Origin of the sequence: Chelativorans sp. Marseille-P2723 (assembly GCF_902809845.1) — a bacterium.
Classification (GTDB): Bacteria; Pseudomonadota; Alphaproteobacteria; order Rhizobiales; family Rhizobiaceae; genus Chelativorans.
The window spans coordinates 284,130-341,800 of the sequence record NZ_CADDWI010000007.1; the positions used below are offsets into that span (position 1 = coordinate 284,130).

The 57,671-nt window shown below is 60.2% G+C and carries 48 protein-coding genes (2 of these 48 cut by a window edge); 29 read left to right on the forward strand and 19 right to left on the reverse strand.

Annotated features, from left to right (window positions below; translation table 11 throughout):
• The 14 genes from HUS57_RS01430 to HUS57_RS01495 form a co-directional block, all read left to right on the forward strand.
• Positions 1 to 1,126 carry the 3' portion of a glycoside hydrolase TIM-barrel-like domain-containing protein gene (locus HUS57_RS01430; protein ID WP_173931146.1) on the forward strand. The gene continues 2,771 nt to the left of window position 1, outside the view, so the window shows 1,126 of its 3,897 coding nt (coding positions 2,772-3,897); the start codon falls outside the window, past its left edge; it ends in the stop codon at positions 1,124 to 1,126.
• Between the two features lie 20 nt (positions 1,127 to 1,146).
• Positions 1,147 to 1,353, forward strand: coding sequence for a hypothetical protein (locus HUS57_RS01435; RefSeq protein ID WP_173931147.1), 207 nt, complete (start codon positions 1,147 to 1,149; stop codon positions 1,351 to 1,353).
• 90 nt (positions 1,354 to 1,443) lie between these two features.
• Complete coding sequence (locus HUS57_RS01440) at positions 1,444 to 1,740, forward strand: hypothetical protein (protein WP_246727686.1); 297 nt, start codon at positions 1,444 to 1,446, stop codon at positions 1,738 to 1,740.
• 80 nt (positions 1,741 to 1,820) lie between these two features.
• Complete coding sequence (locus HUS57_RS01445; protein WP_173931148.1) at positions 1,821 to 2,486, forward strand: response regulator transcription factor; 666 nt, start codon at positions 1,821 to 1,823, stop codon at positions 2,484 to 2,486.
• Positions 2,487 to 2,541: 55 nt separating this feature from the next.
• Complete coding sequence (locus HUS57_RS01450) at positions 2,542 to 3,897, forward strand: ATP-binding protein (protein ID WP_348640548.1); 1,356 nt, start codon at positions 2,542 to 2,544, stop codon at positions 3,895 to 3,897.
• 83 nt (positions 3,898 to 3,980) lie between these two features.
• Entirely contained in the window at positions 3,981 to 4,406 is a 426-nt protein-coding gene (locus tag HUS57_RS01455; protein WP_173931150.1) for an RT0821/Lpp0805 family surface protein, read from the forward strand.
• Between the two features lie 104 nt (positions 4,407 to 4,510).
• Positions 4,511 to 5,668 carry a c-type cytochrome biogenesis protein CcmI gene (ccmI, locus tag HUS57_RS01460; RefSeq protein WP_173931151.1) on the forward strand — a complete coding sequence of 386 codons (1,158 nt, stop codon included), beginning with the start codon at positions 4,511 to 4,513 and terminating at the stop codon, positions 5,666 to 5,668.
• A gap of 4 nt (positions 5,669 to 5,672) precedes the next feature.
• A complete protein-coding gene (gene ccmE, locus HUS57_RS01465; RefSeq protein WP_173931152.1) occupies positions 5,673 to 6,110 on the forward strand; it encodes a cytochrome c maturation protein CcmE in 438 nt (145 codons plus the stop codon).
• A gap of 10 nt (positions 6,111 to 6,120) precedes the next feature.
• Entirely contained in the window at positions 6,121 to 8,109 is a 1,989-nt protein-coding gene (locus tag HUS57_RS01470; RefSeq protein ID WP_173931153.1) for a heme lyase CcmF/NrfE family subunit, read from the forward strand.
• Positions 8,106 to 8,573, forward strand: coding sequence for a cytochrome c-type biogenesis protein (locus HUS57_RS01475; protein WP_173931154.1), 468 nt, complete (start codon positions 8,106 to 8,108; stop codon positions 8,571 to 8,573). The genes HUS57_RS01470 and HUS57_RS01475 overlap by 4 nt, the downstream gene beginning before the upstream one ends.
• A gap of 129 nt (positions 8,574 to 8,702) precedes the next feature.
• Entirely contained in the window at positions 8,703 to 10,214 is a 1,512-nt protein-coding gene (locus HUS57_RS01480; RefSeq protein WP_173931155.1) for a DegQ family serine endoprotease, read from the forward strand.
• A 94-nt stretch (positions 10,215 to 10,308) separates the two neighbouring features.
• Complete coding sequence (locus HUS57_RS01485; protein ID WP_173931156.1) at positions 10,309 to 10,983, forward strand: response regulator transcription factor; 675 nt, start codon at positions 10,309 to 10,311, stop codon at positions 10,981 to 10,983.
• Entirely contained in the window at positions 10,980 to 12,386 is a 1,407-nt protein-coding gene (locus tag HUS57_RS01490) for a HAMP domain-containing sensor histidine kinase (RefSeq protein ID WP_173931218.1), read from the forward strand. Before HUS57_RS01485 ends, HUS57_RS01490 begins: the two co-directional genes overlap by 4 nt.
• Positions 12,387 to 12,445: 59 nt before the next feature.
• Positions 12,446 to 15,406: a bifunctional [glutamine synthetase] adenylyltransferase/[glutamine synthetase]-adenylyl-L-tyrosine phosphorylase gene (locus HUS57_RS01495; protein WP_173931157.1), complete on the forward strand. Its 2,961-nt coding sequence runs from the start codon at positions 12,446 to 12,448 to the stop codon at positions 15,404 to 15,406.
• A gap of 91 nt (positions 15,407 to 15,497) precedes the next feature.
• On the opposite strand, the gene HUS57_RS01500 is transcribed toward HUS57_RS01495, so the two are convergent.
• Together HUS57_RS01500 and pepN are read right to left on the reverse strand one after the other, a co-directional pair.
• Positions 15,498 to 17,813: a PAS domain-containing sensor histidine kinase gene (locus HUS57_RS01500; RefSeq protein ID WP_173931158.1), complete on the reverse strand. Its 2,316-nt coding sequence runs from the start codon at positions 17,811 to 17,813 to the stop codon at positions 15,498 to 15,500.
• Positions 17,814 to 17,947: 134 nt separating this feature from the next.
• The gene (pepN, locus tag HUS57_RS01505; RefSeq protein ID WP_173931159.1) at positions 17,948 to 20,593 is read right to left on the reverse strand and encodes an aminopeptidase N; all 2,646 of its coding nucleotides are present in this window, start codon (positions 20,591 to 20,593) and stop codon (positions 17,948 to 17,950) included.
• Between the two features lie 123 nt (positions 20,594 to 20,716).
• Between pepN and HUS57_RS01510 the strand changes: the two genes are divergently transcribed.
• Together HUS57_RS01510 and HUS57_RS01515 are read left to right on the forward strand one after the other, a co-directional pair.
• Positions 20,717 to 23,023 (forward strand): xanthine dehydrogenase family protein molybdopterin-binding subunit, encoded by a 2,307-nt coding sequence (locus HUS57_RS01510; RefSeq protein WP_173931160.1) that lies wholly within the window; start codon positions 20,717 to 20,719, stop codon positions 23,021 to 23,023.
• Positions 23,024 to 23,099: 76 nt separating this feature from the next.
• Positions 23,100 to 24,056 (forward strand): DMT family transporter, encoded by a 957-nt coding sequence (locus tag HUS57_RS01515; RefSeq protein ID WP_173931161.1) that lies wholly within the window; start codon positions 23,100 to 23,102, stop codon positions 24,054 to 24,056.
• Positions 24,057 to 24,095: 39 nt separating this feature from the next.
• Here the strand turns inward: HUS57_RS01515 and HUS57_RS01520 are convergent, their stop codons facing one another.
• Positions 24,096 to 24,935, reverse strand: a complete 840-nt coding sequence (locus HUS57_RS01520) for a uracil-DNA glycosylase (protein WP_173931162.1) — start codon at positions 24,933 to 24,935, stop codon at positions 24,096 to 24,098.
• 173 nt (positions 24,936 to 25,108) lie between these two features.
• On the opposite strand from HUS57_RS01520, the gene HUS57_RS01525 reads away from it, so the two are divergent.
• Together HUS57_RS01525 and HUS57_RS01530 are read left to right on the forward strand one after the other, a co-directional pair.
• Entirely contained in the window at positions 25,109 to 25,792 is a 684-nt protein-coding gene (locus HUS57_RS01525) for an outer membrane protein (RefSeq protein ID WP_173931163.1), read from the forward strand.
• A gap of 285 nt (positions 25,793 to 26,077) precedes the next feature.
• Positions 26,078 to 27,766 carry an electron transfer flavoprotein-ubiquinone oxidoreductase gene (locus HUS57_RS01530; RefSeq protein ID WP_173931164.1) on the forward strand — a complete coding sequence of 563 codons (1,689 nt, stop codon included), beginning with the start codon at positions 26,078 to 26,080 and terminating at the stop codon, positions 27,764 to 27,766.
• Between the two features lie 40 nt (positions 27,767 to 27,806).
• Here the strand turns inward: HUS57_RS01530 and HUS57_RS01535 are convergent, their stop codons facing one another.
• From HUS57_RS01535 to HUS57_RS01550, 4 genes are all read right to left on the reverse strand, one after another.
• The gene (locus tag HUS57_RS01535; RefSeq protein WP_246727687.1) at positions 27,807 to 28,604 is read right to left on the reverse strand and encodes an endonuclease/exonuclease/phosphatase family protein; all 798 of its coding nucleotides are present in this window, start codon (positions 28,602 to 28,604) and stop codon (positions 27,807 to 27,809) included.
• 484 nt (positions 28,605 to 29,088) lie between these two features.
• Positions 29,089 to 30,585: an AMP nucleosidase gene (locus tag HUS57_RS01540; RefSeq protein ID WP_173931166.1), complete on the reverse strand. Its 1,497-nt coding sequence runs from the start codon at positions 30,583 to 30,585 to the stop codon at positions 29,089 to 29,091.
• 84 nt (positions 30,586 to 30,669) lie between these two features.
• Positions 30,670 to 30,867 carry a hypothetical protein gene (locus HUS57_RS01545; protein ID WP_173931167.1) on the reverse strand — a complete coding sequence of 66 codons (198 nt, stop codon included), beginning with the start codon at positions 30,865 to 30,867 and terminating at the stop codon, positions 30,670 to 30,672.
• Positions 30,857 to 31,051 carry a hypothetical protein gene (locus HUS57_RS01550; RefSeq protein ID WP_173931168.1) on the reverse strand — a complete coding sequence of 65 codons (195 nt, stop codon included), beginning with the start codon at positions 31,049 to 31,051 and terminating at the stop codon, positions 30,857 to 30,859. The genes HUS57_RS01545 and HUS57_RS01550 overlap by 11 nt, the downstream gene beginning before the upstream one ends.
• Before the next feature lie 181 nt (positions 31,052 to 31,232).
• On the opposite strand from HUS57_RS01550, the gene HUS57_RS01555 reads away from it, so the two are divergent.
• Positions 31,233 to 31,934, forward strand: a complete 702-nt coding sequence (locus tag HUS57_RS01555; RefSeq protein WP_173931169.1) for a glutathione binding-like protein — start codon at positions 31,233 to 31,235, stop codon at positions 31,932 to 31,934.
• A 275-nt stretch (positions 31,935 to 32,209) separates the two neighbouring features.
• Complete coding sequence (locus HUS57_RS01560; protein ID WP_173931170.1) at positions 32,210 to 32,473, forward strand: sel1 repeat family protein; 264 nt, start codon at positions 32,210 to 32,212, stop codon at positions 32,471 to 32,473.
• Positions 32,474 to 32,669: 196 nt separating this feature from the next.
• On the opposite strand, the gene HUS57_RS01565 is transcribed toward HUS57_RS01560, so the two are convergent.
• Positions 32,670 to 33,470, reverse strand: a complete 801-nt coding sequence (locus HUS57_RS01565) for a hypothetical protein (protein WP_173931171.1) — start codon at positions 33,468 to 33,470, stop codon at positions 32,670 to 32,672.
• Between the two features lie 231 nt (positions 33,471 to 33,701).
• On the reverse strand, positions 33,702 to 35,660 hold the full coding sequence (locus HUS57_RS01570) for an acetyl/propionyl/methylcrotonyl-CoA carboxylase subunit alpha (RefSeq protein WP_173931172.1): 1,959 nt from the start codon (positions 35,658 to 35,660) through the stop codon (positions 33,702 to 33,704).
• Between the two features lie 151 nt (positions 35,661 to 35,811).
• Here HUS57_RS01570 and HUS57_RS01575 point away from each other — a divergent pair, with 151 nt between their 5' ends.
• Entirely contained in the window at positions 35,812 to 36,423 is a 612-nt protein-coding gene (locus tag HUS57_RS01575; protein ID WP_173931173.1) for a DUF922 domain-containing protein, read from the forward strand.
• 72 nt (positions 36,424 to 36,495) lie between these two features.
• Here the strand turns inward: HUS57_RS01575 and HUS57_RS01580 are convergent, their stop codons facing one another.
• From HUS57_RS01580 to HUS57_RS01590, 3 genes are all read right to left on the reverse strand, one after another.
• Positions 36,496 to 38,103 carry a carboxyl transferase domain-containing protein gene (locus HUS57_RS01580; protein ID WP_173931174.1) on the reverse strand — a complete coding sequence of 536 codons (1,608 nt, stop codon included), beginning with the start codon at positions 38,101 to 38,103 and terminating at the stop codon, positions 36,496 to 36,498.
• Between the two features lie 118 nt (positions 38,104 to 38,221).
• Positions 38,222 to 39,385, reverse strand: a complete 1,164-nt coding sequence (locus tag HUS57_RS01585) for an isovaleryl-CoA dehydrogenase (RefSeq protein ID WP_173931175.1) — start codon at positions 39,383 to 39,385, stop codon at positions 38,222 to 38,224.
• Between the two features lie 13 nt (positions 39,386 to 39,398).
• On the reverse strand, positions 39,399 to 39,995 hold the full coding sequence (locus HUS57_RS01590; RefSeq protein WP_173931176.1) for a TetR/AcrR family transcriptional regulator: 597 nt from the start codon (positions 39,993 to 39,995) through the stop codon (positions 39,399 to 39,401).
• A gap of 115 nt (positions 39,996 to 40,110) precedes the next feature.
• On the opposite strand from HUS57_RS01590, the gene HUS57_RS01595 reads away from it, so the two are divergent.
• Both HUS57_RS01595 and HUS57_RS01600 read left to right on the forward strand, forming a co-directional pair.
• A complete protein-coding gene (locus tag HUS57_RS01595) occupies positions 40,111 to 40,350 on the forward strand; it encodes a hypothetical protein (RefSeq protein WP_173931177.1) in 240 nt (79 codons plus the stop codon).
• A 574-nt stretch (positions 40,351 to 40,924) separates the two neighbouring features.
• Positions 40,925 to 42,250 (forward strand): NCS2 family permease, encoded by a 1,326-nt coding sequence (locus HUS57_RS01600; RefSeq protein ID WP_246727688.1) that lies wholly within the window; start codon positions 40,925 to 40,927, stop codon positions 42,248 to 42,250.
• Positions 42,251 to 42,942: 692 nt separating this feature from the next.
• Here HUS57_RS01600 and HUS57_RS01605 read toward each other — a convergent pair.
• The 3 genes from HUS57_RS01605 to HUS57_RS01615 form a co-directional block, all read right to left on the reverse strand.
• A complete protein-coding gene (locus HUS57_RS01605) occupies positions 42,943 to 45,555 on the reverse strand; it encodes a PAS domain S-box protein (protein ID WP_348640549.1) in 2,613 nt (870 codons plus the stop codon).
• Positions 45,556 to 45,823: 268 nt separating this feature from the next.
• Complete coding sequence (locus HUS57_RS01610; RefSeq protein WP_173931179.1) at positions 45,824 to 46,180, reverse strand: nuclear transport factor 2 family protein; 357 nt, start codon at positions 46,178 to 46,180, stop codon at positions 45,824 to 45,826.
• A gap of 1 nt (position 46,181) precedes the next feature.
• Positions 46,182 to 46,691 (reverse strand): ferritin-like domain-containing protein, encoded by a 510-nt coding sequence (locus HUS57_RS01615; protein WP_173931180.1) that lies wholly within the window; start codon positions 46,689 to 46,691, stop codon positions 46,182 to 46,184.
• 223 nt (positions 46,692 to 46,914) lie between these two features.
• Between HUS57_RS01615 and HUS57_RS01620 the strand changes: the two genes are divergently transcribed.
• Positions 46,915 to 47,154 (forward strand): hypothetical protein, encoded by a 240-nt coding sequence (locus tag HUS57_RS01620; protein ID WP_173931181.1) that lies wholly within the window; start codon positions 46,915 to 46,917, stop codon positions 47,152 to 47,154.
• A 188-nt stretch (positions 47,155 to 47,342) separates the two neighbouring features.
• On the opposite strand, the gene HUS57_RS01625 is transcribed toward HUS57_RS01620, so the two are convergent.
• From HUS57_RS01625 to HUS57_RS01635, 3 genes are read right to left on the reverse strand one after another with little or no spacing between them, the layout of a single operon-like run.
• On the reverse strand, positions 47,343 to 47,843 hold the full coding sequence (locus HUS57_RS01625) for a hypothetical protein (RefSeq protein ID WP_173931182.1): 501 nt from the start codon (positions 47,841 to 47,843) through the stop codon (positions 47,343 to 47,345).
• Positions 47,844 to 47,902: 59 nt separating this feature from the next.
• Positions 47,903 to 49,066, reverse strand: coding sequence for an MFS transporter (locus HUS57_RS01630; RefSeq protein WP_173931183.1), 1,164 nt, complete (start codon positions 49,064 to 49,066; stop codon positions 47,903 to 47,905).
• A gap of 60 nt (positions 49,067 to 49,126) precedes the next feature.
• On the reverse strand, positions 49,127 to 50,122 hold the full coding sequence (locus HUS57_RS01635) for a tripartite tricarboxylate transporter substrate binding protein (RefSeq protein ID WP_173931184.1): 996 nt from the start codon (positions 50,120 to 50,122) through the stop codon (positions 49,127 to 49,129).
• Positions 50,123 to 50,389: 267 nt separating this feature from the next.
• On the opposite strand from HUS57_RS01635, the gene HUS57_RS01640 reads away from it, so the two are divergent.
• The gene (locus HUS57_RS01640) at positions 50,390 to 51,562 is read left to right on the forward strand and encodes an enolase C-terminal domain-like protein (protein WP_173931185.1); all 1,173 of its coding nucleotides are present in this window, start codon (positions 50,390 to 50,392) and stop codon (positions 51,560 to 51,562) included.
• On the opposite strand, the gene HUS57_RS01645 is transcribed toward HUS57_RS01640, so the two are convergent.
• Complete coding sequence (locus tag HUS57_RS01645) at positions 51,559 to 52,533, reverse strand: LysR substrate-binding domain-containing protein (RefSeq protein WP_210256038.1); 975 nt, start codon at positions 52,531 to 52,533, stop codon at positions 51,559 to 51,561. The two genes, HUS57_RS01640 and HUS57_RS01645, sit on opposite strands and share 4 nt — an antisense overlap.
• A gap of 135 nt (positions 52,534 to 52,668) precedes the next feature.
• On the opposite strand from HUS57_RS01645, the gene tcuA reads away from it, so the two are divergent.
• The 4 genes in view from tcuA to HUS57_RS01665 are tightly spaced (at most 45 nt apart) and all read left to right on the forward strand, a layout consistent with a single transcriptional unit that may run on beyond the window.
• Positions 52,669 to 54,198 carry an FAD-dependent tricarballylate dehydrogenase TcuA gene (tcuA, locus tag HUS57_RS01650; protein ID WP_173931186.1) on the forward strand — a complete coding sequence of 510 codons (1,530 nt, stop codon included), beginning with the start codon at positions 52,669 to 52,671 and terminating at the stop codon, positions 54,196 to 54,198.
• Between the two features lie 17 nt (positions 54,199 to 54,215).
• On the forward strand, positions 54,216 to 55,613 hold the full coding sequence (locus HUS57_RS01655) for an MmgE/PrpD family protein (RefSeq protein WP_173931187.1): 1,398 nt from the start codon (positions 54,216 to 54,218) through the stop codon (positions 55,611 to 55,613).
• Between the two features lie 35 nt (positions 55,614 to 55,648).
• The gene (locus HUS57_RS01660) at positions 55,649 to 56,125 is read left to right on the forward strand and encodes a tripartite tricarboxylate transporter TctB family protein (protein WP_173931188.1); all 477 of its coding nucleotides are present in this window, start codon (positions 55,649 to 55,651) and stop codon (positions 56,123 to 56,125) included.
• A gap of 45 nt (positions 56,126 to 56,170) precedes the next feature.
• Positions 56,171 to 57,671, forward strand: the 5' portion of a protein-coding gene (locus HUS57_RS01665) for a tripartite tricarboxylate transporter permease (RefSeq protein ID WP_173931189.1). It continues 8 nt past the right edge of the window; only the first 1,501 of its 1,509 coding nucleotides appear in the window; it begins with the start codon at positions 56,171 to 56,173; its stop codon lies beyond the right edge, outside the window.

Sequence of the window (57,671 nt, forward strand, 5' to 3'; positions counted from 1 at the left end):
GGAGCCGGGAAGCATCGTTCGACTGCCGGGTGTGGCTTTGGGGCCCGAATATCTGGTGACGGAGGTGGAGGACGGTCTTACACGTCGCGTAGATGCGCGGCGCATAGCAAGGGTGCCCTCGTCGCCCGCGCGTGAGGAGGAGAAGGGCGAGGAACGGGTGGGCACTGGCAGGGAGTTCACCGTCAGCCAGCCGGAGGCGCTGTTTCTCGACTTACCTTTGCGTTCGGCAACGGATGCGCCAGAGGATCAGTTCCGCATTGCGGTGCATGCCGTTCCATGGCGGACACAGGCAGTGCTGGTCTCGCCGGAGGAAACGGGCTTTGCCTTGCGCGCGACAGCGCCGGAGCGGGCTGTAATCGGTGCTTTGGAGAGCAGCCTTCCGGGAGGAAGAGTCGAAGGCCGGTTCGATCGCTCCTCAGGCCTTACTGTCCGGCTCCTTAGCGGCGAGCTGTATAGCGTTTCGCGGCTGCAACTTCTCAACGGCGCCAATGCTGCCGCAATCCAATCTGCTGCGGGCGTCTGGGAGATCGTGCAGTTCGAGGAAGCGGAGGAGGTAGAGCCCGATCTATGGCATTTAACAAACCTTTTGCGGGGTCAGCTTGGTACAAATGACGCAATGTCCGCCGGGGCGAAAGCTGGAGCGTCCTTCGTGTTGCTGGATGATGCCGTCACCCCGGCAGGATTGACCGCCAGCGAGATCGGCCTGGATCTGAACTGGCGCATCGGACCGATGGCCTATGATATTTCGGGCGAGAACTACCTGCCAATGACCGGGCGAGGCGGCGAGCGCGCCTTGATGCCCCTATCGCCAGTGCACCTGAGAAGCAGGGTCGAGGGCGGGGACCTCCACCTTTCCTGGCTGCGGCGCGGGCGGATCGATGCCGATAGCTGGCTGGCTGAAGATATCCCGCTTGGTGAGGAGAGAGAGGAATATCGCATTGAAATCGCCCCGGTAGGCGGCAGTCCGCGACGCATTGCGACTGTCTCGTCGCCGGAATGGATCTATAGCGCCGACATGCGGTCGGCGGATTTTCCCGAACCGAGCCAAATCGAGGTCACGGTCAGGCAAATGAGCGTTGCAATAGGCGCAGGCCTGCCTGCACGCACAATCCTGTCCCTGCCTTAGTTCTAGTGAAGGAGAGCGAAATGACGGAACTGAAACCCTGGTATCTGTCCAGAACCATCTGGGCCTCGCTGGTCACGATAGGAGCGGGGCTTGGCGGGATCTTCGGGCTGCCTGCGAGTGAGATCGACAACGCCGCGCTGGTGGATACGTTGCTGCAAGCGATTACCGCCGCCTCTGGTCTTATTGCCATCTTCGGGCGGCTGAAAGCTTCTGCACGTATAGGTTAAACGCTGGACGGAAAAGAGGGGCGGCAACCGCCGCTTCCTCTTTGCCGATTGTTCATTCCCCATTCAGACGGGTTGGGCTAAAAAGCCGTTATGATGAAATTCAGCTCACAAATACTTCGCGCGGCCTGTGGGGCGATAACAGTCGCGTTGCTGGTGCTCGACGCCTTCATGCATCCAGCCTTGGCTGGCAATGCCCTGCTTTTTGCCCAGGGCGCTCCCGACTGCTATGCGATCGGCCAGCGCATTGCTGCCCAGCAGGGCGGCAGGCTTGCCCGTGCCGCCGCGGAGTCCCAGGGCGGCAATACGGTCTGTAGGATCGTCATCCTTGTGCCAGGACGGGAGGGCGAACGGCCTAGGCGCACGGAGCTTGTCGTTCCGGCGGGGTAGATGTTCTAGCGATGCCTCTTCAGTTTTCCTTTCGGGTACGGGGCAGTTTACCACCATTTCGAGCGTAAGCGAGTGGGTGCATGCGTATTCTCGTCGTCGAGGATGACAATAACCTGAACCGGCAAATCTGTGAGGCCCTGAGCGATGCGGGCTATGTGGTTGACCGCGCATTCGATGGTGAGGAGGGCCACTTCCTGGGCGATACGGAGCCATACGACGCTGTGGTACTGGATCTCGGGCTGCCGCAGATGGACGGCATCAGCGTAGTGGAACGATGGCGGAGGGACGGCCGGACCATGCCGGTGCTCATTCTCACCGCCCGCGACCGGTGGAGCGACAAGGTTGCGGGGATCGACGCCGGCGCGGACGATTATGTGACCAAACCGTTCCATATGGAGGAGATTCTTGCGAGGCTGCGCGCGCTTATCCGCCGGGCCGCCGGACATGCCTCTTCGGAGCTTTTTTGCGGCCCGCTGCGGCTGGACACGAAGGCAGCCAAGGCGGACATTAACGGGATTCCGCTGAAACTTACCTCGCACGAATACCGGATGCTCGCCTATCTGATGCACCACAAGGATTCGGTCGTTTCGCGCACGGAATTGGTCGAGCACCTCTATGACCAGGATTTCGATCGTGATTCAAATACAATAGAAGTCTTTGTCGGGCGGTTGCGGAAGAAGCTCGGCCTTGACCTCATAGAGACGGTGCGCGGGATGGGATACCGCCTGCGCGAGCCGGATGCCTGAAGGACCGCAAGGTCGGACGAAACGAGCCTGGCCGCAGCTTCGCGAGCTGCCGCGAATGCTCACATTCCGGGTCATCGCTTTTTCCTCGATATGGGCGATCATCGCGCTCGTGGTGATCGCCACCGTCATCTCTACGCTATTTCGGCAGGTCAGCCAGCGCGGTTTCGAGACCGTCCTTTCAGCGCATCTGTTCAACCTTATCGCATCGGTCAGTGCCTCTGAAACGGGGTGGCTGGCGGGTAACCCGAACCTTGGCGACTTGCGCTTTTCGCAGCCTCTTTCGGGCTGGTACTGGTCAGTCGAGCCGACGATGGAAACGCTTAACAACGAACTCCGCTCGCCTTCGCTAACGGAGCCGGTACCTTCCCCGCCGCTGGCTGCCGTGCCGTTCGACAGGAGCTTTCAGCGCCGTTATCTCGCTGTGGGGCCGGGTGGCGAAGATGTCCAGGTTCTTGAAGCGGAGGTCGTGCTCGGCGAAGGTGACCGCATCGCACGCTTCCGGATCATGGGTAACCGCAGCGAGTTGGAAGAAGAGATTGCCGAGTTCGCGAGGCAGCTCTTTATCTATCTTGCGATCTTCGGCCTTGGGATGGTTGCCATCAATGTCTTTGCGATTCTGGTGGCGCTGAAGCCCCTGAGCGGCATCCGCCGAGCACTGGCCAATATCCGCGCCGGTACAGCCGAGAGGCTGTCAGGCCCGTTCCCGGCCGAAATAGAGCCATTGGCGGAGGAAACGAACGCTCTCATCGAGAGCAATCGGCGCATCATAGAGCGCGCGCGAACACAGGTCGGAAACCTTGCCCATTCGCTCAAAACGCCTCTGGCGGTGCTGATGAATGAGGGAAGGGCGCTTGGTGATGAACGCGGGGCTCTAATCTCCTCTCAAGCCTCAGCCATGCAGAACCAGATCGACCACTATCTTCAGAGGGCCAGGGCCGCTGCTCAACGCAACACACTCACCGCCCGCAGCCCGGTGAACCATACGCTGAAACGGCTTGCTCGTGTTGCGGAGAAGCTTAACCCGGACAAGCATCTTACCCTTGTGCTTCCGAACGACGATGTGGTCTTTGCCGGTGAGCGTGAGGACCTTGAAGAGATTGTTGGGAACGTTTTGGAGAATGCAACGAAGTGGGCCCGTGCGCATGTCAGCCTGACCTTGCAGGCTCCGGTAGGTGCAGAGGCGGGAAGGTCAGGCTTCCTGATCGCGATTGAGGATGACGGTCCGGGAATTCCGGAGCGTTATGCGCGCAGGGCGTTGCAGCGAGGAAGACGACTGGACGAATCGAAGCCCGGAACCGGCCTGGGGCTTTCTATTGTTGCTGACATCGTGGAGGATTACAGTGGAAACGTCCTGCTGGAGCGGGCGCAGCTTGGAGGGTTGCGGGTGGAGATTATCCTTCCGGCGGCGTAATTTCTTCGACAAACTTCCGACATAGATGGGCTATAGTCACGCTGTCGCTCACAGGTTGCGGATTTCAAGGGGCTTCTGAAGCAATGAAATTTCCTGCGATTGCCGTGTTTGCGGTCGCACTTTCGGCCTGCACCTCGACGGCAACGGTACTCCCGTTTGCGCCGGGCCCCGATGGCTTTGCCGACAAGGAGAGTGAAGCCCAGGTTGGTGGTATCGTAGGGGGCGGCCTGATCGAGGGAGACATCAGGACTGATGTGCCGCGGCGGACGCTCCGGGCTGCGATAGAGGCCGAATACCGGGCGCTGGAGGCGACCCCCGCTGGCCAACAGGTTGCCTGGGTGGACGAGCGCAATGGCAATCGCGGAAACGTCACGGCCGCCCAGCCTTATCAGGTCGGCTCGCAGGATTGCCGCTCCTATAGTCACTCCTTCGAAGTTAACGGGACATCGCAGACGGTCCGTGGTACAGCTTGCCGCAATCCTAATGGAAGCTGGACACTACTCGAGTAACCCGGAGGCCCACACCCCGAAGGATCCGAAAGACGCGGCATCACGGCAAAAGGCCGCACACGGTTCGTGTTGGCAGCGACGGCCAGTATGGATATTGAAGACACATGGTATTCTGGGTCCTCGCCGCACTTTTGACGTTCGGCGCATCGATTGCGGTGCTGGGCCCCTTCTTGCGTACTGATGAAAGACGCGCTGCTGGCGCTGAACATGATCTGACAGTCTATCGTGATCAGCTTATCGAGCTGGAGCAGGAAGTCAGGCGGGGAATGATCTCCCAATCAGACGCAGCGGAAGCGAGGGCAGAGATCGGCCGCCGGATCCTTCGGTTGAAAGAGGGCGGGACAACCGAAGACGGTCAGCCACAGAAACTATCCGGAATAGCCGTAAAGGTATTCGCTCTCGTGATGGTGTTGGCGGTTCCGGTGGTGAGCTGGGGCCTTTATGCCTTTTTGGGGTCCCCGGAATTGCAATCCGCGCCGCTGGCAGCGCGATTGACGCAGGACCCCGCGCAGGCTTCCATGGAAGAGCTTATTGTGCGGGCGGAACGTCATCTTGCTGCAAACCCCGACGATGTGCGCGGATGGGAGACACTTGGGCCCATCTACCTGCGCCTTGGCCGCTACCAGGACGCCGTCGCAGCATATCGGCGGGCAATCGAGTTCGGCGGCAGCACTCCGGAACGCGAGGCCGCCTTAGGAGAAGCGCTGGTCGGCGAGAAAGGAGGACTCGTCACTGCAGAGGCCGAAGCCGCGTTCCTACGAGCGCTTGCTGTCGACAATGCTTCCCCACGCGCGCGCTTTTTCATAGCGGTGGCGCGAGCGCAGGAAGGCAGAAACGAGGAGGCCGGCGCAATCTGGGAGGAGATGGCGGCAGGTCTGCCCGAGAATTCCCCCTGGCGAGGCGCAGCTGAGCAGGCGCTGGTTAACCTGGCGAACTTGAGGCGGGAAGGCAGCGCACTTTCCGAAGGGACAAAAGGCGGCATTCCTGAAGAGGAACTGGCAGCCGTAGAAAACATGACGCAAGAAGAGCGTCAGGAAATGATTGAGGCTATGGTTGCAAGCCTCGATACGAGGCTGCGCGAAAATCCTGCCGATTTAAAGGGATGGCAAAGGCTCCTGCGCTCATATGTGGTGCTCGGCCGCACCAATGAGGCAGAAAAGGTGCTTGCGCGGGCAGTAGCAGCACTTGGCGATCAAAGCCAAGAGGCGAGGGAACTGGTACAGTTTGCGACCGGTCTCGGCATATCCGAGGAAGAAAGGTGAGGCTGTGACACGCAAGCAGAAGCGGTTGGCGATCATAGGCATGGGGATGGGATTTTTGGCACTTGCCGCAGGGCTCACCTTCTATGCCCTCGGCCAGCAGACGTCCTACTTCTATATGCCATCCGATCTTCTGACGCGGCCTGCCGCTGCGGGCGAGCGCGTTCGCCTCGGGGGCCTTGTGCAGCAGGGCTCCGTGATACGCGACCAGGGAACGCGCGTGCGTTTTGTCGTCGAGGATGGCGGAAACGCGATCGAAGTGATCTATGAAGGCATATTGCCGGACCTCTTCCGCGAGCAGCAAGGCGTCGTCACAGAGGGCCAGATCGGGCAGGATGGGATTCTCATGGCCGACACCGTTCTAGCCAAGCATGACGAGACCTATATGCCTCGCGAGGTCGCAGAGCGGCTGAAGGAGGAAGGCGTCTGGCAGGAGGAAGAATGAGGATGCGCCAATGAGCGTAGAACTCGGCCACTTCGCCCTTGTTCTGGCGCTAGCTCTGGCGCTTGTGCAATCATTTGCACCACTCGTGGGCGCTCGGCTAGGCCATTCCGCGCTCATGCGCATGGGTGAGCCTGCCGCAATCACGGTTTTCGGGCTGACGGCTGCGGCATTCGCTGCCCTAACATTTGCTTATGTCCAGTCCGACTTTTCGGTACTCAACGTCTGGGAGAACTCCCATTCGGCCAAACCGCTTCTCTTCAAGATCACTGGCACGTGGGGCAACCATGAAGGTTCCATGCTCCTGTGGGTACTCATTCTTGCCCTTTTCGGCGCACTTGTGGCCGCATTCGGCCGCAACCTGCCACCGACCTTGAGGGCCAATGTGCTTGCCGTTCAGGGACTGATTGCCACTGCCTTTCTCCTTTTCATCCTGCTGACGTCCAATCCCTTTACCCGCCTCGTACCGCCGCCGATCGAGGGCAGGGACCTGAACCCGATCCTGCAGGACATCGGATTGGCGATTCACCCGCCGCTGCTTTATCTCGGCTATGTAGGCTTTTCGATTTCCTTCTCCTTTGCGGTCGCTGCGCTGATCGACGGGCGGGTCGATGCCGCCTGGGCGCGTTGGGTGCGGCCATGGACTTTGGCGGCGTGGGCCTTTCTTACCGGCGGCATCGCCATGGGCTCCTACTGGGCCTATTACGAGCTGGGCTGGGGCGGCTTCTGGTTCTGGGATCCGGTGGAAAACGCCTCGTTCCTGCCATGGCTTTCAGGGACGGCGCTGCTTCATTCGGCGATCGTGATGGAGAAGCGGTCCGCACTGAAAATCTGGACCGTGCTGCTCGCCATCTTGACCTTCTCCCTGTCTCTGCTCGGCACATTCCTCGTGCGTTCCGGCGTGCTCACATCCGTGCACGCCTTTGCCACCGATCCTTCGCGGGGCGTGTTCATCCTGGCAATTCTCGTCTTCTTCATCGGCGGCGCGCTTGCTCTATTTGCCCTCCGTGCCGCAGCGCTGACGCCGGGCGGCCTGTTCCATCCGATCTCGCGGGAGGGAGCGCTCGTCCTCAACAACCTGCTGCTGACCACAGCGGCGGCTACGGTGCTCGTCGGAACGCTCTACCCCCTGCTGGTCGAGGCGCTTACGGGCGAAAAGATTTCGGTGGGCGCTCCCTTCTTCAATCTTACCTTCATTCCCCTCTTTCTCCCGCTGCTTGCCGCCGTGCCATTCGGGCCATTGCTCGCCTGGAAACGAGGCGATCTTCTCGCCGCAACCCAGCGGCTCCAGGTTGCCTTTGCACTGTCGGCCATTTGCAGCCTGGCGGGCTATCTGCTGATCGATCGCGCCTCGGCTCTCTCGGCGATAGGGATGGCGCTCGGTTTATGGCTTGTACTCGGCGCAGTAACAGACCTCGCCCTCAAGGCCGGTATTGGCAAAGTCGCGCCGCGAATGGCGCTGCGCAGGTTGGTGGGCCTCCCCCTTTCCATGTTCGGCACGGCTCTTGCCCATGCAGGGCTGGGGCTGACGGTGCTCGGGATTGTCTGCGTGACGACGCTTGAAGTCGAGCGGATCCTGGTGATGCGTCCGGGGGAGACGGTGGAGATCGCGGATTATCACCTGCGCTTTGACAATATGGGTCCATTCACCGGTCCCAACTACACCGAGGATCGCGCCGCCTTCACCTTGTTTTCCGGTGGAGTGGTGCGCGGCGAGATCATATCATCGAAGCGTCTCTATACGGCTCGCGGCATGCCCACGACCGAAGCCGGCATCCGCACCATCGGGCTCAGCCAGCTCTATGTCTCAATAGGGGACAATGTCTCCGACGACGGACTCGTGGTGCGGGTCTGGTGGAAGCCTATGGTAACCTTAATCTGGCTTGGCGCTGTGGTGATGATGGTTGGCGGCGCCGTTTCGCTTATGGACAGGCGCTTGCGCGTCGGCGTACCGGCACCTCGAAGGGCTGCTACTGCCACAGCAGGCAAGAGCGCGCGATGAGAGAGCGCCTCCTTTCGCTGCTGGTCGCATTGGTGCTTTCGCTCGCCGCGGCGGCTCCTGCAGTGGCGGTCCAGCCGGACGAGATTCTAGCTGATCCCGAGCTGGAAACCCGTGCTCGGGAGCTCTCTTCGCAACTGCGCTGCATGGTTTGCCAGAACCAATCCATCGATGATTCCGAGGCAGAACTGGCTCGCGACCTGCGCTTACTGGTGCGGGATCGCATCGAGGCTGGTGATACGGATCAGGAAGTGATCGACTATGTTGTCTCGCGCTACGGCGAATTCGTTCTGCTGAAGCCGCAGCTCAGCGCCCGCAACGCGCTGCTTTGGGCCACGCCCCTCCTTCTTCTTCTCTGCGGTGGCCTCCTTGCATTCATGGCATTTCGCCGCCACGCTCATGCGGCCACTCCACTTAGCGTGGAGGAGGAGGCTGTGCTGGAGAAAATCCTCAAGGAAGGTGATTAAACGCGACGGCGGCTCACATTACAAAAGTTTCATCACCTGGAAATGGCATCGTAAGGTGGCGTGGCCTATCTGTTGAGCCAAGATTAGGACTATGAGATCTAGGTTCGACAGCAAAGGGAGCTGGTTTCGATGACTTCAGAACGAAGTGTACTGTCCAGAACGCGCATGCGCCTCGTGGCGGCCGCCGCTTCTTTGGCGATTGCAGGTGCAGTGGGTTTCGGTGCGGCGAGTATGGTGCCAGGCACTGTGATGGCTGACCCGGTTCGTCTTGAGCAGCCGGTTCAGGCACCGAGCTTTGCCGATGTCGTGGACGCGGTATCGCCAGCAGTCGTCAGCGTGAGGGTGCGCGGCGAAGCTCCGCCTCCCGGCGAGGTCGTTGCTCCATTCTTCGATATGCCGGGCTTCGAGAACCTTCCGGAGAATCACCCCCTACGCCGCTTCTTCGATCAGTTCCGGGAGCCTCCGAGACAAGGGCAGCAACCGCGCCAGCGCGTGCGGCCCATTGCGCAGGGGTCGGGCTTCTTCATCTCTGCGGATGGTTATCTTGTCACCAACAACCATGTGATCGACGGAGGCAACGAATACCTCGTCGCTCTCGATGATGGCACCGAGTTCAAGGCCGAACTTGTTGGCACAGACGAGCGCACGGATCTTGCCGTACTCAAGGTCAATGCAGATTACGAGTTCACCTATGTAGAATTCGCCGATGACAACACCGTACGTGTGGGCGATTGGGTAGTAGCCGTCGGCAATCCCTTCGGTCTTGGCGGCACAGTGACTGCGGGAATTGTCTCGGCGCGCGGGCGCGAGATCGGCGCGGGCCCCTATGACGACTTCATCCAGATCGACGCCGCTGTAAACCGCGGCAATTCAGGCGGTCCGGCGTTCAATCTTGCAGGCCAGGTGGTTGGTGTGAATACGGCTATCTTTTCACCGTCGGGGGGCAATGTTGGTATCGCCTTTGCCATACCTGCATCACTTGCCAAGACTGTCGTCGAGGATCTGATTGAAGACGGAACGGTCAGGCGTGGGTGGCTTGGCGTCCAAATCCAGCCGCTGACGGGCCCCATCGCCGAATCGCTCGGGCTGGAGGAGAACAGCGGCGCCCTGATCGTCGATTCCAATCAGGGTGAGCCGGCAGCCCGGGCCGGCATCCGCCCTGGCGATGTGATTACCGCCGTTAATGGCCGGCGTATCGATTCGCCGAGAGCCCTTGCGCGTGCAATTGCCGAGAGGGATCCTGGCGAAACGGTGGAAGTGACCCTGTGGCGCAACAACGAGACCGTTGAACTCTCGGTTGAACTTGGCGAGATGCCTGGCTCCGAGCAAAGCGCGGCAGCATCGCCCGAGAGCGAGGGGACGCAAGATCCGTCGGCTACAACGACCAGCTTCGGCCTGACGGTCACGCCTGCCGAGGATGGCGAAGGGTTGATTGTCACGAATGTGGAGCCGGGAAGCGCTGCCGATGATAATGGCATTCAGCCCGGCGATGTCATCCGCGCCATCAATTCACGGCAGGTAAGCTCAGTTGAGGATGTGACGGCAGCGATCGAGTCGGCATCCGATGCGGGGCGGACGGCTGTTCTGGTGCAGATCGAGCGCGAGGACGGCAATCGTTTCGTGGCTCTGCCGATCGGCTGAGAAACCGCAGGATGGCCCGTGCGGGGCGGCAACGCTGTCCCGTGCGGCCGTCCTGGCATGCGGGCGGGTGCGCATTGCATGTAGTGTGGGCTGCATGAGAATTCTGATAATAGAAGACGACCGGGAAGCCGCGGGGTTTCTCAAGAAAGCCTTCGCCGAGGCCGGTCATGTGGCTGACGTTGCGGTTGATGGCGAAACGGGCTTCGCCCTTGCTGAAGAGGGCGGCTACGATGTCTTTGTGATCGACCGGATGCTACCCCGCCGCGATGGGCTCTCCGTTATAGCTGGGCTACGCGCAAAAGGCGATACGACGCCGGCGCTCATCCTCTCCGCCTTGGGCGAGGTGGACGATCGAGTGACGGGTTTGCGCGCCGGTGGGGATGACTATCTGACAAAGCCCTATGCCTTCTCGGAACTGCTGGCCCGTGTCGAGGTGTTGAAACGCCGTGCGGGAAGCCGGGACGTGGAAACGCTTTACCGTGTCGGCGATCTGGAACTCGACCGCCTCTCCCACACGGTCAAGCGCAATGGCCAGGAAATAACCCTGCAGCCCCGTGAATTCAGGCTGCTGGAATATCTCATGCGCCATGCAGGACAGGTGGTAACACGTACCATGCTGCTGGAAAATGTCTGGGACTATCATTTCGACCCCCAAACTAATGTGATCGACGTCCACATTTCGCGATTGCGCGGGAAAATCGAGAAGGGCTTCGACAAGCCTGTTCTTCATACGGTACGCGGAGCCGGCTATATGCTCAGAGCCGACTGATGACGGCTCTCCCACCAATCATGAGGACGACGGCGGCCCGGCTTTCCGCCCTTTATCTAATCCTTTTCACGGCCTGCGCGGTCGTGCTCGTCGTCTATGTCAGCTCGCTTTCCACGCGCATGCTCACGGCGCAGACGCGTGAGGCTATTCTTGAAGAAGTGAGCGGCCTTGGACGGGCCTATCAACGGGGCGGCCTGCCCCGACTTGTGCGCGTGATGGAGATCCGTGCCCGCCAGCCCGGGGCCAATCTCTATCTGATCGCAGATCCTTCCGGGCTCATCCTTGCTGGCAATGTGGAAAGTCTTCAGCCGGGTGTGCTCGATGACCCCGGATGGACAGCGCGTGCATTCACCTATCGCCGTTTTGGAGAAGGGGAATCTCCCGGAGAGAAAAACCACTCGGCTGTCGCCCAGATTATCCGCCTTCCCAACCAAATGATCCTGCTGGTGGGACGAGATCTTGGGGAGCCGGAACAATTCCGTGGTGTCATGCGGAGGGCGCTGGTTGTTGCACTCGGCATGATGGGTTTCGGGGCATTGCTCATCTGGTTGTTTGTTGGGCGACGAGCGCTCAGGCGCATAGACAGCGTATCGGAAGCCAGCCGCCAGATCATGGGTGGTGATCTGGGACGCCGGCTGCCGGTCACGGGAGCGGGGGATGAATTCGACCGCTTATCAGAAAACCTGAACCTGATGCTCGACCGGATCGCGGCCCTGAACGAAGGGCTAAAACAGGTTTCGGCGAATATCGCCCATGACCTCAAGACGCCACTGACGCGCCTGCGAAACCGGGCGGAGGCCGCATTGAGCCGAAGCGCCGACCCTTCTGCCGCGCACGAGGCGCTCGAGCAGACTATCGCCGAATCAGATCAGCTTATCCGCACCTTCAACGCGATCCTGATGATCTCGCGGCTTGAGGCCGGTTCCTCGGCCGATAGTACAGAGGACATTGATCTTGCCGCTATCGTGGCGGACGTTGTGGAGCTTTACGAGCCGGTGGCAGAAGAGATGGGGGTGGCCCTCGGGTTCAAGGTGGCAGAGACCGTGCGTGTCGACGGTAATCGGGAACTCATCGGACAGGCGCTCTCCAACATTGTGGATAATGCGATAAAATACTCGGCAGAAGCGACTGAAAAGCCCACCGTCATGGTTTCGCTTCACACGGATGCCGCTTCGGCCCGCCTCGTTGTTAGTGACAACGGGCCAGGCATTCCCGCGGCCGACCGCGAGCGGGCGATGGAACGTTTCGTGCGTCTGGAGGCAAGCCGCAGCCAGCCAGGCTCGGGTCTCGGTCTCAGCCTCGCCAAGGCGGTCATGACCTTCCACGCCGGCGCGTTGGAGCTTTCAGGCAAGAACGATGGACTTTCCGTTGCGATGGTCTTCCCGAAAGGGAAGAGTAAATAATCGTTCAGGCTCGCGCCATGCCGCGGGGGAGGCGGCAGCAAAAGAGGATTGCTGGGTAAGTGTTTGAAGCGACCGCAAAAGGCGAAGATGGCACGAGGTGGTTCGGTGGTCCGGTCCGCGCGCTTGCTCCCCTTGATTCTGCTCATGCGCAGGAGGAACTCGCCGACCTTGCGGAGATCGCTGGCGAAAAAAAATGTCCGCGGTTATCCGTGCTTCTTGCAGGCGATAGCAGATTAGCGGCTTTCCTTGGCGCAGTCTTCAATCTTTCGCCCTATCTGCGGGACTGCGCCCGCTCTATGCCTTGGAGTCTCGAAGCGCTTTTTGACGAGGGATTGAGGACGCGCCTTGAAGCGCTCAATGCAGCCATAGCTGCCGTGCCGTTTGCCGAAGAGGCAAGCGAAGCCAGTGTCATGAAAGCGCTACGCCGTTATAAACGCGAAGCGCATTTCCTGATTGCGCTGGACGATCTGGCCGGTCATGCCGACGTGCGGACGACGGTGGAGAGGCTGAGTACCCTTGCCGGAAATTGCCTGAACGCCGCTGTCGATTTCCTGCTTCGTGACGCCCATCGGCAAGGCAGATTGCGGTTGGCCGATCCGGCCGAGCCGCGGCCAGGCTGTGGCTGGATCATACTGGCCATGGGGAAACTGGGCGCTCACGAGTTGAATTACTCCTCCGATATCGACCTCATCGCCCTTATCGATCCTGAAGCTCCGGCCATTCCTGATCCCATGGAGGCGTCGGAGCTTTTTGTCAGGTTGACGCGGCGCCTGGTAAGGATTCTTCACGATCGCACCGAAGACGGTTACGTTTTCCGCACCGATCTGCGGCTTCGCCCAGATCCCGGTTCCACTCCGTTGGCGATCCCGGTGGAGGCGGCGCTCATCTATTACGAAAGCCGCGGCCAGAACTGGGAGCGCGCGGCGATGATCAAGGCACGGGCGGTCGCAGGCGATGTGAAAGCGGGCGCTGCCTTCCTGGCCGAGCTTCAGCCTTATGTCTGGCGGAAATATCTCGATTTCGCGGCTATTGCCGACGTTCATTCCATCAAGCGGCAAATCCACGCCCATAAGGGACATGGCGCTATCGCCGTCTTGGGGCACAATGTGAAGCTTGGCCGGGGAGGAATTCGCGAAATCGAGTTTTTCGTCCAGACTCAGCAATTGATCGCCGGCGGCCGCTTTCCTGAACTGCGTGGCCGTAATACGGCCGAGATGCTCGACATGCTGGCGGAACGCCGCTGGATCACCCGGGAAGCAGGCGACGCAATGATTGCGCAATACTGGTTCCTGCGGCGGGTGGAAAATGCCGTGCAGATGGTGAGGGACGAACAGACCCATCTGCTTCCTGATACGGATGAGGAGCTCCGCCGCATCGGGTTGATGCTGGGTTATGAGACCGCGGAACACTTTGCGGCGACGTTCCGCAGAGCATTGCAAACTGTGGAGCAACACTATGCCGCCCTCTTCGAGACGGCACCGCAGCTTACGCGCGGCATGGGCAATCTGGTCTTCACCGGCGATGTTGACGATCCCGATACCCTCGCCACGCTCGCCGCGCTCGGTTTCGAACGCCCAAGCGATATATGCCGGGTCATTCGCGGATGGCACTTCGGGCGCTATCGGGCCACACGATCCGCTGAAGCGCGCGAGCGGCTGACGGAGCTCACGCCGGCGCTTCTGGAAGCTTTCGGCAATACGCGGCGAGCCGACGAGGCGCTGCTGCGCTTTGACGAGTTTCTTTCCGGACTGCCCGCAGGCATCCAGCTATTCTCGCTCCTGCAATCGCAACCTCGTCTTCTCGACCTGCTGGTGACCATCATGGGGGCAGCTCCGCGGCTTGCCGCCATCATCACCCGGCGTCCCCATGTCTTTGACGGCCTTTTAGATCCGGCCCTGCTTTCGGAACCGCCAGACCGAGCCTACCTTGCAGAACGGCTTAGCATTTTCCTGGCAGGTGCGCGCACGTTCGAGGAGATTCTTGACCGGCTGCGCATCTTTGCTTCCGAGAAGAAGTTTCTGATCGGCATTCGGCTCCTAACCGGCAGCATCGATGCCGTTCGTGCCGGAAGGGCCTTCTCCGATCTTGCCGATCTTACCATCGGGGCGGCTTTTAACGCTGTTCTGGAGGAATTCGCCATTACCCATGGCCATGTGAAGGGCGGTCGCGTTGCGATCCTGGGCATGGGCCGGCTCGGCAGCCGTGAACTGACGGCCGGATCAGACGTCGATCTCATTCTGCTATACGATCATGCGCCGGACGCCGACGAATCCGTGGGTGCGAAACCGCTTGCACCTCCGCATTATTATGCACGGCTGACACAGCGCCTTATCGCTGCCGTCTCGGCGCCCACCGCAGAGGGCGTTCTGTTTGAGCTTGATCTGCGCCTGCGCCCTTCCGGCAACAAGGGGCCAGTGGCAACACATATAGACGCTTTCCGAAAATATCAGCGCACCGAGGCCTGGACCTGGGAACATATGGCGCTCACTCGCGGGCGGCCCGTCGCAGGGGACGACACCCTTTGTCAGGAAGTAAGGGCGGAGGTGGAGGCTATCGTTTCAATGCCGCGCGACTTCGGCAAGCTCGCAAGCGATGCGGTTGAGATGCGGGAGCTTTTGGAGAAGGAGAAGCCGGCCCGGAGTGTATGGGACCTGAAGCTGGTTTCCGGCGGCGTCATCGACCTGGAATTTATTGCGCAGGTGGCTGCACTGTCGGGCAATGTAAGTGCATCTCCCCGCCCGAGGGCCACGGGCGAAGCGCTGGCGGTTCTTTCGCCCTCCTTCGCGGATGGCCGGACACGGGACGAACTTGCATCCGCCTACCGGCTCTACATGGTTGTAACGCAGATTCTGCGCCTCTGCCTTACCGGCCCCCTTGACCCGAAGGATGTGCCTCCGGGCCTTGCCGATCTCCTTTTACGCAGCGTCGATCTACCGGATATCGGTGTGCTCGAAGCCCATTTGCGAGAGACGGTGAAACGGGTGCGGGAACATTTCGACCGGCTGCTGAAAGGCAGGTAGAATTTCCAGGAAAAATGGATCTCGTTTTTCCGCTGGGAATTCCGATAAACGGGAACTTAGGACGTTTCTCTTTCCGTGAACGCTTGACGACCTAAGCCGCGATGGCCTGCGAACGGATCGGCAGGCGCACGGAAACGACGGTGCCTTTACCTTCCGTGGAACGGATGCGCAGCGCCCCGCCATGAAGCTCGGCAAGCGAGCGGGATATGGCAAGCCCGAGACCTGAGCCGTTATGGCTCTTGGAAAACTGGTTTTCCACCTGCTCGAATGGCCGCCCCAGCTTCTTGAGGGCAGCGCGGGGAATCCCGCATCCGGTATCCTCGATCGTCAGCGTCACATAGCGCGGATAGGCGCGCGCCCTCAGCAAAACCTTCCCGCCATTCCCAGTGAACTTCACCGCGTTGGACATGAGGTTGATGAGAATCTGCTTTACCGCGCGCGGATCGGCATGAAGCGGAAGGGTGGGGGGAATATCGGTATCCACTTCAATATTCTTCTTGCCCGCTTGCAACGAAACGACCCGCACCGTTTCACTGATAATGGGGCGCAGGTCTACTTCCTCGGGATTGATGGAGAACTGCCCGGCCTCGATCTTGGACATGTCGAGTATGTCGTTGATGACGCCCAGGAGGTAGGTGCCACTCGCATAAATGTCGCCGAGATATTCCTCGTAGCGCTCCGAACCGAGTGGGCCAAACAATTTTGACTGCATGAGCTCGGAAAAGCCGATGATCGCGTTCAGCGGCGTACGCAGTTCATGCGACATGTTGGCGAGGAACTCGGATTTCGCGCGGTTTGCCGCCTCCGCACGCTCGGTCTCGCGCATATATTTGCGATTGAGCTCCACAAGCTCCTCACTTCGTTCCTGCTCGGCCCGGCGTGCCAGCGAAAGGTCGTGAATCGTTGCCATGAGCCGGCGTTCGCTTTCGACCAGCTTTTCCTGATGCTTCTTGATCTGCGTAATGTCGGTACCCACCGAGACGGTGCCGCCGTCGCGAGTCTTCAGCTCCGTTACCTGCAACCAGCGCCCATCGGCAAGCTGCCGTTCGTAGGTCACGCCTGCGCGCGCGTCTGCCGCGCCTGTCAGGCGTCGCTCGTAGGGCACGGGGGTCATCTGGGATTCGATTGCCTGCCGGCTCACGCCCGGCACGATCTCCTCGCGCGAAAGCCCTGTGTCCTGCTGGTACTTGCTGTTGCACATCACAAGCCTGCCTGCGGCATCCCAAAGCACAAAGGACTCGGTGATGTTTTCGATGGCGGTGCGCAGCCGCTGGTCTGCCACCTCCGATTGCTGGACGAGCGTGCGCTGTTCCGTAATGTCCACGGCAATACCGATCAGGTGAATTTCGGGCGCATTGGGATCGACCACCTGCGCTCTCGCCCGTGTCCAGATCCAGCGGCCGTCCGCATGACGCATACGGAAGATCTTATCGATGTGATCGATTTCACGTGCGACTATGCGGTTTGCGACCGAGAACAAGTCAGCATCGTCGGGATGGATCAGGCTTGCGACATCGCCGAAGGACAGCATGACATCAGCGGCTTGATAACCCAGCATCTCGTACATGGAACGTGACCAGTACATCTTTCCGCGTGCCATGTCCCAGTCCCACAGGCCGCATTTGCCGCGCGCCAGGGCAAGGTCGATCCGCTGATGGGCCTGAAGATAGATCCGGTCCGCCGTCTGCGCGCGCGCTGCCTGACTGAAATAGCCGTAAAGGATGATGATCAGTACGCCTGCCGTGAGAACAAAGAGCGTCACGTTCAAAGAAGCTGCGCGCCGCCAATCGCTGAAGATACTATCCTGCTTGGCAAGCGCTAGCGCGGCTCCCCCTTCATCGCTCAGAACGGTTGCGGAAGCCAGCCAGTCGGCGCCCCCAATGCGAACATCGAGTACGCCCGCTCGTTCTCCAAACATGAACAGGGGCTGGCCGCCGGAGATGAAGGCATCGAGCGGCCGCCCTAGCATCTCCTGACCTTCCGGCGAGGTGGCAAGCACCACGAAACGCGCATCGGTGACGGCGAGCATGTAATCACCACGTCCGGCGCGCAATGCTGCCTGATCGATGAGTTGCTGAAGCCGCTGTGTATCCGGGATGCTGCCCTCGTCGGCGAGCTCTATAGACTGGGCGAGATTGTTCGCCGTCAGACCCAGCAGCGTTCTGGCATCGCGCTCAATGTCCTCATGCCAGCTCATGAGAGTGAGAAAGCGCGTCGCGGCAATCACAAGCAGGAAGAGGATGATAAGGACGGGAATAGCCCGCCGCAGATAAGGCTCCAGCGCCAGGAGGCGCTCATAGGCGGGCGCAGCGATTACCTTGGCATTGCCGGCAAGGACGGCTTCGCGCTCGCTTCTCCGCTTTGAAAGCGCGCTTCCAGGCAATGTCCACGCGTTCCCCCGTGTCATATGATGGGGCCCCTCAAAATAGTTTTGTTGCCGCTAGTCGATTCGCGAACGCGTACCTGCGAATCGCCACTAAGGAATCAAAGGCGATTCCCCTTGTCCAGAGGGCAGCGAAAAAATGGCAATCAGCGGCGCTTCTAGGCCAGCGTACGCTCGATGATATCGTTGAGGTCGCGCGAGAGTCCCCGCTTGCGCGCTATCATCGAAAGAGCTTCGCGCGCATGCTCCTGGCGTCCTTTCTCCAGCGACCGCCAGGACCGGAAGGCGATGGCCAACCGTGCAGCCACTTGCGGATTGTGCTCTTCGACGTTTAGGACGGTTTGCGCGGTAAAACGGTAACCTTCCCCATCGGCCCTATGGAAGCCTGTCTGATTGCTTGAGGCGAATGCCCCGATGAGCGAACGGACGCGGTTGGGGTTGGTGATCGAGAATGCCGGATGCTCCATCAGCTCGCGCACAAGGTCCACTGTCTTTTCGCCGGGAATGGTCGACTGAATGAGGAACCACTTGTCGAGCACCAACGGGTTGTCGCGATAACGTTTCTCGAAGTGCTTGAGCGCCTTTTGGGCTGCGGCGCTGTCTGGAAACTGGTGGGCGAGCACGGAAAGGGCGGCGGCGCGGTCCGTCATGTTCTTCGCGCTCTCGAATTGGGAAAGGGCAAGCGACGGCTCGCTGGATTCAGCGGCAAGATATTCAAGCAAGACATTGCGCAGCGCGCGCTTGCCCGCGCTTTCCGCATCTGCGCTGAACGGCAAATGGTCCGCAAGATCTGAATATTCGCACATGAATGTCTTGCTGGCGGCATTGGCGATCGCCAGACGCAGAGACTTGCGTGCTGCGGCAATGGCGTCGGGGTCGACATTGCTGCCCATCTCGCGGGCGATGTCGGCCTCCGCAGGCAATGTCAGCGCCAGCGCGCGATAAGCGGCCTCAAGCGAAGTATCTGATGCGATTGCGGCAGGATAGTCGAGAATGGCCGCGCTGAACTCGGGTTCACTGCCGGCGCGTATGGATGCCGCGGCGCGGATGAGCTCATCGGTAAACAGCCAGTTGAGCGACTGCCAACGGGAAAACAGGTCCTGGTCATGCCTTGCAAGGAACATGTGATCCTCTTGCCGCATCGTAAGCGACAGGTTGATAGGCGCCGAGAAACCACGGTTGATCGAGAGTACCGGCCGGGCGCCAACGCCACGGAAACGAACCAGATGACGCTTCGCGCGCAGATGGATGACACCACCTTCGACATCCGCGCCTTCCGCGAACTCATATTCGATATCCTGGCCGTCTGGACCCAAAAGGCCGAATGCCAGTGGAATGTGCATGGGGCGCTTGTGTGTCTCAGATGGCGTTGATGGAATGAACTGCTCCATCTCCAGGGAATATTCGCTGGTATCGGCGTCGTAATGGGGATGAACGGTTACGGCTGGCGTTCCCGCCTGATGGTACCACAATGCGAATTGCGAAAGGTCGTGGTTCGAGACCTCCTCAAAACACGCCAGGAAGTCTTCGATTGTGACGGCTTGCCCGTCATGCCGATCGAAATAGAGGTCCATAGCGGCGCGAAAGGGTTCGGCGCCAAGGATGGTGCGGATCATGCGGACCACTTCCGCGCCTTTTTCATAGACGGTCGGCGTGTAGAAATTGTTGATCTCGCGGTACCGGCGCGGCCGAACTGGATGGGCGAGCGGACCCTGATCCTCGGGAAATTGAAGGGCTTTCAGGGTTTTCACCTCTGCGATGCGCTTTACGGGGCGTGAACGCTGATCAGCGGAGAATTCATGATCTCGATAAACGGTCAACCCCTCCTTCAGGCAAAGCTGGAACCAATCGCGGCAAGTGATTCGATTGCCTGTCCAATTGTGAAAATATTCATGTGCAATGATGGCTTCGATATTGGCGTAGTCATGGTCCGTCGCCGTGTCCGGTTCCGCCAGAACATATTTGTCATTGAAGATATTCAGGCCCTTGTTCTCCATCGCGCCCATGTTGAAGTCCGATACGGCGACAATGTTGAAAACGTTCAGATCGTATTCCCTTCCGAAATGCTCCTCGTCCCACCGCATGGAACGCTTCAGCGCGTCCATGGCATAGGTTGCGCGCGCCTCCTTGCCATGCTCCACATAGATGCCGAGGCTCACCTTGCGCCCCGAGGCGGTCGTGAAGCTGTCATGCAGCGCGCCAAGGTCACCCGCGACCAGGGCGAAGAGGTAGGACGGCTTAGGGAAGGGATCGTGCCACACCGCATAATGCCATCCATCCTCAAGCCGCCCGCTTTCGACGGGATTGCCATTGGAAAGAAGCAGCGGTGCCTCGCTCCTTCGAGCCTCTATCCGCACGCGATAGACGGAAAGTATGTCCGGGCGGTCAAGGAAATAGGTGATGCGGCGGAAGCCCTCCGCTTCGCACTGGGTGCAGAAAACACCGTTGGAAAGATAAAGGCCCATTAGCGCCTTGTTGGCGGCTGGGTTGAGGCGCGTGCCAATGGTCAGGCAGAAGCGTTCGGCGGACGGCAGCTTACTGATCGTCAGGCTATCATGTGCCGCTTCGTAGGAAGAGCCATCGGCGCGCTCGCCATCGATGAGCAAGTAATCCAGCGAAAGCCCATCTCCATCCAGCACGAGAGGCCTGGCGCCCTCCACACCGGACCGGCGCTCCACGGTGAGCGTTGCCGTCACCTCGGTTTCATGCGCATCCAGCCTGAACGCAAGATCCACCTGCGGAATGAGATATTCGCTCGGACGGTAATCTTCCAAGCGGAATATCTGGCCGGTATCGGTGCGCATCGTGTTCTCCCGGTGGATCGAGCAGGCCGTGTGGCCCAACAATTTTCAGCTTGGCTCTTTACACGAAGCAGACCGTCGACAACACTACTGCTTCTTTCGGCCCGCTCTCTCAAGGACATTGTTATGGCTGTCTTCACACCGAAATTCGGTATGGGCGCATCCGTGTTGCGCAGGGAGGACGAAAGCTTCATCCGCGGGCAGGGCCGGTACACGGATGACATCGCGCCGGACGGCCTCTTGCATGGTCATGTGGTGCGCTCGCCGATGGCAAATGCGCGCTTCACCATCGCCTCGGTGGAGGAGGCAAGGGCGGCGCCAGGCGTGCACCTCGTTCTTACCGGCACGGATTTGGCTCATCTTGGCGATTTGAAATCCACAGCCATGCGAAAGCAGCCGGACGGCAGCCGCGCTCCAACGCGTGACATCCCCATTCTCTGCCGTGAGCATGTACGCTATGTGGGCGACGCCGTGGCCTTTATCGTTGCCGATACACGCGCCCAGGCGCAGGATGCGGCCGACCTCATCGAAATTGACTATGAGGACGAAGAGCCCGTAACCGATGCTGCGACGGCTCTATCGGAAGATGCGCCGCTGGTGTGGCCGGAGCTTGGCTCGAACCGCGCATTCCTTTTTCGCATTGGGGAGGAGGAGGCGACAAACGAGGCCTTCCGGAACGCGCAGCGCGTTGTTCGCATTTCCTTTCGCAACAACCGACTCGTCTGCAACTATATGGAGCCTCGCTCGGCGATCGGGGAGTGGCGCGGCGACGAGGAACGATTCGTACTGACCGCCGGCAGCCAGGGCGTCCACTCCATGCGCCGCATCCTGTGCAGCCAGGTGTTCAACATTCCGCAAGAGAAGTTGCGCGTAGTGACGCCGGATGTGGGAGGCGGTTTTGGCACCAAGGCGTTTGTCTACCGCGAATACGCACTGGTTCTGGAGGCAGCGAAGCGTCTCGGGCGACCGGTCAAATGGACCAGCGAGCGCAGCGAACACTTCCTGACCGATGCACATGGCCGCGACAATTTGGCGACGGCAGAAATGGCCCTCGACGCGGATGGACGCTTTCTGGGCCTGCGTATCGATCTTGTGGCGAATATGGGCGCCTATATCTCCCAATATGCTCCCAGTATTCCTTATCTCGGCGCTTCGATGTCGACCGGCGTCTACGATATACCAGCCCTCGATGTCACCGTTCTGGGGATCTACACGAACACCTGCCCGGTAGATGCATATCGCGGAGCAGGAAGGCCGGAGGCGGCGTTCCTCATTGAAAAACTCGTCGACGAATGCGCGCGCCAGACCGGATATGCCCCTGACGAGATCCGCCGACGCAATTTCATCAGGCCGGAGCAGTTCCCTTATCGGACACCAGCCGGCAGGGTCTACGATGTGGGTGAATTCGAGGCCCATATGGATCTTGCCATGGAGCGGGCGAGCTGGAACGATTTTGAGGCCAGGTTGCAGGAAGCTCGGGAGCGCGGACGGATCCGGGGCATCGGAATGGCAACCTATGTCGAGGCCTGCGCTTTCGCCGGTTCGGAACCGGCGCATCTGACACTGAACGAGGACGGTACAGTAACGCTGGCCATCGGCACCCAGACCAATGGCCAGGGACACGCAACCGCCTATTCACAACTGGTCGCGCAGAAGCTCAACATCGGCATTGGCCGCATCCGCGTTCATCAGGGCGATACGGACGTGCTGGATAAGGGCGGCGGTACGGGGGGCTCCCGCTCCATCCCGCTCGGTGGCGTGTCTGCGGTGCACGCCGGAGAGGATCTTGCCAAAAAAATCCGCGGGATCGCCGCAGAGGAACTTGAGGCATCCGCTGCAGACATTGAGCTTCAAGATGGCGTTGCGCGCATTGTCGGGACGGACCGCTTCATGGATTTCGCCGCAATCGCGAAGGCGGCGAAAAGCCCCGGGGACCTGAAGGGCTTTGGCGAGTTTGTACAGGAGGAAGCCACATATCCGAACGGGACGCACATCTGCGAAGTGGAAATCGACCCCTCCACGGGCGCTACCCAAATCGTCGGATATACGGTCGTGGATGATTTCGGAGCAACCGTGAACCCGGTTCTTCTTGCAGGCCAGGTTCATGGCGGCATTGTCCAGGGGGTGGGACAGGCGCTTACGGAGAACACCATTTACAGCGAGGATGGGCAGCTCTTGACCGGAAGCTTCATGGATTATGGAATGCCGCGCGCCGACCTGATGCCCTTCATCCATTTCGAAACGCGCAATGTGCCTTCGACGACCAACGCGCTTGGCATAAAGGGTGCCGGGGAGGCTGGTACGATCGGCGCAACGCCAGCGGTTATGAATGCGGTGACAGATGCGCTGTACCGTGCCTATGGCATTTCGCATATCGAGATGCCGGCCACTCCTGCCCGCATCTGGCAAGCCATCATGGAAGGCAAGGCATAAGTGACCCGCTCCTTTTATACGCAAGAACCAGGCGTCCGAACGGCCTTGTGCGAATGGCGGGCGGAAGTAGGTCCCCATGACGGTCGCTGAACGGGATTTCGCTGCCGAGCGCCGACCGCTGATGGGGATTGCGCTCAAGATCCTCTCCGTTGCCGTGTTCGTGGCGATGTCGTCTTTCATCAAGGCGGCAGGCACGGTGCCGGCGGGGCAGATCGTCTTCTTCCGTTCCTTTTTCGCCATCTTCCCCCTTATGGTCATGATCGCCTGGCGAAACGAGCTTGCGACTGCGTTTCATACACAGCACCCCTGGAGCCACGTTCTTCGCGGGCTTGTCGGTGTCGTCTCCATGGGACTTGGCTTTTTCGGCCTGACGCGCCTGCCGCTGCCGGATGCCATCACGCTGAATTACGCGCAGCCGCTGCTCGTCGTGGTCTTCTCGGCGATCTTCATCGGCGAGGTCGTCCGCATCTATCGCTGGAGCGCGGTCATTGTCGGCTTTGTAGGTGTGGTCATCATCGCCTGGCCAAAGCTGACACTTCTGACGGGCGAGGCAGGAATGGGGGAGGGAGAGGCGCTGGGGGTGATCGCCGTTCTTCTGGCCGCCGCTGCCTCGGCCGTCGTGATGCTGCTCGTGCGGCGCCTGGTGATGACGGAGAAAACCTCCACCATCGTGCTGTGGTTTTCCGTGACGGCGACCATCGTCTCGTTCTTCACGCTGCCGTTTGGTTGGGTGCCGCTGACGAACTGGCAGATCGCGGCGCTTGCCGCCGCCGGTATCTGCGGTGGAATCGGTCAGGTACTCATGACCCAGTGCTATCGCTATGCGGAGCTGTCGACCATCGCGCCCTTCGAGTACACCTCCATGATTCTTGCCATTCTGGTGGGCTACTTCGCTTTCAACGATGTGCCGACGATCTATACGCTCGTCGGCGGGCTGATCGTCGTCGGCGCCGGCCTTTTCATCATATGGCGGGAGCACCAGCTTGGCCTTAAGCGCGTGAAGGCCCGCCGTTTCGTTCCGCCTGCATCATGAACAGAAGAGCTTACCGGGCTCGCTTGGCTTGCCGCTGTTTCAGCCTTCCAACTCCGCAAGTTTCATCTTGACGGCAAGGAGATCGCGCCACGCCAGCTTCTTGTGCGCCGGGTTGCGCAGCAGATAGGCGGGATGTAGCGTCGGCATGGTGGGTATTTCAAGCCCGCCTGGAGTCGTGTGAACGGACCATGTGCCGCGCATGCGCATGATGCCCGTCTTGGTTTGCAGGAGCAGCTTGGTGGACGGGTTACCCAGCGTCACCAAAACCTTCGGGCGCACCAGTTCGATGTGGCGTTCGATGAAGGGACGGCAAATCTCACTTTCAAGTGGTGACGGCTCGCGGTTGCCGGGCGGCCGCCACGGGATGATGTTTGAGATGTAGGCCGATGTGCGATCCCGGCCGATTGCCGCGAGCATCCGGTCGAGCAGCCTGCCGGAACGACCCACGAAGGGCAGGCCTTGCAGATCCTCGTCCCGTCCCGGCGCTTCGCCCACCAGCATCAGGTCGGCTTGCGGATTGCCATCGGCGAAGACGAGGTTCCTGGCAGTAAATTTCAGATTGCAGCCGTCGAAATCTGTCAGGATCGTCCGCAACTCCTCCAGGCTTTGCGCCTGCCGCGCCAGATCACGAGCGCGCGCGGCCTGCGCTTCATCGGGAATGGCCGCAGCTGCAAGCCTAACCGAGTTCTCCGCTTGGGGCTGCTGGGCAGTGGATGTGGTGGAGGAAAGGGCTGAACTGACCGCTAGGCCCGTCGCGGCCTTCTGGGGAGAGAGCCTGTCATTCGGTTCCTCTGCCAGCGCCTCATCAACCCCGGCGTCGGCGTAGAATGCGAGGAGCTCATGAAGATATGCCGGGTTGTTTAGCGCTTTTGATGTCATGGCTCCAATTTCGGCTCTTGGAGCGGCCGATGCAAGGCCGATGAGCGACTTGGAAGGCGGTAAGTGTATTTTGTAGTTATGCTTGGATAAAGTTGCAGTTATTTAATATAAACAAAATGTTAAGAGCGATTATTATAAACATTCGATAGATGTTAAGCACAAAGGGATAGATCATGAAAGTTTTGCGCATACCGCTTCTTACGTCTTTTTGCTTCATGGCGCCCGCAGGGTCTATATGGGCTGCTGATCCAACCTTCTACCAGCCGATTCCGCAGCCGGTACCTGTGGCAAAGTACGATTGGAGTGGCCCCTATCTTGGAATTCAAGGGGGATATGGTTGGACCGACCTCGACGGAGAGGCCGATTTTTTCGACGAGATCGATGGCATGGAGGCCCCGCTTGATCTTAAGGGTGGGTTCATCGGTGCTTTCGCTGGTTACAATTTCCAGTCGGGTCGGTTCGTGTACGGTGTCGAGGGAGACATCAACAAGGCATGGATGGACGAGGACTTCACTTTCTCCACCGCTCCGGCCAATGCAGAAGTCGACTGGTTCGGATCGCTCCGCGCGCGCCTCGGCTATGGGCTCGACCGCACGCTGTTATACGCGACCGGAGGGTTGGCCCATGCGGAAGTCGGGATGCGCCTGGACAGCTTCGATTTTGCCCAGGACAAGGGTATGACGGGCTGGACCCTTGGCGCTGGTGTCGAACATGCAATCACGAGCACTCTGCTGGCCCGAGGGGAATACCGCTATTACGATTTCGGTGGCGGCACGTTCGGGAGCCCTGCAGTTGGCGAGCACGATCTGGATTTGTCCATGCACACGCTCTCGCTCGGACTTGCTTATAAATTTTGACACCGCGGCAGGCTGATCCGGCAACACCATTTCGGGATGGCGGGCTGGCTCCAAGCGATAGAGCTGACCCGCCTTTTCATAAGGGGGTACATGCGTGCCGCCATGAACTACTCTCCAACCCCGCAAGAAAGACCGGACCTTGCGCCATAGCGCCCTATTTTCCTCTTTTGCCGATTCCGCGGGTGACCGGCCGTCCGGCGGGAACATACGTGATGGTTTCCCCTTTCGCGCTGATAGGCTATAGGCAGCCTCGACAAGCAAACTATGCTCAGACTGGAGGGATGGATGAGCGAACGCGAAAGCATGGAGTTCGATGTGGTCATCGTCGGTGCAGGACCGGCGGGTCTGGCAGCATCGATCAGGCTGAAGCAGCTCAACCCCGACCTTTCGATTGTCGTTCTGGAAAAAGGCGGCGAGGTCGGCGCGCACATTCTCTCCGGCGCCGTTGTCGATCCGATCGGTATAGACCGGCTTCTGCCCGGTTGGCGGGAGGAGGAAGGGCATCCGTTCACGACACCGGTCACTGATGATCATTTCCTTCTTCTTGGACCAGCGGGCAGGTTGCGGATTCCCAATTTCGTTATGCCTCCGCTTATGAACAATCACGGCAACTACATCGTCTCTCTAGGCAATGTTTGCCGGTGGCTGGCGGAGAAGGCCGAAGCGCTGGGAGTGGAGATTTATCCCGGCTTTGCCGCTGCCGAACTGCTCTACAACGATGAAAACGCCGTCATTGGCGTGGTGACCGGCGACATGGGCGTGGAACGGGACGGAAGCCACGGTCCGGCTTATCAGCCGGGAATGGCGTTGCTTGGCAAGTATGTGTTGTTGGGTGAGGGCGCACGCGGCTCGCTCTCCAAGGAACTCATTGCCCGCTATCATCTGGATGAGGGGCGCGAGCCGCAGAAATATGGCATCGGGCTCAAGGAACTCTGGGAAGTGAAGCCGGAGAAGCATAAGCGCGGGCTGGTGCAACATAGCTTTGGCTGGCCGCTGGACCGCCAGACCGGCGGCGGCTCATTCCTTTATCATTTCGATGACAATCTCGTCGCTGTTGGCTTCGTTGTTCACCTCAACTACCGCAATCCCTACCTCTCGCCCTTCGAGGAGTTCCAGCGCTTCAAGACGCACCCGGCGATCAGGGACACTTTCGAGGACGGCAAGCGCATAGGCTATGGCGCGCGTGCCATTACCGAGGGCGGCTGGCAATCCATTCCGAAAATGGCCTTTCCAGGCGGGCTTCTGATGGGCTGTTCGGCCGGCCTGGTGAACGTCCCCCGTATCAAGGGTTCGCACAATGCGGTTCTTTCCGGGATACTGGCGGCTGAGCATGTGGAGGAAGCTATCCGCGTCGGTCGGTTCAATGAGGAGCTTTCCGGCTTCGATGAAGCGTTGCGCGCATCCGATGTTGGCAAGGACCTGAAGAAGGTGCGCAACGTGAAGCCGCTCTGGTCGCGCTTTGGCACGATTGTCGGCGTCGGGATCGGCGGTTTAGATATGTGGCTCAACACGCTCCTTCGCGTTTCTCCCCTCGGTACGCTCAAGCATGGCAAGGCAGATCACGAGTCGATCGAGCCGGCGGAAAGACACAGCCCGATCGGCTATCCCAAGCCTGATGGCGTCCTGACCTTCGACCGGCTTTCCTCCGTGTTCCTGTCCAACACCAACCATGAGGAGAACCAGCCGGTCCACCTCAAAGTCGGCGACATGGAGCTTCAAAAGAGGTCCGAGTTCGGGGTCTTTGCGGGGCCTTCCACGCGTTACTGCCCGGCGGGCGTTTATGAATGGGTGGACGCCGACGGCAACTCCTTGACGGGGCCGGATTCCGAGAAGGCCAGGGTGGCAGATGCACGCTTTGTCATCAATGCCCAGAACTGCGTCCACTGCAAGACCTGCGACATCAAGGATCCGAACCAGAATATCAACTGGGTGCCGCCGCAGGGCGGGGAAGGGCCCGTTTATCAAAACATGTGAAGGCGGGAGAATAAGGTAGCAGCCTCCTATTTCCCGGCGGTCATACCCGCATTACATCGTCCCGATCCTTCGCCTCATTCGGCCGCAGGCCGAACTCGAGCAGGACGGGCAGGTGGTCGGAGCCGGCATCCGGTAACCTGCGGGTATCAAGAGGCACTACCCGACCCTTCACAAATAGGTTGTCAATCGGCAGGCCCACCGTTCGGCGCAGGAAATCGGGAACCTGCCGGAAAAGCCATGTCGGCCCAACATTGCCTAGCACCTTGAGCCCGCCAGCGCTGGCTATTTGCCGCGCTCTTGCGCTCCAGGGGGCGGAGTTCAAGTCGCCCGCAAGGATGGCTGTCGTCCCAAGCTTATTGAGTACGGGCGATATCCGGCTCATCTGCTGGCGCCTGTCAAATGGCCAGGGCCAGCCGAGATGAAGGGCCGCGATATCGACAGCCGAGCCGGCGATATTCACCGTGGCGATGCCCAGCGAGCCGCGGTCGAAGCAACGTGCTAGGGTTGGGTGCAGGAACGGCCTGCGCGAAAGAATAGCCACTCCTCCAATCCCGGTGGGCGAGTCGCAATAGAGCAGGTGCGGATAAGCGGTTTCGATCGATTTCAGCTCCTCCCGCCACTCCGCCGATACTTCGTTCAGGGTGATGATGTCCGGCTGCGCGGCCCCGATAAGGGAAAGTGCCCGCTTAGGCGTGGGGTTGTCGTAGCGCAGATTGATATGCAGGAGCCGGTAACGCGCTGGGCCTGCATCGCTGATGGCAACCGCCGCCGCCGTATTTGCGCTCGATGCCGAATAGGGAACGACAGCCGATGCTATTGCCGCTATCCCCAAAAGCACTGCCGTCACTCCGATGGACCGCCAGCCCCGGTAAAAAATACAGGGAAACGCCAGGAATATTATGAGCGCGGCTAGATGGATTCGGAAATGGGCGAAGGAATCGAATGCGCCGTGAATTGTACCCCAAAAGCCGGCGACCACCGGAATCGCCAGCATTAAGGTCATGACGGCGCAAGTGGTTGGTATAGGTTTGAACGTAAGGATTTGGCTTTGCGGCATTGCCTGCAACATGCTGCGAAATCGTAGCCGGAGCAAGGTGCCGGATGACGGGTGTCAGGTGAGAGGAGCATGCTTCGTAGGCGGCGACTTACATTTCTGCAAAACGGATCAATGAACGTGAAGAGCGACGCAGTGCCTGCCTAGCCTTCCGTGCATGCTCAACTGTCCGGGGCCAAGACGGCGAGCCCTGACCATCGCAGTCGCCGTCAGCTTGGGGACTTATCGTATCATCCGTCGCGGAAGCTGTTTCGCCTGGTTGAACCAGCTATTGGAAGGCCGTCTCCAGGAAACTGCGCAGCTTGCGAGAATGCAGGCGCTCGACAGGCATGGCGGCAAGCTTTTCCACCGCGCGTACACCAATCTGGAGATGCTGGGCTACCTGGCGCTTGTAGAAGTCCGTGGCCATGCCCGGCAGCTTCAACTCGCCGTGAAGCGGCTTGTCTGAAACGCATAGAAGGGTGCCATAAGGAACGCGGAAGCGAAAGCCATTCGCGGCAATCGTCGCCGATTCCATGTCCAGCGCGATGGCGCGGGATTGAGACAAGCGGTGCACCGGTCCGCGCTGCTCGCGCAGTTCCCAGTTGCGGTTGTCGATTGTCGCCACAGTCCCGGTTCGCATGATGCGCTTTAATTCGTAGCCCGACAGACCCGTGATCTCGGCCATGGCTTCCTGCAGGGCAACCTGCACCTCGGCCAGCGCGGGCAGGGGCACCCAGACGGGAAGGTCCTCGTCGAGGACATGATCCTCCCGTACATAAGCATGAGCCAGCACATAGTCTCCCAGCGCCTGCGTGTGCCGCAAACCTGCGCAATGTCCGAGCATCAGCCAGGCATGCGGGCGCAAGACGGCGATGTGGTCGGTGATCGTCTTGGCATTGGAAGGCCCGACGCCGATATTGACCATGGTTATGCCGGAATGGTCGCCTTTTTTCAGATGATATGCCGGCATCTGCGGCAGGCGCTGGAGCGAGGCTTGTGGCTCCCCCTCGCCGGGAAGGGTAACGATGTTCCCCGGCTCTACGAAGGCTTCGTAACCTTCTCCGCCCGCTTCCATGATCTGGCGCGCAAGAGCACAGAATTCATCGATGTAGAACTGATAGTTCGTAAACAGGACGAAGTTCTGGAAATGCTCGGGTGACGTCGCCGTATAATGGGGAAGGCGATGCAGGGAATAGTCGATCCGCTGCCCGGTAAAGGGAGCGAGTGGCAACGGTTCGCCGGGGCCGGGTTCGTAGATGCCGTTGACGATATCGTCGTCCATGTGGTTGAGATCCGGCACGTCGAACAGGTCGCGCAGCGGTCGCGTAAGATTGTCGCCAATCTCACCCTCCACATAGGCGTCCTCCCGGAAGGCGAAATGCAGCGGAATCGGAATCTCCGATTCGGCGACGGTTACCGGCACCCCGTGATTGCGGACCAGCAGACCAAGCTGGCCGGTCAGATAGTTCTCGAAGAGGTCGGGCCGGGTGATGGTGGTCGCATAAACGCCGGGTGCGGGAACATGGCCATAGGCAAGGCGCGTATCGATCTGCGCAAAGGAGGAGGTCGACAGACTCACTTCCGGATAGAACGCCCGGTAGCGGCGGTCGGATTCGCCCGTCTTAGCCACATGCACAAATGCTTCCCGCAGGAAGGCGGTGTTGCGCTCGTAAATCTCCTTCAATGCCTGGACGGCGTCGTACGCGTTGTCAAAGGAGCGCCGGGCAACCGGCTCCGGGCTGGAGATTAACTCGATGGGTTGAGGATAGGTTCGCTTGTCCATATCCCATTATAGGTGTTCTGATCGTCATTTTCGAGCGGCAGCAGACATCAATCACCGTCTCATTGGATTCAGGGACGTTCCGGTTCAGCGGGCGCGTTGCAGGCTGACCATCAGCACGAAGCCGGCGCCGCTGGCAGCCTTGTAGCTTCCTTCGATGATATTCTCGTCGCTCGCCTGCACCACATCGATCATGGCCAATGGCGCCGTCATGAAAGCCACTGCCACCATTGCCCTCGACATCAACAGACCGAGTTCCCTAATTCCTGATTTCCTAACCGGCATTGCCGCTACCCGCCCTTAGGCGCTCCATCGTTTTCTCGTAATGAGCGCAGCTTGCCTGCACGCCTTCGGCGCATTGCACCTGCTCTGAAAAGGAGCTTCCGTCTGCCCGTGCCACTATCGATGCGGTGATCATGCCGATTAGCGCGATCAGCAGGCACGCAATCGTGAAGCTTCGTGCAAACATCCCGTTTCCTCGTCTTATCTGGATGCGCAGAATGCACCCCAGCCCCTGAATGGGTGCTGAGACATCCGTTCATCTGGCGTTCAAAGTGGTTGACGCCTTGATCTGCAGCCACAAATGGCGTTGATCATGCCAGCAGGGTGTGCCCTGCGAACCAAAATGCTCGCTCGACCAGGAGAAAGCGATGACGACTCAGAAACTGCCGATTGAACTTCATTATTGGCCAACGCCGAATGGCTGGAAGATTTCGATCATGCTGGAGGAACTAGGCGCTCCTTACGATGTCCACTACGTCGATATCCGAAAGGGCGAGCAGTTCCGGCCAGAGTTTCTAAAGATCGCGCCCAATAACCGCATGCCGGCAATCGTCGATCCCGAGGGACCTGGCGGTGAGCCCCTGTCTATTTTCGAGTCGGGAGCGATACTGCAATATCTGGGTCGCAAGTTCGGTCGTTTCTACCCCGCCGATGAGAGGGGGCGCGTTGAAGTTGACCAGTGGCTGTTCTGGCAGATGGGTGGACTTGGCCCGATGGCTGGCCAAGCTCATTTTTTCCGCAACTACGCTTCGGAGAAGATTCAGGCTGCGATCGAGCGCTATACCAACGAGGTGAACCGCCTGTACGGCGTCATGAACAAGCGTCTTGCCCAGCGCGATTACCTTGCCGGGGAGTATTCCATAGCTGACATCGCCTGTGTTGGTTGGGTCTCGTCCTATGAGAACCAGGGGCAAGACCTCAACGAATTCCCAAATCTCAAGCGGTGGTTCGAGACGGTTATGGCTCGTTCTGCCGTCCAGCGCGGGATGGCACTTGGTCAGGAACACCGCCGCAATGTCGCCGACGATGACGAGGCAAAGAAGGTTCTCTTCGGTCAGCGCGCGCGTTGAGCCGCGCTGAATTCGGTTGCTGTTCTTTCAATGTGGTTAAGGAAGGCTTACCCGAACCGTTAAGAGTCTTCCGCCAACCGCATTGGGGAAAAGCTTGGCCGCCGGGCATTTCCATGCTTAACGGAGAAAGCTTGTTTACGGATTGTTTTCACTTCGTTTTCTCAACATTAAGCACATTATTTAACGACCGTTTCAGCGCTTGGGGGGCATTTTCAGCCCTGCGACATCGCCACCAATAAGGCGGGCGCTCTCAGGATGAAACGGGGATTTGAAACGTGGCGCAAGCTGGGGTCGAGGAAGGTTCAGGTTCGAAAGGCGGTAACACCGAGGCGGATTTGTTTTTCCGGCTCGGGATGATGTATGCAAGGGGAAGCGATTGCGAGGTCGACCTCGTGGCAGCGCACAAATGGTTAAATATTGCTGCTATCAAGGGTTCGGATCGTGCGGCGATGGTTCGCGCCAAGATTGCATCATCAATGACAAAGGGCGATATTGCCCGAGCGCTTCGCGAAGCGCGCAAATGGATGACAATGCACTGAGTTTTTCCAGAAGTAGGAGGGCGGCGGCAGTGTAGCGGACCCGCCAGATGGCTTGGAAAGGTGGATCTGCAGGCCTGTCGAATGGCGCCGCGCCGGGCTGAAGAAGCCGGCGCGGCGTTTTTGTGTTCGCAGGGTGCCGCCTGAATTAAGTTCTAACAGATGTAGGGACCCAATCCGCGCTAGGCTGCACGTCCTATCAATAGAACCCGATGTTGAACCGGCAGATGCCGAGATTCTTGCAGCCGCTTGGCGGAATGCCAATGCCCTGCATGGCATTGCCGCCGCCGCCGTTGCAATTGCTGTCCTTGCCGGAAATATTGCCCAGCAGATCCCGGAGCAGGTTGATCAGCTCGTTGCGGATCTTGTCGAAGGTGTTCAGCGAGTTGAATATCCGGTCCAGCAGATTGGACGCTGTCTTTCCGCAGCTTGGCACGCAAGGGCCTTGCCGATTGCTGGAGGAGGGCGTCTGCTGCGAAGGCACGGCACACGGGGAAGGACGGGAGGGAGCTTCGCCGCAGTTTGAAGGCTTGTCCGTTTCCCTTCGGGCAAAAACGCCCGTAGCCATGGCGTCCCTTACCTCCTTCTGCATCTCCAATTCAGCCCGGATTGCCCTTTCGACAGCCTGCTTATCCGCGCAGCTTGCATTCGGGTTCTTGGCCTTCCAGTCGTACAGAAAATCCACATTGTCACGGGAGACCTCCAGAAAAGCCTCTTCGGGAGGAAGGCTGTTCAGGTAGTTGATGCGCTCGCGGGAATACTTCCGATCATTTAACTGCGCCACATCGGCCTGAGCCTTGTTGTATCTGTCGCGGAGGCCCTTAGCATCTACCTGGTTGATTTCCTTCTTTTCTGTGCTCGTCTTGGCCAGGTTCCGACCGTCATGTACGAGTTCGCCCAGATACCGGCTTTGCAGGACGTCGGGCCTTGCCGTGTTACCACGCGAGTTTTGAGCGTATGTTTCGGTATGATTGAATTTACTAAAAGCTACAGAATTCATGTTATCGCCATATATTGCCGAGTGCTGTGAAATCTTCGCAAGGGTTTTCCCTCTGCGCAGCTTAAGCTAGCAATATAGGAAGCAATGATCTTATCGCTTTTTTCTACAGTGGCCGCACAGAGCCGTAAGCGGTTCCGGAAACACGTGCGAAGTTTCAAGAATATACCCGCCTCGCAAGCTAGCCAAACGGGTTCGCTATAGAACGAGCAGCATTAACCATTTCGGTATCCTTTAAGTTTCCGACGCCACAAATCTTACAAGCATCGTACCATCATTCACCTGAGCGCCCTCTGCCGCAATTTCAGCAATGACGCCATCATGGGGAGCAGTGATGGTGTGCTCCATCTTCATGGCCTCAAGAACCAGAAGAGGCTGGCCCTTTCGTACACCGTCGCCTGCTGACGCCCGCACGACCTTCACAAGGCCCGGCATGGGCGCAAGCAATCCGTTACCCCCGCCAACATTTTCGGTGAGTGCCAGTGGGTCGTGCAGCTGGAAGGTGTGTGCCTCCGCGCCTTCGAACACGGTCAGATGTCCCGGCCAGGCCACAATCCGCCATTCCGGGTCATCAACGGAAAGCACGAAAGTCTCGCCTTCCGGCGCCTCCAAATGCACCGAAAACTGACCACCACCTTGCCCGGTAATTGCATAGGTGAGCGCCTTTTCACCATAATGGAGTGTTTGCTTCTGTGTCAGCGGATGAAAGTGCGTGTAGCCGGAAAAGCTGTCGAAGGGGTCGGATGCCCGCGGTTTCCACCGGGCACCGGAGGCGGCAAGGGCGGCTGCCGCGCTGGCACGCGTGCTTGGCTCTGACTTCGCGGTCAGCACCGCTTGCCGTCTGGCAATTAGGTCAGTGTCGAGCTTAGCTGATACAAAATCCGGGTCTTGTGCTAGCCTGGAAAGAAAGGTTGTATTGACCGTCGCGCCAGCGATCTCGGTCTTTGCCAGCGCCTTGCCCAACCCCTCAAGGGCGGCGTCGCGGCTTTCCCCATGGGTGATGATCTTGGCGATCAAGGGATCATAATAGGGCTGGATTTCATCGCCTTGCCTGACGCCGCTGTCGATCCGCAACGCGGTGCCAGCCGCTTCCTGAGGAAAGCGCAAATGGTAAAGCTTGCCCGTAGCCGGAAGGAAGTCGCGGGCCGGGTCCTCCGCATAGATGCGCGCCTCCACGGCATGACCGGAAAGAGCTATGGCGTCCTGCTCAAGGGGCAGGGCTTCGCCGGCCGCTATCCGCAACTGCCATTCCACGAGATCGAGGCCGGTCACCATTTCGGTGACGGGATGCTCGACCTGGAGCCGGGTGTTCATCTCCATGAACCAGAAACGGTCCGGCCGAAGTCCCTTGGATGCATCCACGATGAACTCGACAGTACCCGCGCCCACATAGCCGATCGCCTGGGCGGCCCGTATAGCGGCGTTCGTCATGGCGGCGCGCATGGCGGCGGTCATGCCTGGAGCAGGCGCTTCCTCGATCACTTTCTGGTGCCGCCGCTGTGCGGAACAATCGCGCTCGAACAGGTGAATGACATTGCCATACCGGTCGCCAAATATCTGGACCTCGATGTGGCGGGGGTTCTTGATCAGTTTTTCCACGATGACACGGGAATCGCCGAAGGACGCCCTGGCCTCGCGTTTAGCGGCGGCGAGTGCCTCGGCGAACTCGTCCGGATGGTCAATGCGGCGCATTCCCTTGCCACCGCCGCCCGCCCGCGCCTTGACAAGCACTGGATAGCCGATTTCGCGGGCTTTGGTGGCCAGCACGACGAGTTCCTGCGCTTCATCATGGTAGCCCGGCACCACAGGAACGCCGGCCCTTTCCATGAGCTGCTTTGCGGCATCTTTGAGCCCCATTGCGCGGATGGCTGGAACTGTCGGCCCGATAAAGACAAGCCCGGCTTTTTCAACCGCTTCCACGAAATCGGGGTTCTCTGCCAGGAATCCGTAACCGGGGTGAATGGCTTCTGCCCCCGTCGCCTTGGCAGCAGCGATGATGCGCTCCCCGTTCAGGTAGCTCTCGGCAGCGGAAGGCGGGCCTATATGCACCGCCTCATCCGCCCCCGCGCCATGGAGTGCGTCCCGGTCAGCATCCGAATAGACTGCTACGGTGGAAATGCCCATCCGCGCGGCCGTGCGCATGATTCTGACAGCGATCTCCCCGCGATTGGCAACCAGTATCTTCTTGAACATCCGCACCCCGATTAGCGAGCATCGTCGAGTGATTTGCCGATCTATAGCTTATGGAACAGGCACACGTCACGCAGGTGTGGAAAGGCCGGCGGTTGCAAGCCTGAAAGGTTTTCCATACGCCAATGATGCGGGCAGCAGGTAAAGGCAGTAGATGAAAGCTTTGTCGCGTATGGTGATCGCGCTTCTTTGCACCATTCCAGGCGCGGCCTGCGCCGATTGGATGCCGGTTGAAAAGGTCGTGACCTATGCCGTCTCAGGAAGAACGGGGATCCAGCTTTACCGTTCGATTGGCGTGAACGGGCCAAAGGTAGCGAATGGCCGCGCCATCGCCTATACGGATTTCCGTCTCACCTGGAAGCGGGACTACCAGCCGCGGGATGGTGGGTGCATGCTGGCGTCAGCACGGCCGAACCTGGTCATAACCTACAGGCTGCCGAAAGTTTCCGGCACGCTTCCTGCCAAGACGCGGCGGCTTTGGGAGAGCTTCATTGCCGGAGTTGAGGCGCATGAACGGGTGCATGGGCAGATCATTGTCGATGTGGTGCGAAAGATCCAGGCAGTGTCCGTCGGCCTCGCCGATCGTGACGACCCGGACTGCTCTAAGGTGCGAGCCGAGCTCCAGCGCCGTCTCGTGCCGCTCGTAGCCGAGCTCAAGGAGCGGAGCCGTCTTTTCGACAGGGAGGAATTGAGCAGTGGCGGAAATGTTCACCGGCTGGTGCTCGGGTTGGTGAATGGAGACAAGGCTTCACCCAGTGTCGAATAGCTGTTCGATGAACAGTCGCAAGGCCCTGTTTCCGGTTGCCGGAATGTGGCCGGCGTTTCCTTGCTGCGTAAGTCACATCCTGAACACACCGAAGCGTGTCGGCTCCACCGGAGCGTTGAGCGCCGCAGAGAGGGATAGCGCAAGGACCTGCCGCGTTTTCGCCGGGTCTATGATTCCATCGTCCCAAAGGCGGGCCGAGGAATAGAGGGGGTGCCCCTCGCGCTCGTATTTTTCGAGGATCGGCTTCTTGAATTCGGCCTCTTCCTCCTCCGTCCAGGCGCCACCCCTTCGCTCTATGCCCTCACGCTTGACAATGGATAGGACAGTGGCGGCCTGCTCGCCACCCATCACCGAAATGCGAGCGTTGGGCCACATCCACAGAAAACGCGGGGAATAGGCGCGTCCGCACATGCCGTAATTTCCTGCACCAAAGGAGCCGCCGATGATGATTGTAAGTTTGGGCACTCGCGCGGTGGCAACGGCAGTCACCAGTTTCGCGCCATCCTTTGCAATGCCGCCAGCCTCATACTTTTTGCCTACCATGAAGCCGGTTATGTTCTGCAGGAAGACAAGCGGTATGCCGCGCTGGCAGCACAGCTCGATGAAATGCGCTCCTTTGAGGGCCGATTCTGAGAAAAGGACGCCATTGTTGGCGAGAATGCCGATAGGCATTCCATGAAGGCGGGCAAAGCCGGTGATGAGCGTGGTGCCATAGTTCTGCTTGAACTCGTCGAGCTCAGACCCGTCCACAATACGTGCGATCACCTCGCGCACGTCATAAGGCTGGCGGACATCAGCAGGAATGATGCCATAAATTTCCTGCGGATCGTATAGTGGCGGGGCAGGGTCCTGAAGGTCGAGGCCAATGGTCTTCCGCCGATTCAGATTCTTGACGATACGCCGGACAATGGCAAGCGCATGCTCGTCGTCCACTGCATAATGATCGGCCACGCCGGAAAGGCGTGTGTGGACTTCGGCGCCACCCAGTTCCGCCGCTGTTACCACCTCTCCGGTGGCGGCTTTAACGAGGGGAGGGCCGCCCAGGAAGATGGTGGCATTATCTTTCACCATCACCGTCTCGTCCGACATGGCGGGGACATAGGCTCCGCCCGCCGTGCACGAACCCATGACGCAGGCGATCTGCGGGATGCCTGCCGCCGACATGTTCGCCTGGTTGTAAAAGATGCGTCCGAAATGATCGCGGTCCGGAAAGACCTCATCCTGATTGGGAAGGTTGGCGCCTCCCGAATCCACCAGATAGATGCAAGGGAGGCGGTTCTCCAATGCGATCTCCTGCGCGCGCAAATGCTTCTTCACCGTGAGCGGGTAATAGGTGCCCCCTTTCACCGTAGCATCGTTGACGACCACCATCACCTCGCGCCCCTCCACGCGGCCGATGCCTGCAATGAGGCCCGCCGAGGCTATATCGCCGTCATACATATCCCAGGCGGCAAACTGTCCAATCTCCAGAAAGGGAGCGCCGGTATCCAGAAGGCGAGCCAAGCGATCGCGCGGCAGCAGCTTGCCGCGCGAGACATGGCGTGTGCGGGCCTCCTCCGGGCCACCCCGCTCGACCAGTGCCGCCTTCTCCGCAATGTCGGCCACCAGAGCCCTCATCCGCGCATCATTCGTTCGGAAAAGATCTCCCGAGGTGGAAATTTCAGAGCGGATGACAGTCATGTTTTCCTCAGAAAATTTGGACGGCTTCAAAATATATGCTCGGGCGATCCCCGTGCGGGTCGCGTCTTGCGCGCTGCCGCTGTTGTATCGCAGATAGGTGTCCTCGTTCTTCCGCCATTTAATGCGTTTGGTCCATCAGTTCCCGCCCGATCAGCCAGCGCCTGATCTCGCTCGTCCCGGCACCGATCTCGTAGAGTTTAGCATCACGCAAGAGGCGTCCGGCGGGAAAGTCGTTAATATATCCGTTGGCGCCGAGGAGCTGAATTGCATCCAGCGCTAGACGGGTGGCTCCTTCCGCCGCGTAGAGGATGCATCCGGCAGCATCCTTCCGGGTGGTTTCGCCGCGGTCACAGGCGGCTGCCACCGCATACACATAGGCGCGAGCGGCGTTCAGCGTGGTGTACATGTCCGCAAGTTTGCCCTGGACAAGCTGGAAGTTGCCGATCCGTTGGCCGAACTGCCGGCGCTCCCGTACATACGGCACGGCGACATCCATGCACGCTGCCATTATACCGATCGGGCCGCCGGCCAGCACGACCCGCTCATAGTCGAGGCCGGACATCAGCACTTCAACGCCATTACCTTCCTCGCCCAGCACATTCTCAACGGATATTTCGACATTCTCGAAGACGAGTTCGCCAGTGTTGGAGCCGCGCATGCCGAGCTTGTCGAGCTTCTGGGCAACGGCGAAGCCTTCCATCCCCGCCTCCACGATAAAGGCGGTTAACCCGTGGCGCCCGGCAGTGGCATCCGTCTTGGCATAGACGATGAGAGTGTCGGCGTCAGGCCCGTTGGTGATCCACATCTTCGAACCATTGAGCACATAACGGTCGTTCTTCTTAAGGGCGCTCAGCCGCATGGAAACAACGTCGGAGCCGGCTTCGCTCTCCGACATGGCAAGTGCGCCGACCGCTTCGCCTGAAAGCAGGGAAGGAAGATACCTCGCCTTTTGCGCGCTTGTTCCCCAACGACTGATCTGATTGACACAGAGATTGGAGTGGGCGCCATATGACAGGCCGACGGATGCGGAGGCTCGTGAAATCTCCTCCATCGCCACCACATGGGCAAGATAGCCCATTCCGGCACCGCCATGCTCGGGGTCCGCTGTCACGCCGAGAAGCCCCAGTGCGCCCATCTCTTTCCACAAATGTTGAGGGAAATCATTGTCGCGGTCGATCGCCGCTGCAAGCGGTGCAATCCGGTCTTGGGCAAACCGGTGGGTGAGTTCGCGCAGCGCCTCAACTTCCTCTCCAAGGCCGAATTTCAGGGTCTGCGTATACATGCTTCCCTCCGACTCAGCTCGTTGCGCCAACGAGGCGCAGGGTCATCCTGTGATAGGTAGCTGCGACTTCTTCCACGGAAAGGCGCTTGTCCGGCCGGAACCACACGATCACGCCTGTAACCATCTGAATGATCGCCATCGCGGTAAGCGCAATATCGTCTACGCGAAAGCAGTTCGACGCGGCGCCATCGCGCAGGATTTGCCGCAACTCCTTTTCATAACCGTTTCTCAGGCGCAGGATGTTGGTAAGCCTTTCCGGAGAAAGGCTGCGAAGCTCCATATTGCTCACCTGCGTGGAATGCCTGCGCGACGCGTGGAAGCGGATGTGGTTCTCTACAAACGCCATTAGCTGCGCGACGGGGTCGCTTCCTGCCGGTCGGCTGGTCTGCCAGGACGCAGTCAAAGCCTCCATATGGGACCGCATCAGCGAGTAGAGCAGATCCTGCTTGGTGGGGAAGTAGCGATAGACTGTTGCTGGCTGAATGCCGACTTCGGCGGCGAGCTGTCGCATGGACATGGCCTCGTAGCCATGACTGGCGATCAGTTTCAGCGCAGTCACACATATCGCCCGTTTGGTTTTCGCGCCATCTGAGCCAATGGTTCGCGCCATGGCTTTCGCTCCTCCTTCTTTTAATTAAGGAACGATCGTTTAATTATTGCAATAGGGGATGTTGGAACAACTGGAAGGGATCGCAGTTTACGCGGCGCGCATAGGAGGTAGGTTCATGACAGCACTGACAAGAGAAGGCGTTCAGCGCATTCTTGGACCCGTGGACAACACGCTTCTAGCCGAGATTGCCGCTACCGGTGCCAACGAGCGCGAACTTGCGGAGGCTCATGCCTGGCTGGTGAACGACGATGCGCTGGTCAACGAATTTCGGCCTCTGCCCACGGGAAGGATCGCGGAACTTGTCGATCTCCTGCAACGTTACTCCGGCGCAGGCGGCGAAGAGGACATGGACTGACCACCTCTCGCTCCATCGGTTGCCGCATGACCGGCATTTTAGACAAAGGGGAAGGCATGGCACCTTCCTGGATACGCAGGGTAATCTACAACATTGTCGCCGACGATCTGGCAGGCTATGCGTCTTTTACTAGGCCTTCCTGAAGATGAAGGTGATCTACCAGAGCAACTGGCATGTCTTGCTCGTTCCAGTGACGCCCCGGCCGGAATCGGGGATTATTGCGTGCTCCAACGAACTCTTATGCCCGGGAGCGGCTGTCCACCGTGTGCAGGGGCGATTTCACTTTCGTCGTGGAGGTACTCGCTCGCCTTCAAGCAAGCTGAGGCGATGGAAGCCATCCTGGAGGCGGCGAACGATCTGGTCTACGGACAGCGGCGGCGGTTGCTGCAAAATCCGGCAGGAAGGAATCCTCGATGTTTCCTCGCCGCCTCCGCTATTACCACCTAAATCACCATTTTTTGAGCAACGTCGTGCAAGAAGATTGTGGGCGGTCTACTTGATGACTTGACCTTGCTTGCCAACCAAGTCGAATCGACTGAGCGCGGTGAGTCGCGCTCCACAAAGGGGCATTATTATGGCTGATCAGATGGCTAGGTCGAGCACTACGGGCGGGCTCGATGCTTACTTCAAGCTTTCAGAACACGGAACAACAGTACGCACGGAAGTGCTGGGTGGCCTCACCACTTTCCTGACGATGGCCTACATCATCTTCGTCAACCCGGCCATCTTGTCCGAGGCAGGCATGCCGTTTGGTCCGGTGTTTGTGGCAACATGCCTTGCTGCCTTCATCGGCACCTTGATTATGGGGGTATATGCCAATTATCCCATCGCGCAAGCGCCCGGTATGGGCCTCAACGCCTTCTTTGCCTTTACCGTGGTCATTACCTACGGGTTTAGCTGGCAGGATGCGCTTGCCTGCGTGTTCCTCTCTGGCGTGCTGTTCATGATCCTGAGCGTGTCGCCGATACGCGAGTATGTCATCAATGCCATACCGATGACGCTGAAGCTGGCAATATCTGCCGGCATCGGCTTCTTCCTCGGCATTATCGCCCTCAGCAATGCGGGCGTCATCGTGGATCATCCGTCGACGCTGGTGACAGCAGGAAATTTCCTGGCGCCAGGCGTCATCCTCGCCCTGGTTGGCTTTGCACTGATCGCGGCGCTCAACTATCGCAATGTACCCGGGGCCACCATCATCGGCATCCTTGTGGTGGCGCTTCTTGGCATTCCCTTTGGCGTGATGGAATACGGCGGTATGGTCTCCATGCCCCCAAATCCGAGCGAGACGCTGTTTGCCTTCGATTTCAGCAGGATCGGTCAGGGCACCTTCTGGATTGTCGTGCTTTCCATGCTGTTCGTGGACCTCTTCGACACTGCCGGAACGCTTGTAGGCGTTGCACATCGCGGTGGTCTGCTCGACAAGGACGGCAGGCTTCCGCGCATGCGTAAGGCGCTGCTGGCCGACTCCTCGGCAACCACCATCGGCGCCTTGCTGGGCACCTCGAACACAACGAGCTATGTGGAAAGTGCTGCCGGTGTGGCTGCCGGCGCTCGCACGGGTTTGGCCTCGGTGGTCACGGCGGCTTGCTTCCTGCTGGCGCTGTTCTTTTCGCCGCTGGCGGGATCCATCCCCGCTTATGCGACGGCAGCGGCGCTCTTCTACGTTGCGGTGGTGATGGCTCGCGGGCTTTCGGAAATTGATTGGGACGATCTGACGGAGGCCGCTCCTGCCGCCGCTGTCGCTATAACCATGCCGCTCACCTACTCGATTGCGACAGGCATCGGTATCGGCTTCATCACCTATGTTCTGGTGAAGGCCATTGCAGGCAGGCTCAGCGAAGTCACGCCGGCCGTCATCGGGCTTGCCGTTGTTTTTGCCGTCATGCTGGCAATCATCTGACGATCCCCATTAACCGGAGAAGGGCGCATGCGCGAGCAGGCGCCCTTCCTTTCCGTTTGGCCAGGTGCCGGCTGCATGGCTTCCGGAAGATCAATCCCATGCCGGCATATCCCGGTACAGTGCCCAGTTCTGTGTTGAAGATGACGGGTCCAGCGATCGGGCACCGGCGCCGTTGGCTTGCGCAGGAAGACATCCTGCTCGGCGTGCGCCTCAAGAACGCGCAGGGCAGGACGCTGTCTATGCCGCAGTCGGACCGTGACAAGGTAGCGGCGGAGGGGAGGGCCGTAGGGAACGATCACAAGCGCGCGGAACTCTGCTACGTCATAGTTGAACTTGGACAGCATCCCAGTGAAGTGGCGGTGGCTCCCTCCTGCGCAAAGGCCGTACCTCAGTCCGAGGGAGGTCATCAATGCCTTCGCCATTCACACAGGGCAAGGGCAGTTGCGGGCCATAGTTTTCCGGGTCGCATTATTTCTTGATCCCGGCGAGCCCCTGTTCATCGCTTCCACGAAGGCAGGCGATGATTCATTTGCGCCAAGCTAGGCACGAAGTGCACCACGCTGCCTTCCCTGCGGCTTCAGGCGAACGACTGAAATAGTTAGACGTCAGGGAAGGACAATTTGGTATCACGTGGCATGGTTGCGGAATCCTATTCAACCGCGAATGTCGGGCAACATCGGCCCTGCATCTGGCTAAAGCGCCTGGCGTAACGGGATCACGGTTCCCTCACCAATAACCGTGTTTTTTTCGCTCGTGAGTTTGTCGATGATTTCAATGGCATCCCACCGGGTGAAGGGCTTGTTGATGAGGGGCGCGTGGCGGAACTCCTCCGGCAGAGCTTCCCGCTCGTAGCCGGTAAGAAATGCAAAAGGTATGCCTTTGGCCGTCAGTGACGCGGCAAGCTTCTCCACCGGATAACCGCCAAGATTTGCGTCAAGCAGCGCTGCGTCGAACGCAGCCTTGGCAATGAGGCGGTTTGCGCTCTGGAAATTCATTGCCGGACCAATCACGACGCAGCCTGCCTCCGAGAGCGTCGCTGCGATATCCATCGCGATCAGTGGCTCGTCCTCCACGATCAGGATTCGTTTTCCATGTATGCTGCGTGGCATGCCGCGACGCTGCGTGTGAGCGGAGGTGGTGGCCTCAACCGCTCCGCCCAGATCCACCTTCGCGTGCCGGGAAATAGGCAAGCTGATATTGCAGCGTACTCCTTCCGGTTGATAGTGAATCGTTGCCTCACCTCCGTGGGCCGCAAGGCTCTTTGCTATGAGGGTTGTCCCGAAGCCGCGCCTTTTCGGCTTCTCGACCGCTGGGCCTCCCGCTTCGCGCCATTCTACGTCGAGCATCTGCGGATCGCCATCACGGACGCTCCAGGTGACAGACAGCTTTCCTTCCGGCACTGAAAGCGATCCATATTTGCGCGCGTTCGTACCCAATTCGTGGAGCACCAGCGCCAGGTGCAACGCCGGCTGTGGGTCGAGCGCGAGAGAAGGGCCGGAAAAGGTGATACGATCGTCCTCGCCGTCATTGAGCAGCAACTGGCCGCGCACGAGAGGCAGTACTTCCGTACCTTGCCAGGAGTTGCGGGTAAGAAGATCGTGAGCCAGCGCCAATGCTTGAATTCTGCCGCTGAAGCTTTCAGCAAACTCGGCGGGGCTGCCTGTCAGGTAGACCGTTTGGCTGGCAATGGACTGCACCGTTGCCAGCGTATTCTTGACCCGGTGGTTCAATTCACTGATGAGCAGCCTCTGTAACCTCTCGGCCCGTTTGCGCTCCGAAATGTCGCGCGCCACTTTCGACGCGCCGACAATGCGGCCGGAGCTGTCATAGATGGGGGACACGGTCAGCGAGATGTCGATGCGCCGTCCATCCTTGGTAATCCGCTCCGTCTCGAAGTGCGCAATACGCTCACCCTTATGCAGCCGGCCGAGGATCTCGGCCTCCTGATGATGCAATTCCCGCGGGATGATCGTTGTAACATGCTGCCCGACGATCTCGTTCGCCTCCCATCCGAATATCTGCCGCGCAGCCTCGTTCCAGGAGCGGATGATGCCGTCCGGCGTCTTGCTGATGATGGCATCGGACGAGGACGAGACGATTGCCGCCAGATGAGCGGACTCGACCTGCGCCTTGTGGCGTTCCGTAATGTCGACGACAATATTGACTGTGCCAGTAAGATGACCCATGCCGAAAAGCGGCATGGTGTAGACTACCCCGCGGACCGAATTTCCATCCAGCCGTCTGGCAATAAGCTCGACACCGTCGAGCGGCTTGCCTGTCCTGATGGTCCGTGCTGCCGGGAGATCTTCCGGGGAAAGCGGCGCTTCATCCGTTGCGAAAACTTTATCGAACAGACACCGATCTTTGCCGAGCTCAGGCGTTCGACCGGCAAGTTCGGCAGCGGCCTTATTGCAGAAAGTAAGGGTGCCCTCCGCATCGGTGGTGTAAACTGGCACAGGCAAGGCCGCTAGCAGATCGTAGAAACGCTGCTCGCCATCACGCGCCTGCGCCTCGGCGAGCCGAGCATCAGTAACGTCGACGGTCAGGTATTGAGGATAAAAGCCATTGCTTGGCAGACCGCTGGACGTGATAAGCACGTGGCGCACCGATCCGTCCTTAGCAACCAGGCGAGCGGGATAGCGATGGAGTTTTTCCCCGCCCATCAGCCTTTGCAGAACTTCCTCCGCGGCGTCCTGGTCGGCGTGAAAGTCGGTGATTTTCCGGCCTACATATTCGGACTCATCATAGCCCAGCAGGTCCAGTTCAGCCTTGTTGGCGCGCAATATCGTTCCGTCACGGTCGACGACGTGGAGGGCCACCGCACCATTATCGAAGAAACCGTCCTGGTCATGCCTGCTTTGCCCAGACCTTTGGCTGCTTTGCTGCGCTTCTGCGACGATCTGAAAGCAATTCACGGCGCCGGCAAAAGAACCACCTTCATCGAAAAGCGGTTCTATGTCCACCGTCACCTCGATGCGTGAGCCATCGGCACGCTGCACTACCACGCGGGCGCCGCGAACTGGCCGATGGGTGTGCATCACGACGTGCAGAGGCCACTGGTCTCTAGCAAGGGGTGTCCCATCCGGCAAAAAAAGAGCGAACGTATCGTTAAAGAGCGCTCCCGGTTCACCGGCCTGAGGCTCGAATCCCCACAACTCTACAGCTCGACGGTTGAAAAACCGGATTATGCCGTCCCGATCGCAGCAACACACGCCAATTGGAAGCGATTGCAAAAGGGCGCTCGGCCCAATCAGCTTTTCCAGAGCTTGGGCATTCAGGTCGGAAGTTTTTCTATCGTTCATCATACCCCCGCTAGGGTTTAGCTAGCTGCAACGTGCTCATGGCACTTTTGTTCCATCATTCGCCTGTAGTGACGATAAATCCTTGGATTCGCAGGCATATTGCTTGCGATCTTGATGAAACCGAGGAAGTTGGCCGCGATCTTGTCGTAGAAGGCCCGTTTGCGCAAGCGCGGCTATTTGCCGTGGCGGACCGCCATTCACAAGGCTGAGGGAAGTACGTGCACCGCGGCTGGCCGCTGGCCGGGCCTTGCAACAGCGCTGCGCCTTGGTGTCAGCTATCCACCAAGCGATAATGGATCGTCTGGAGACGGATCAGCCCATCTTCAATAACAAAACTGTCCGAACCGTCGATCGCTCTTCCCCGATGAGAGTTGCCGCGCCATATCAATAGGGCAAAGCGACCGTTCACCTGCTTTGCAAGAAATTCAAATGTGCCGTCCGGCAACTGCTCGGCAAGACGTGCCGCCGATGTGCGGATCGCATCATGTCCAACAGCGTTGGAGTTGACCGTCAACAGGACAACATCCTTGGCATAATTCTTGGCGAGATCTTCCTCCAGCAGATGCCTCTTGCGCTTTTCAAGGTGGTCTTCGAAGACCTGCCGGGTGCTTCTGGGTTTCTCCGTCACGTTAGCGCTTTGCCGAATCGGCATCCACCTCAGCCCTGCTAAGGAACCTGTCCGTTGTGGGAACGAGCTGTTCGCTTAGCCATTCGGCCATTGCTTCCTCCTCCTCCAGGTTTTGCCGACACACGCTCGCAACCTGCTCTTCGCCTAGCGCTTCGGCGGCAGCGATCAATATCTTGTATGAAGCAATCTCCATATGCTCGAATGTATAGCTCGCGAGCGATCCCTTCATGACCTCATCGCCCGCAAACACGCCACTGAGAGATTGCATCATAGCGGTCAGTTTGCCCCCGGCATCCTTCATGGATGAAGTGCTTTCGCCCAATTGATCAAGGCATTCCTGCAAGCGCGCAGCCTGCAGTCTTGTCTCTTCCACGTGTTGAGCAATTCGCGCCCTCAGCTCCGGGTAATTTTCCAGCCGCTCCATCTGGCCATTGAGCATGGTTTCTGCTTGCTGTTCCATGGCGTGTGCGTCACGCAGCCATTGAATGAACCATTCGCGCCGGTCAGTCATTTCGTTGCTCCTTTTTGATCGAGCAGAACTGCCGGAAAGCAAAAATGTTCATTTGCCGGGGCGATGGCAGCATCATCCGGTCAAGCAATTTGCTGGATGCTCCCGGGTTGATCCATGTGAGGCGGGGGTTAGTTAGCTGTAGACCAACGGCAGCAATGCTCGATGGCCGTTTCCGACAGCAGGCGATCACCGTACTTCCTTAGTCTCAGGAAATTGATGGGCCATGAAGCGCTCGATTACTCTGCCGAAAGGCGTCGCCTATCCAGACGATCTTGCTGTTCTGGAGCGCGTATTTCAGCACCTTTGCGAAGAGCATGATATCTCATCCTCTAGCGCCGAGGCAGAGGACCTGGCACAGGCAATGATGTCACTCTTTATGGCCGGTGTGGACGATGAAGGTGAGATGGTGGAAAGCCTTCGCATCTACCTCCAGCGCAGCTCCCGCTTTGAGCGCCGGAAGTGATCGAAGCAGGGGCATGACGGATCAACCGAATGCTCAGGATTCCACGACACGAAGCGTCAATCATTTCTTCAAAATGGAATGTGAACCATGTGCGAAGAATGGGCAGCTTGAAAGTGGCGGAGGGAGAGGACTCTTCGACAAACTCGCTCGAAGCATGCCTCACAGCAGGCCAGCACGCGCCAGTATTCTTAAGTGAATCTTCGCCACCGCACAACTTCTCTGTCCAACACAGGAAGCACCGCGCCCTGTGTGTGGCTTTCACCCCCACAACTTCGAGAGCGCAGCACCGCGCCGCTCTGCGGGCATTTGTAGGTGCTGGGAAGGACCGGGATCCGGACGGGCACGATCTCGCCGGTGTCGGGGTCTGCCGTCTCTTCTCCGGTCGGGAACGTCATGCCTTCGACGCAGAGATAGCCGAACTTCGAGCGCGAGGTTGGCAGGCCGAACGGCGCGCCATCGCGAACGAACTTGATGAAACTCTTCGTGGCCAGCACGCTGATCCGTTCGCGGATCGTGTCCTTGCCACCCAGCCCGGCCTGGTTCTCGAAGCCCTCGGCGAATTGCAGCGCGGTGTAGAGCCGGCCGGCCTCGGCCTCATCGAAGAGCAGTTGAAGGATCACGTCATGTTTGCGCGCGCGCTCGCGCAAGGTCGGATTGCGCGTCAGCTCGCGGATGATCACCGGCGGCACGCCGGCACCGCACGTGGCCTTGCCATTCGTGTGCGCGCCATCATCGGCGCTGACGGAGCTCAGCCGCCGCCGGGCCGGGCAACGAGGGCGCTCGAGACCAGCAGCGCGGCGCCGATGACGACAATTACCCCGCCGGCCCCCAGACCGCCGACGAGCGTGCCGACCGCCACCGGTAGCACCGCTTGCCCGGCCCGGTTTACCGCCAGCCGCAGCGACAGTGCGCTGCCCAATGTGCCGGAGGAGATGATCTCGCCGATCCAGGCCAGCGTCAGCGGCGCGCCGATGCCGAGGCCGAGCCCGGCGACGAAGGCCAGGGCGCCCATCAAAATCGGCGATGCCACCAGCGGGATGAGCGCGATCGCCGCGCCAGACCCCAGAAGAGCCAGCACCAGAAGTCGCTGCCGCGGCATAGCGCGGTAGAGGCGGCCAAAGAAGAGTCGCGACACAACCGAAGCGGCGCCCCGGAGGGCCAGCAGCAGGCCGACGGCAGTCGGACTGAGGCCGCGCTCCGCACCAAACAGTGGCAGGTACAGCACCAGGAGATCCATCGCTGCGAACAGCCCCAGCGAGGCCAAAGTGGCCGGGACGTAGCCCGGCGTCTTCATTATGGTGCAGGTCGTCGACCACATCCCGACGTGGGTGGCGGGTGGCGTCTGCTGCGGCTGGTTCCGGATCAGCAGCGTGCCGGCAAGCAGCACCAGGCTGGCTGCGCATGCCGCCAGCACCACCGGCGCCGTCTCGGGCACCGCCTGCGGACCGGCCAGCATTCCGAACAGCAGGGGCCCTATCATGTGCGCTAGGGATATCATCAGCGTAACATGGCCAAAGCTGGCCGCCTGCCGCTCGCGGCAGGTCTTGCCTGCGGCGCCGTGTTGCCCGGCGACGCCGATGAATTGCGAAAAGCCGGTGGCGGTGCTGAGCAACAAGAGGTTGAGGGCGCTCGGTGTCGCCAGCCACAGACCCATCGCTGCGACCAAGGCCATCACCGAACCCGCGGCCAGGGCTACCGGCTCGCCCAACCTGTCAATGGCCCGGCCAACATGCAAAGCCAGCAGCGCCGGAACCGCCCCGAAGGCGCCGCCGATCAGCCCAATCCAGAGTGCGTCAAGGCCGATGGCCACAGCCTGATAGGTCATCGTGATTCGCAACAGCATCACGATGACCTGGAGCAGGAAAGTATGGCCCAGAAGGGCCAGAAACGACCGGCGTTGGAGAAGCGTCACTTCAGGTCGATCCTCTGGCGCCGGTGCCCGCGCGCGGGAATGCGCGCGGGCCGCCCGACTTCACTCGCCGGTCAGGTACTGCTTGTTGTCATCAAAGAACTTGTTGAAGCTTGCAACGAGCTCGTTGCTCTGCTCCATCGGAAGGCTCAGCGTGATGGCGTCGCGGCCACTGGTCTTCAGCCACTCCTTGTATTCGTCCGAGTTCACAGCGGCCTGATATGCGTCATAGAGCTTCTGAAACGCCTCTGGCTGGTTCTCGGCAAAGTCCCTGGGCACTGCGATGCCGCGGATCGAGCCGAGGTCGGGAAGCGTTTCGGTGATGCCTTTCTCCTTCAGGTACGCGTTCACCGGAACCGCGTCCGGCATCAGACTGGTGCCGGCATCGTTGAACACCGCCAGAGTGCGCACGTCCGGCCCGAGCGCGTAGGTCTCGGATGCATTCGTACAGGTCGCATCTAGGTGGCCGCCGACAACCGCCGAGCGCATTGCCCCACCGCTGGTTTGCGGAACCTCCCGGAACTTGACGCTCAGCAGTCCCTCGAACAGCCGCTTGCAGGCGAGGACCTGAACCGAGCCGATCAACAGACCCATCGTCACCGTGTCGGGCCGGGCGCGCATGTCCTCAACGAAATCGTCCATGGCCGCCCATGGCGAATTGGCGTTCACTACGACGACGACCGGGTCGTTCTGCAGCAGTTCCAACCAGGTCCACTGGTCGGTGCTGTAGTCGACCGGGCTCAGCGCCTCGATGGCGCTGAGATACTGCTGGTTCATCCAGATCAGCGTCTGGCCGTCATGCGGCTTGGCCCAGGTGTATTCCAGGGCGATCTGCATCGCCGCGCCGGGCCGGCTATCGACCAGCACCGGGACGCCCAGTTGCTGCTCCAGCGCTGGGGCCAGTGCACGCGCTCCGGTATCGTCGCTGCCGCCCGGAGCGAAGCCGACGACAATGTTTACCGGGCCGTTTGGGTAGTCCTGCGCCATGGCGGGCAAGCCAGCGGTAGCCAGGACGGCAATGCATGCAGCACCGGCAAGGTGGGTGATCAGGCGATTCATTTGGTCCTCCCTGGTTGACCTTCCTTCGGACCGGTCCCACTGATGGACGTCGGCCGCGGCGAAGATGGACCGCTGCCCTTAAGGCATAGCGCAGGGGCTGGCAGTACGGGAAATAATGAGCTGGCAATCCACTATTCGAAACAGGCATACCGCTGGCATTCGCTGCCGTTATCTCAGCATGACGGATCGGCATGCGAAAGCCAGCGGCACCTGGGCTAGTGTGCTGTGAGTCGCGCCCAGTGCACATTGCCCCGGAGCAAGCCCGTCATGATCGACCGGATAGAGGTCTTCGTCACCGAACTGCCGACCCGCATTCAGCGCACCTTCTCCAGCGGCAGCTACGACACCGGCGCGCCGCAAGACTTATTGGGCAAACCTGTGTTGGTGGCGATTCACGGGGGCGGCGCGGTGGGCTATGGGCAGATCCGCCCGATCAGCCCGGGCCATTTCGTCGCCGACACCGTGCACAGCGTCGTCGCTGCGATCACGGAGATCTACGGCCCGCTTTTGCTGGGCCGCCACCCTTCGGAGTTCGAAGCGGTCCAGGCCGCATTCGACGACCGGTTGGCCGGCAATCCGGCTGCACGAGCGGTGCTGGACAGCGCGCTGCACGACCTGTGGGGAAAACAACTGGGCGTTCCGGTGGCGCGGTTGCTGGGCGGAGTCTCCCAGCCGGTGATTCCGATCGAGTGGTCGGTCAGCATGGCCGCCGATCAGGGCAAAATGCTGGCGGAGGCCGAGCGCGCCGTGCACCAGTTCGGGATCAGAGTGTTGTGCCTGAAAGCGGCGGGCAAGGGTGGCTGGCGACAGGATGTCCGAAACTTGGAAATGGTGCGCAAGGCGCTTGGTCCGGACATCGTCATCGGCGTCGATCCAAACACCGGATGGACTCTGGCCGAGACACTGGCCTTCCTGGCGGCAGTGCGCGACTTCGACCTTGGCTATCTGGAGCAGCCGGTCGAGCGGCGGGACCTGCGAGCGCTTGCGACGATCCGGGCGCAGGCGGGAGGCGTGCCCGTGATGGCGGACGAAAGCCTGTTCACCCTGGCAGACGCCTTCGCGCTGGCCGAGGCACGGGCGGTCGACGTGTTCTGCATTAAGCACTACAAGGTGGGTGGCCTCAGCGCCGCGCGCAAGATCGCCGCCGTCGCCGAGGCAGCGAACATCAAACTGAACTTAGGGGGGCTGGCGGTAACCTCCCAGCTGGAAGCGGCGGCCTCGGCCCATTTCCACGCCGCTTTCCCCGATCGACGGATGTTCGGCGCGGCCGAATTCGCCTTCGCCCTCGACACCGTCGGCCCCGACCCACTGCTTACCGAGCCGGCGCTTGTACTGAAGCACGGCGCTGTCAAGCTGCCAGAGGCACCGGGCCTGGGCGTGGCGGTGGATGCCAAAGCCTTGGATCGGCACACAATCCACCGCGCGGTGGTGACCCCCTAATCCGCGGCCGCGGCACTCTTGCGTGCTGCGGTCCGCATCTTCCCCATTACGAAGCGCGCAGTCAGATGCGGCGCCAGACTGGCGATGAAATCCAGCACGAAGTGACGCACATAGGTGCTGGGCCTGATGGTGACGGTCGAGATCGACGAAGCGAAGAGGTGGCCGCAATCGCGCGCGGCAAGCTCGACGTCATGTTCAGGCACGTAGGCGACGCTGGTCAGGATGGCAAGGCCAAGTCCCATCGCCGCATAGGTCTTGCAGACGTCGGCGTCGATCGCCGACAATATCACCTTGGGCTCTATACCCGCCTTGCGGAACTCGCCCATCACCTTCCAGCGACCGGTATAGCGGGGGTCGTAGCTGATGATCGGGTAGCAGGCGATGTCGTGAAGTGTGATCTCGGGCAGCGCGAAGATCGGGTGACCTTTGGTGGCCACCACGCTGCGGGTCAGCTCCAGGCAGGGCAACTTCACCAAGCGCGGATAGGTTTTCACTGTCTCGGGGCCAAGGGCAAGATCGGCCTCCCCATCCTCCACCATTTGGCAGATCTGCTCGGGATCGCCCTGCTTAAACACGAGCTGCACCCCGGGGTAACGGCCGATGAAGTCCTTCGCCACCCGCGGCAGCACGTAGCGCGCTTGCGTATGCGTGGTTCCGATGGTCAGCACACCGCGGTCACGGGCCTTGGCATCCTCGCCGAGTGAGCGCAGCGCCTCGATCTCCGCGGTCACACGGTCGGCGATGGCCAGAACCTGTGCACCGTGTTCGGTCAGGCCAATGATGCGGTTGCGGGTGCGGGTGAATATCTCGAACCCGAGCTCGCTTTCCAACAGCTGAATTTGCCGGCTGACGCCGGGCTGCGACGTGTTCAGCGAATCCGCTGCGGCCGACAGATGATTACCTTGTCGGACGATCTCGGACACGTAGCGGAGTTGCTGGAGTTTCATGATGACAGCATAGCCCGAAATCATCCCAGAATGTCAAATCATTCTGTGACCACATACTGAGCGGGATGCTAGCCTTCCTTCAAGACACCCAAGCGCCTCCCTGCCTCGCGGTGACAGGGCGCGGTGGGAGGATCAACCACATGTGCCACGGACGGATGGATGACTTGCGCTGACCTGACCGAACCCTATGACGTCGTCATCGTAGGCGGCGGCAATGCCGCGCTCTGCGCGGCGATCTCGGCCGCCGACGAAGGCGCCCATGTTCTCGTGCTTGAACGGGCACCGAAGGAGGAGCGCGGCGGCAACAGCACCTTCACCGACGGAAAGTTTCGTGCTGTCTATAATGGCGTGGAGGATGTCACCGCTCTGGTGCCCGACCTGACCGAGTCCGAGATCGCGACCACCGACTTCGGTGCCTATTCCGAGGCCGACTTCTTCGACGACATGGCGCGGATCACCCAGTACCGCACCGACCCCGATTTGTGCGAAATCCTGGTCCGGAACAGCCGCGACATCCTGTTCTGGCTGAAGGACCACGGCGTCCGGTTCATGGCCAACTACGGCCGCCAAGCCTATCGTGTCGACGGTCGTTTCAAATTCTGGGGTGGTACAACACTGGTCGTTGCCGCGGGCGGGCCCGGACTGGTCGACGCGTTGTATGCGCGGGCCGAGAAATTGGGGGTCGAGATCCGCTACGAAACCTGGGTGCGCGACCTAATTTACGATCAGCACAGCGTTTCGGGCGTGGTCGCGGTCTCGGGTGGCGCGACTCAGCGGATCTACGCCCGCGCCGTAGTGCTGGCCTGCGGCAGCTTCGAAGCGAGTGCCGAGATGCGCGCCAAGTACCTGGGGCCGGGCTGGGACCTGGCCAAGGTCCGCGGCAGTCGCTTCAACACCGGAGACGGCCTTGAGATGGCGCTGCGCATCGGTGCCCAGCCGAGGGGCCACTGGTCGGGCTGCCATGCCACGGCGTGGGAGCGATATGCCTCGGATTTCGGCGACATGGCGCAGACGCCACATTACCAGCGCCATAGCTACACCTTCGGGATCGTCGTCAATAGCGCCGGGCAGCGGTTCATCGACGAAGGCGCCGACTTCCGCAACTACACCTATGCCAAGTACGGCAAGGAAGTGCTGAAACAGCCTGGACAGGTCGCCTGGCAGATCTACGACAGCAAGGTGCTGCACCTGCTGACCGATGAGTACCGCACCCGCTTCGTCACCAAGGTGCGGTCGGACACACTGGAGGGGCTGATCGCACAGTTGGACGAGGTGGACCCCGAGGGGCTACGCCGCACCATCGCTGAGTTCAACGCCGCGGTGCAGACCGAGGTGCCGTTCGACCCCAACTCCAGCGACGGGCGCGGCGCGCCGGGGCTGCCGGTGCCACGCACGAACTGGGCGAACACCATAGACACCGGCCCCTTCGAGGCATACGCCGTCACCTGCGGCATCACCTTCGCCTTCGGCGGGCTGCACATCACCAACGAGGGTCAGGTGGTCGACACCGCCCACCGGCCGATCCCCGGTCTATTCGCCGCCGGCGAAATGGTGGGGGGCCTGTTCTACTTCAATTACCCGGGTGCAAGCGGCCTGACCAGCGGCGCAGTCTTTGGCCGGCTTGCCGGCAAGCATGCGGCGCGCGCGGCTCGCAGCCTTGTTACCCAGCCGGCAACGGCGATCTCTTGAGCAAGAAAGGAAGCAGCATGAACATTGCCGCAAAGACCGAGATGCCGACCCGGGCGCTGGCCGACTTCGCCGTCGGATTGAAGTACGAGGATTTGTCGCCCGAAGTCATCGAAATGGCCAAGCGCTGCATCCTCGACAGCCTGGGCTGCGGCCTCTACGGCGCCACTAAGGATTGGAGCCACTCGGTCGCGCGCGTTGTCGGCCGGCTGGGCCAGGCACAGACCGCCAGCGTCTGGGGCATGAACATGAAGGCCGACCCACTGGGCGCGGTCTTCGTCAACGGCACTGCGGCGCAGGGATTCGAACTGGACGATTGCCACGACCAGTCGATGTCGCACTACGGCGCCGGTGTGGTGCCTCCGGTGATCGCGGTGTCGGAGGCCTTCGGCAAGTTCACCGGCAAAGACATGGTTCTGGCCGTGGTCGTCGGTTATGAGCTCGGTGCGCGGATCGGCAACACCGTCAGTCCCAGCGCGTTCCACCGCGGCTTCCACCCCTGCGGCCTGACCAGCACCTTCGCCTCGGCAGCGACCACGGCCAAGCTGCTGGCCCTCGACGTTGACCAGTTCGTCAGCGCGCTCGGCCTGGCCGGTTCGCAGGCGGCGGGTCTGATGGCCTCCCAGTTTGGCGCGATGGCCAAGCGGTTCCACTCGGGTAAGGCGGCGCAGAACGGCATCATCGCCGCGATGAGCGCGCAAGAGGGCCTGACCGGCGTGCGCGATGTGCTGGAGGCGCCCTATGGCGGCTTCTGCTCGACCTATGCCGAAAAGTACAACCTGGATTGGGCGACCAACGGCCTGGGCACCGACTTCGAGATTCTCAAGAACGGGTTCAAGCAGTACTCGTCCCTCGCCTCCAGTCAGACCTCGGTCGACGCACTGCGGGCGATCCGCGCGCGCGAGGGGATCCGCGGCGAGGATGTCGCCAAGGTGGTCATCGGTACCACGCACATGGTGCATGTCCACTGCGGATGGCCCTATGAGCCGGCCGAAACCATCACCGCGCAGATGAACCTGCCCTACACCGCCGCGGTGACGCTGCTGGAGGGGACCGCCTTCGTCGACCAGTACACGGACGACAAGCTGCACGATCCCAAGATCGTCGATCTGGCGAATCGCATCGAGGTGGTGGTGGATCCCAAGTTGGACGCCGGAGGCCCGCACGAGATGCGAGCGGTGCATGCTGTGGTCACGATGAAAGACGGCCGCACCTTCGAGCAGGACGTCACCTATCGCAGCGGCCACTGGCGCAACCCGCTGTCGGACGAGACCATGATGTCGAAGTTCCGCGACCTGGCCGGCCGGGTGCTGACGGACGCGGCGGTCGACGAGATCGCGGCGACCGTGCAGGGCCTAGACAATGTAACCGAGCCCGGACCGGCGCTGGGCCGCGCGCTGCAGACATTGCGGGGCTGAGCGAGGCGGCCCGACGACAAGGGAGGAGCGTCGTCATGACGACATCGGGAAACCGGACCGAACTGGTGATGCGGCTGGCGGTGCCAACCGCAATCATGCTGGCCAGCCTGTGGTACCTCGGCTCGCTGTGGGACGTGCGGATGCGGGCGCAGAACCTGATCCTGGTCCGCCCGGTCGTGGTGGCGATGCTCCCCTTCTACCTTTGGATCATCGTCTGGGAAATCCGCCGCCACAGCGCCCTTCCGGCGGCGCAGGAGGCGGGAACCTCCGCTGCGGTCAACGTGCGCGATCAAGTGGCGTTCATGTGCGTCTCCGTGGTTGCGGTACTGCTGTTCTACCTTTTTGGCGCGGTGCCGGCGACCGCGGTGCTGCTGGTCGTGAGCATGTGGATCCTGCGTTTCAGAAAGCCGGTGGTGCTGATCCTGGCACCCGTGCTGACCAGTCTGTTGCTTTGGCTGATCTTCGTCCAGGTCTTCGGTATTCGCATGCCGCTGTTCCTGACGCCCTGGTGAAGCAAGAGCCTTCAAACAACCAATGCACGTCAAGGGAGGGACGGCATGATTGACACGCAAATGATGGGGCAGGCGTTCGCGCTGCTTCTGGACTGGCAGTTGCTGTGGTTGATTCCGGCCGGGCTACTGTACGGCGTCATCGTGGGCGCTATCCCCGGGATGACCGCCAGCCTGGGGATCGCGCTGGTGATGCCCTTCACCTTCCACATGACCGCCATCGAAGCGCTGGTGTTCCTGTCTTCGATCTTCACCGGCGGGGTCTATGGCGGCTCCATCACGGCCATCATCCTGAACATGCCAGGCTCGCCCGCCTCGGCCGCGACAGGGTTCGATGGCTTTGCCATGGCGCGCAACGGACAGCAGAACGAAGCGCAAGGCTATGCCATCGGCGCCTCGGCGCTGGGTTCGCTGTTTGCCGCCGTCTTGGTGCTTGTGCTGCTGAAGCCCATCGCAACCTTCGCGCTGATGTTTGGCCCGGTCGAGATGCTGATGGTCGGGGTTTTCGCACTGACGATCGTAGCCTCGTTCAAGGGCGAGACGCTTGGCAAGGGTATCCTCGCCGGCGGCTTAGGTCTACTGTTGGGAACTGTCGGGGTCAGCTGGGGCGGCGTCTACCGCGCCACCTTTGGCAACATGTGGCTGATCGACGGGCTGCCGGTTGTGCCGGTGATCCTGGGGATCCTCGCGATGCCGGGCCTGTTCGCTCTCGCCGGCGAAAGCTTTGTCGTCAATGACGCGCTGCTGCGGCGTCCGAACTTTCGCAAACAGCTGCACGGCATGATCGACAGTGCCCGTTACAAGATGTTACTTCTCCGCTCGACGCTCATCGGTGTCGTGGTCGGCGCGCTGCCGGCCGCCGGCTCGTCCGTCGCCTCGCTGGTGTCGTGGCACAGCGCCAAGCAGTCAGAGAAGAATAATACCATCGGTGACGGCGATTCGCGCGGTGTCATCGCATCCGAATCGGCGAACAACGCCTCCGAGATGGGCTCGACCGCCGTGATGCTGGCACTGGGAATTCCCGGCGGCGGAGCCACCGCGATCATGCTGGGCGCCTTCCTGATCCACGGGCTGACCCCCGGCCCGCGCCTGCTGGCCGAGAACCTCGATCTCGGTTATGCGGTGTTCCTGGCCCAGTTCCTGCAGGTCGCGCTTCTGCCGATCGCCGGGCTGCTCGTCATCGCCTTCAGCACCTGGATCCTGAAGGTGCCGAATCAGGTGTTGGTGCCGATCGTTCTGGCGATCACCTGCTGGGGCGTGTTCGCGACGCGCGAGACCTTCTTTGACATCGGCCTGCTGATCGGTTTCGGCCTTCTGGCCTATGTCATGCAGCGCTACGGCTATCCTCCGATCGCGCTGCTGCTGGGCATCATCCTGTCCGACATGCTGGAGCCCGAGTTGATCCGCGCCGTGGCCACCTTCGACGCGGTAAACCTGCCAAACGTCATACTCACCCGGCCGATCCCGCTGGTGCTGGTGCTACTGACGATCATCAGTCTCTACTATTCCTTCCGGCGCCGGGCGCAGGTGAAGGCCAACGACCCGGAGA

Coding starts and splice junctions, on each gene's coding strand:
- HUS57_RS01435 (WP_173931147.1), top strand. CDS start 1,147: ATGACGGAACTGAAACCCTGGTATCTGTCCAGAACCATCTGGGCCTCG.
- HUS57_RS01440 (WP_246727686.1), top strand. CDS start 1,444: ATGATGAAATTCAGCTCACAAATACTTCGCGCGGCCTGTGGGGCGATA.
- HUS57_RS01445 (WP_173931148.1), top strand. CDS start 1,821: ATGCGTATTCTCGTCGTCGAGGATGACAATAACCTGAACCGGCAAATC.
- HUS57_RS01450 (WP_348640548.1), top strand. CDS start 2,542: ATGCTCACATTCCGGGTCATCGCTTTTTCCTCGATATGGGCGATCATC.
- HUS57_RS01455 (WP_173931150.1), top strand. CDS start 3,981: ATGAAATTTCCTGCGATTGCCGTGTTTGCGGTCGCACTTTCGGCCTGC.
- ccmI (WP_173931151.1), top strand. CDS start 4,511: ATGGTATTCTGGGTCCTCGCCGCACTTTTGACGTTCGGCGCATCGATT.
- HUS57_RS01470 (WP_173931153.1), top strand. CDS start 6,121: ATGAGCGTAGAACTCGGCCACTTCGCCCTTGTTCTGGCGCTAGCTCTG.
- HUS57_RS01475 (WP_173931154.1), top strand. CDS start 8,106: ATGAGAGAGCGCCTCCTTTCGCTGCTGGTCGCATTGGTGCTTTCGCTC.
- HUS57_RS01480 (WP_173931155.1), top strand. CDS start 8,703: ATGACTTCAGAACGAAGTGTACTGTCCAGAACGCGCATGCGCCTCGTG.
- HUS57_RS01485 (WP_173931156.1), top strand. CDS start 10,309: ATGAGAATTCTGATAATAGAAGACGACCGGGAAGCCGCGGGGTTTCTC.
- HUS57_RS01500 (WP_173931158.1), bottom strand. CDS start 17,813: ATGACACGGGGGAACGCGTGGACATTGCCTGGAAGCGCGCTTTCAAAG.
- pepN (WP_173931159.1), bottom strand. CDS start 20,593: ATGCGCACCGATACCGGCCAGATATTCCGCTTGGAAGATTACCGTCCG.
- HUS57_RS01510 (WP_173931160.1), top strand. CDS start 20,717: ATGGCTGTCTTCACACCGAAATTCGGTATGGGCGCATCCGTGTTGCGC.
- HUS57_RS01515 (WP_173931161.1), top strand. CDS start 23,100: ATGACGGTCGCTGAACGGGATTTCGCTGCCGAGCGCCGACCGCTGATG.
- HUS57_RS01520 (WP_173931162.1), bottom strand. CDS start 24,935: ATGACATCAAAAGCGCTAAACAACCCGGCATATCTTCATGAGCTCCTC.
- HUS57_RS01525 (WP_173931163.1), top strand. CDS start 25,109: ATGAAAGTTTTGCGCATACCGCTTCTTACGTCTTTTTGCTTCATGGCG.
- HUS57_RS01530 (WP_173931164.1), top strand. CDS start 26,078: ATGAGCGAACGCGAAAGCATGGAGTTCGATGTGGTCATCGTCGGTGCA.
- HUS57_RS01540 (WP_173931166.1), bottom strand. CDS start 30,585: ATGGACAAGCGAACCTATCCTCAACCCATCGAGTTAATCTCCAGCCCG.
- HUS57_RS01545 (WP_173931167.1), bottom strand. CDS start 30,867: ATGCCGGTTAGGAAATCAGGAATTAGGGAACTCGGTCTGTTGATGTCG.
- HUS57_RS01550 (WP_173931168.1), bottom strand. CDS start 31,051: ATGTTTGCACGAAGCTTCACGATTGCGTGCCTGCTGATCGCGCTAATC.
- HUS57_RS01555 (WP_173931169.1), top strand. CDS start 31,233: ATGACGACTCAGAAACTGCCGATTGAACTTCATTATTGGCCAACGCCG.
- HUS57_RS01565 (WP_173931171.1), bottom strand. CDS start 33,470: ATGAATTCTGTAGCTTTTAGTAAATTCAATCATACCGAAACATACGCT.
- HUS57_RS01570 (WP_173931172.1), bottom strand. CDS start 35,660: ATGTTCAAGAAGATACTGGTTGCCAATCGCGGGGAGATCGCTGTCAGA.
- HUS57_RS01575 (WP_173931173.1), top strand. CDS start 35,812: ATGAAAGCTTTGTCGCGTATGGTGATCGCGCTTCTTTGCACCATTCCA.
- HUS57_RS01580 (WP_173931174.1), bottom strand. CDS start 38,103: ATGACTGTCATCCGCTCTGAAATTTCCACCTCGGGAGATCTTTTCCGA.
- HUS57_RS01585 (WP_173931175.1), bottom strand. CDS start 39,385: ATGTATACGCAGACCCTGAAATTCGGCCTTGGAGAGGAAGTTGAGGCG.
- HUS57_RS01590 (WP_173931176.1), bottom strand. CDS start 39,995: ATGGCGCGAACCATTGGCTCAGATGGCGCGAAAACCAAACGGGCGATA.
- HUS57_RS01595 (WP_173931177.1), top strand. CDS start 40,111: ATGACAGCACTGACAAGAGAAGGCGTTCAGCGCATTCTTGGACCCGTG.
- HUS57_RS01600 (WP_246727688.1), top strand. CDS start 40,925: ATGGCTGATCAGATGGCTAGGTCGAGCACTACGGGCGGGCTCGATGCT.
- HUS57_RS01605 (WP_348640549.1), bottom strand. CDS start 45,555: ATGATGAACGATAGAAAAACTTCCGACCTGAATGCCCAAGCTCTGGAA.
- HUS57_RS01615 (WP_173931180.1), bottom strand. CDS start 46,691: ATGACTGACCGGCGCGAATGGTTCATTCAATGGCTGCGTGACGCACAC.
- HUS57_RS01620 (WP_173931181.1), top strand. CDS start 46,915: ATGAAGCGCTCGATTACTCTGCCGAAAGGCGTCGCCTATCCAGACGAT.
- HUS57_RS01635 (WP_173931184.1), bottom strand. CDS start 50,122: ATGAATCGCCTGATCACCCACCTTGCCGGTGCTGCATGCATTGCCGTC.
- HUS57_RS01640 (WP_173931185.1), top strand. CDS start 50,390: ATGATCGACCGGATAGAGGTCTTCGTCACCGAACTGCCGACCCGCATT.
- HUS57_RS01645 (WP_210256038.1), bottom strand. CDS start 52,533: ATGATTTCGGGCTATGCTGTCATCATGAAACTCCAGCAACTCCGCTAC.
- tcuA (WP_173931186.1), top strand. CDS start 52,669: ATGACTTGCGCTGACCTGACCGAACCCTATGACGTCGTCATCGTAGGC.
- HUS57_RS01655 (WP_173931187.1), top strand. CDS start 54,216: ATGAACATTGCCGCAAAGACCGAGATGCCGACCCGGGCGCTGGCCGAC.
- HUS57_RS01660 (WP_173931188.1), top strand. CDS start 55,649: ATGACGACATCGGGAAACCGGACCGAACTGGTGATGCGGCTGGCGGTG.